Annotated in this window: 49 protein-coding genes, 2 tRNA genes, 1 pseudogene and 1 other annotated feature (2 of these 53 running past the window's edge); of the genes and pseudogenes, 48 read left to right on the top strand and 4 right to left on the bottom strand. The window is 40.0% G+C overall.

Going from position 1 to position 57,671, the window contains the following annotated elements; all coding sequences use genetic code 11:
* The 9 genes from H9L19_RS02340 to H9L19_RS02300 form a co-directional block, all read left to right on the top strand.
* Positions 1–516, top strand: the 3' portion of a protein-coding gene (locus tag H9L19_RS02340) for an NAD(P)/FAD-dependent oxidoreductase (RefSeq protein ID WP_187529559.1). Its footprint begins 501 nt before the window's first position; the window shows 516 of its 1,017 coding nt (coding positions 502–1,017); its start codon lies beyond the left edge, outside the window; the stop codon is at positions 514–516.
* A 111-nt stretch (positions 517–627) separates the two neighbouring features.
* Positions 628–1,347, top strand: coding sequence for a 2,3-diphosphoglycerate-dependent phosphoglycerate mutase (gene gpmA, locus H9L19_RS02335; protein ID WP_187529558.1), 720 nt, complete (start codon positions 628–630; stop codon positions 1,345–1,347).
* 364 nt (positions 1,348–1,711) lie between these two features.
* Positions 1,712–3,280: a bifunctional metallophosphatase/5'-nucleotidase gene (locus H9L19_RS02330; RefSeq protein ID WP_187529557.1), complete on the top strand. Its 1,569-nt coding sequence runs from the start codon at positions 1,712–1,714 to the stop codon at positions 3,278–3,280.
* 367 nt (positions 3,281–3,647) lie between these two features.
* The gene (locus H9L19_RS02325) at positions 3,648–4,295 is read left to right on the top strand and encodes an ABC transporter ATP-binding protein (RefSeq protein WP_187529556.1); all 648 of its coding nucleotides are present in this window, start codon (positions 3,648–3,650) and stop codon (positions 4,293–4,295) included.
* Complete coding sequence (locus H9L19_RS02320) at positions 4,292–5,071, top strand: ABC transporter permease (protein WP_187529555.1); 780 nt, start codon at positions 4,292–4,294, stop codon at positions 5,069–5,071. The genes H9L19_RS02325 and H9L19_RS02320 overlap by 4 nt, the downstream gene beginning before the upstream one ends.
* A gap of 180 nt (positions 5,072–5,251) precedes the next feature.
* On the top strand, positions 5,252–5,899 hold the full coding sequence (locus H9L19_RS02315) for a hypothetical protein (protein ID WP_187529554.1): 648 nt from the start codon (positions 5,252–5,254) through the stop codon (positions 5,897–5,899).
* On the top strand, positions 5,896–7,299 hold the full coding sequence (locus H9L19_RS02310; RefSeq protein WP_187529553.1) for an NAD(P)/FAD-dependent oxidoreductase: 1,404 nt from the start codon (positions 5,896–5,898) through the stop codon (positions 7,297–7,299). Before H9L19_RS02315 ends, H9L19_RS02310 begins: the two co-directional genes overlap by 4 nt.
* Positions 7,300–7,448: 149 nt before the next feature.
* The gene (locus tag H9L19_RS02305; RefSeq protein WP_187529552.1) at positions 7,449–8,891 is read left to right on the top strand and encodes an ABC transporter permease; all 1,443 of its coding nucleotides are present in this window, start codon (positions 7,449–7,451) and stop codon (positions 8,889–8,891) included.
* 69 nt (positions 8,892–8,960) lie between these two features.
* Entirely contained in the window at positions 8,961–9,629 is a 669-nt protein-coding gene (locus H9L19_RS02300) for an ABC transporter ATP-binding protein (protein WP_187529551.1), read from the top strand.
* Positions 9,630–9,707: 78 nt separating this feature from the next.
* On the opposite strand, the gene H9L19_RS02295 is transcribed toward H9L19_RS02300, so the two are convergent.
* Entirely contained in the window at positions 9,708–11,084 is a 1,377-nt protein-coding gene (locus H9L19_RS02295) for a UDP-N-acetylmuramoyl-tripeptide--D-alanyl-D-alanine ligase (RefSeq protein WP_187529550.1), read from the bottom strand.
* A gap of 313 nt (positions 11,085–11,397) precedes the next feature.
* On the opposite strand from H9L19_RS02295, the gene mreB reads away from it, so the two are divergent.
* The 10 genes from mreB (at position 11,398) to H9L19_RS02245 (ending at position 19,716) form a co-directional block, all read left to right on the top strand.
* Positions 11,398–12,375 carry a rod shape-determining protein gene (gene mreB, locus H9L19_RS02290; RefSeq protein WP_187529549.1) on the top strand — a complete coding sequence of 326 codons (978 nt, stop codon included), beginning with the start codon at positions 11,398–11,400 and terminating at the stop codon, positions 12,373–12,375.
* A gap of 14 nt (positions 12,376–12,389) precedes the next feature.
* Positions 12,390–12,602 (top strand): DUF2969 family protein, encoded by a 213-nt coding sequence (locus tag H9L19_RS02285; protein WP_187529548.1) that lies wholly within the window; start codon positions 12,390–12,392, stop codon positions 12,600–12,602.
* A 16-nt stretch (positions 12,603–12,618) separates the two neighbouring features.
* Positions 12,619–13,812, top strand: a complete 1,194-nt coding sequence (locus H9L19_RS02280) for an FtsW/RodA/SpoVE family cell cycle protein (RefSeq protein ID WP_187529547.1) — start codon at positions 12,619–12,621, stop codon at positions 13,810–13,812.
* On the top strand, positions 13,812–14,594 hold the full coding sequence (locus tag H9L19_RS02275) for a pyrroline-5-carboxylate reductase family protein (RefSeq protein ID WP_187529546.1): 783 nt from the start codon (positions 13,812–13,814) through the stop codon (positions 14,592–14,594). The genes H9L19_RS02280 and H9L19_RS02275 overlap by 1 nt, the downstream gene beginning before the upstream one ends.
* Positions 14,595–14,683: 89 nt before the next feature.
* A tRNA-Glu gene (locus H9L19_RS02270) sits at positions 14,684–14,755 on the top strand.
* A 471-nt stretch (positions 14,756–15,226) separates the two neighbouring features.
* Positions 15,227–15,952, top strand: coding sequence for a DUF4811 domain-containing protein (locus H9L19_RS02265; protein ID WP_187529545.1), 726 nt, complete (start codon positions 15,227–15,229; stop codon positions 15,950–15,952).
* Between the two features lie 33 nt (positions 15,953–15,985).
* Positions 15,986–16,693: an FGGY family carbohydrate kinase gene (locus H9L19_RS02260; RefSeq protein ID WP_187529544.1), complete on the top strand. Its 708-nt coding sequence runs from the start codon at positions 15,986–15,988 to the stop codon at positions 16,691–16,693.
* Positions 16,694–17,287: 594 nt separating this feature from the next.
* Entirely contained in the window at positions 17,288–18,106 is an 819-nt protein-coding gene (locus H9L19_RS02255) for an exodeoxyribonuclease III (protein WP_187529543.1), read from the top strand.
* Between the two features lie 230 nt (positions 18,107–18,336).
* The gene (locus H9L19_RS02250) at positions 18,337–19,554 is read left to right on the top strand and encodes an OFA family MFS transporter (protein WP_187529887.1); all 1,218 of its coding nucleotides are present in this window, start codon (positions 18,337–18,339) and stop codon (positions 19,552–19,554) included.
* 90 nt (positions 19,555–19,644) lie between these two features.
* Positions 19,645–19,716, top strand: a tRNA-Glu gene (locus tag H9L19_RS02245).
* 491 nt (positions 19,717–20,207) lie between these two features.
* Here the strand turns inward: H9L19_RS02245 and H9L19_RS02240 are convergent.
* Genes H9L19_RS02240 through H9L19_RS02230 form a run of 3 tightly spaced genes read right to left on the bottom strand, consistent with a single transcriptional unit; the run spans position 20,208 to position 23,640 of the window.
* Positions 20,208–20,861: a hypothetical protein gene (locus H9L19_RS02240; RefSeq protein WP_187529542.1), complete on the bottom strand. Its 654-nt coding sequence runs from the start codon at positions 20,859–20,861 to the stop codon at positions 20,208–20,210.
* Entirely contained in the window at positions 20,851–22,176 is a 1,326-nt protein-coding gene (locus H9L19_RS02235; protein ID WP_187529541.1) for a pyridoxal-dependent decarboxylase, read from the bottom strand. Before H9L19_RS02235 ends, H9L19_RS02240 begins: the two co-directional genes overlap by 11 nt.
* 24 nt (positions 22,177–22,200) lie before the next feature.
* Entirely contained in the window at positions 22,201–23,640 is a 1,440-nt protein-coding gene (locus H9L19_RS02230; RefSeq protein WP_187529540.1) for a GREB1-related protein, read from the bottom strand.
* A gap of 487 nt (positions 23,641–24,127) precedes the next feature.
* On the opposite strand from H9L19_RS02230, the gene H9L19_RS02225 reads away from it, so the two are divergent.
* The 29 genes and pseudogenes from H9L19_RS02225 to H9L19_RS02085 all read left to right on the top strand — a co-directional run.
* Positions 24,128–24,799, top strand: a complete 672-nt coding sequence (locus H9L19_RS02225) for a histidine phosphatase family protein (protein ID WP_187529539.1) — start codon at positions 24,128–24,130, stop codon at positions 24,797–24,799.
* Positions 24,800–24,803: 4 nt separating this feature from the next.
* Positions 24,804–26,087 (top strand): GTPase HflX, encoded by a 1,284-nt coding sequence (gene hflX / locus H9L19_RS02220; protein ID WP_187529538.1) that lies wholly within the window; start codon positions 24,804–24,806, stop codon positions 26,085–26,087.
* Between the two features lie 124 nt (positions 26,088–26,211).
* A complete protein-coding gene (locus H9L19_RS02215; protein WP_187529537.1) occupies positions 26,212–27,933 on the top strand; it encodes an ABC transporter ATP-binding protein in 1,722 nt (573 codons plus the stop codon).
* Positions 27,933–29,714: an ABC transporter ATP-binding protein gene (locus H9L19_RS02210; protein ID WP_187529536.1), complete on the top strand. Its 1,782-nt coding sequence runs from the start codon at positions 27,933–27,935 to the stop codon at positions 29,712–29,714. Before H9L19_RS02215 ends, H9L19_RS02210 begins: the two co-directional genes overlap by 1 nt.
* A 206-nt stretch (positions 29,715–29,920) precedes the next feature.
* On the top strand, positions 29,921–31,915 hold the full coding sequence (locus H9L19_RS02205) for an ABC transporter ATP-binding protein/permease (RefSeq protein WP_187529535.1): 1,995 nt from the start codon (positions 29,921–29,923) through the stop codon (positions 31,913–31,915).
* Positions 31,916–32,230: 315 nt separating this feature from the next.
* Complete coding sequence (gene pepV, locus H9L19_RS02200) at positions 32,231–33,658, top strand: dipeptidase PepV (protein ID WP_187529534.1); 1,428 nt, start codon at positions 32,231–32,233, stop codon at positions 33,656–33,658.
* Positions 33,659–33,840: 182 nt separating this feature from the next.
* A complete protein-coding gene (locus tag H9L19_RS02195) occupies positions 33,841–34,731 on the top strand; it encodes a hypothetical protein (RefSeq protein ID WP_187529533.1) in 891 nt (296 codons plus the stop codon).
* 99 nt (positions 34,732–34,830) lie between these two features.
* Positions 34,831–35,589: a biotin--[acetyl-CoA-carboxylase] ligase gene (locus H9L19_RS02190; RefSeq protein WP_187529532.1), complete on the top strand. Its 759-nt coding sequence runs from the start codon at positions 34,831–34,833 to the stop codon at positions 35,587–35,589.
* On the top strand, positions 35,586–36,119 hold the full coding sequence (locus H9L19_RS02185; RefSeq protein ID WP_187529531.1) for a biotin transporter BioY: 534 nt from the start codon (positions 35,586–35,588) through the stop codon (positions 36,117–36,119). The genes H9L19_RS02190 and H9L19_RS02185 overlap by 4 nt, the downstream gene beginning before the upstream one ends.
* Before the next feature lie 2 nt (positions 36,120–36,121).
* Entirely contained in the window at positions 36,122–36,688 is a 567-nt protein-coding gene (locus H9L19_RS02180) for an AAA family ATPase (protein WP_187529530.1), read from the top strand.
* A gap of 84 nt (positions 36,689–36,772) precedes the next feature.
* Positions 36,773–37,507: an amino acid ABC transporter ATP-binding protein gene (locus H9L19_RS02175; protein WP_276509301.1), complete on the top strand. Its 735-nt coding sequence runs from the start codon at positions 36,773–36,775 to the stop codon at positions 37,505–37,507.
* Between the two features lie 111 nt (positions 37,508–37,618).
* A complete protein-coding gene (locus H9L19_RS02170; protein WP_187529529.1) occupies positions 37,619–38,449 on the top strand; it encodes a glutamate ABC transporter substrate-binding protein in 831 nt (276 codons plus the stop codon).
* Positions 38,449–39,093 (top strand): amino acid ABC transporter permease, encoded by a 645-nt coding sequence (locus H9L19_RS02165; protein WP_187529528.1) that lies wholly within the window; start codon positions 38,449–38,451, stop codon positions 39,091–39,093. The genes H9L19_RS02170 and H9L19_RS02165 overlap by 1 nt, the downstream gene beginning before the upstream one ends.
* A 4-nt stretch (positions 39,094–39,097) precedes the next feature.
* Positions 39,098–39,754, top strand: a complete 657-nt coding sequence (locus H9L19_RS02160) for an amino acid ABC transporter permease (RefSeq protein ID WP_187529527.1) — start codon at positions 39,098–39,100, stop codon at positions 39,752–39,754.
* Positions 39,755–39,921: 167 nt separating this feature from the next.
* Complete coding sequence (locus tag H9L19_RS02155) at positions 39,922–41,550, top strand: peptide ABC transporter substrate-binding protein (RefSeq protein WP_187529526.1); 1,629 nt, start codon at positions 39,922–39,924, stop codon at positions 41,548–41,550.
* Positions 41,551–41,762: 212 nt separating this feature from the next.
* Positions 41,763–43,382, top strand: coding sequence for a peptide ABC transporter substrate-binding protein (locus H9L19_RS02150; protein ID WP_187529525.1), 1,620 nt, complete (start codon positions 41,763–41,765; stop codon positions 43,380–43,382).
* A 309-nt stretch (positions 43,383–43,691) separates the two neighbouring features.
* Entirely contained in the window at positions 43,692–44,609 is a 918-nt protein-coding gene (locus H9L19_RS02145) for an ABC transporter permease (RefSeq protein ID WP_187529524.1), read from the top strand.
* 16 nt (positions 44,610–44,625) lie between these two features.
* On the top strand, positions 44,626–45,633 hold the full coding sequence (locus tag H9L19_RS02140) for an ABC transporter permease (RefSeq protein ID WP_187529523.1): 1,008 nt from the start codon (positions 44,626–44,628) through the stop codon (positions 45,631–45,633).
* A 17-nt stretch (positions 45,634–45,650) separates the two neighbouring features.
* Positions 45,651–46,750, top strand: a pseudogene (locus H9L19_RS02135) (ABC transporter ATP-binding protein).
* A 2-nt stretch (positions 46,751–46,752) separates the two neighbouring features.
* Positions 46,753–47,709 carry an ABC transporter ATP-binding protein gene (locus H9L19_RS02130; protein WP_187529885.1) on the top strand — a complete coding sequence of 319 codons (957 nt, stop codon included), beginning with the start codon at positions 46,753–46,755 and terminating at the stop codon, positions 47,707–47,709.
* 187 nt (positions 47,710–47,896) lie between these two features.
* Positions 47,897–49,903, top strand: coding sequence for a DHH family phosphoesterase (locus H9L19_RS02125; protein WP_187529884.1), 2,007 nt, complete (start codon positions 47,897–47,899; stop codon positions 49,901–49,903).
* Between the two features lie 18 nt (positions 49,904–49,921).
* Positions 49,922–50,374, top strand: coding sequence for a 50S ribosomal protein L9 (gene rplI, locus H9L19_RS02120; protein WP_187529522.1), 453 nt, complete (start codon positions 49,922–49,924; stop codon positions 50,372–50,374).
* An 11-nt stretch (positions 50,375–50,385) separates the two neighbouring features.
* On the top strand, positions 50,386–51,789 hold the full coding sequence (dnaB, locus tag H9L19_RS02115; protein WP_187529521.1) for a replicative DNA helicase: 1,404 nt from the start codon (positions 50,386–50,388) through the stop codon (positions 51,787–51,789).
* A gap of 126 nt (positions 51,790–51,915) precedes the next feature.
* Positions 51,916–53,091: a serine hydrolase domain-containing protein gene (locus tag H9L19_RS02110; RefSeq protein WP_187529520.1), complete on the top strand. Its 1,176-nt coding sequence runs from the start codon at positions 51,916–51,918 to the stop codon at positions 53,089–53,091.
* A 77-nt stretch (positions 53,092–53,168) separates the two neighbouring features.
* Positions 53,169–53,238, top strand: a sequence feature (ribosomal protein L21 leader region).
* Positions 53,239–53,268: 30 nt separating this feature from the next.
* Positions 53,269–53,571 (top strand): 50S ribosomal protein L21, encoded by a 303-nt coding sequence (gene rplU / locus H9L19_RS02105; RefSeq protein WP_187529519.1) that lies wholly within the window; start codon positions 53,269–53,271, stop codon positions 53,569–53,571.
* A gap of 26 nt (positions 53,572–53,597) precedes the next feature.
* Positions 53,598–53,909, top strand: a complete 312-nt coding sequence (rpmA, locus tag H9L19_RS02100) for a 50S ribosomal protein L27 (protein WP_187529518.1) — start codon at positions 53,598–53,600, stop codon at positions 53,907–53,909.
* Between the two features lie 139 nt (positions 53,910–54,048).
* Positions 54,049–54,450 carry a hypothetical protein gene (locus tag H9L19_RS02095; RefSeq protein ID WP_187529517.1) on the top strand — a complete coding sequence of 134 codons (402 nt, stop codon included), beginning with the start codon at positions 54,049–54,051 and terminating at the stop codon, positions 54,448–54,450.
* Positions 54,451–54,728: 278 nt separating this feature from the next.
* Positions 54,729–54,929, top strand: coding sequence for a cold-shock protein (locus tag H9L19_RS02090; RefSeq protein ID WP_187529516.1), 201 nt, complete (start codon positions 54,729–54,731; stop codon positions 54,927–54,929).
* Between the two features lie 381 nt (positions 54,930–55,310).
* Positions 55,311–57,671, top strand: the 5' portion of a protein-coding gene (locus H9L19_RS02085) for a calcium-translocating P-type ATPase, PMCA-type (RefSeq protein ID WP_187529515.1). The gene runs 321 nt beyond the window's last position; 2,361 of the gene's 2,682 nt are visible here — the first part of the coding sequence; the start codon lies at positions 55,311–55,313; its stop codon lies off the right edge, out of view.

Below are 57,671 nucleotides of genomic sequence, written 5' to 3'. Positions count from 1 at the left end.
TTAGCTTTGTTGCTCAATACCGTTGCAAGTGAAGTGCATATTCTACATCGTCGCGAACAATTCCGAGCCATGGAACATGCCGTCACCGCATTGAATCAATCAACGGTGCAACAAGAAACGCCGTATCAAATTAGCGAATTAACCCGTAATCCAGCAGGTGATTTTAAAGTCACCTTGTCGATGCCTCGTGCACAAGCTATTAAAACCATTGAGGTTGATGAATTGGTAATCAGCTATGGCTTTTTGTCGGAAAATAAAATTGTTTCTAGCTGGCAGATTCAACCTGAAAGTATGCGCCAAAAATTCGTTGTGGATCAAACGATGCAGACAACGATACCTGGCGTATATGCGGTTGGTGATATTGCGGGGTATCCTAATAAAGCTGAATTAATTGCGACTGGATTTGGCGAGGTACCAGTGGCAATTAACACAATGATTGCCAATCAATTCCCCACGCATCAAGGTGTTGTCCATTCATCAGGCTTAACCATTAAAGATGGTAAGATTGAAGGGTGAAACAGCTCGGATCGATGACTAAAATCAAGGTGTGCGAAGTTTATTTCCGCAAGTGCTTTTAAATTTGCTATAATGTTCACATAACATAATTTATAAAAGAGGTATTTATCAATGGCTAAGTTAGTTTTGATTCGTCATGGTCAATCAGAGTGGAACGCATTGAATTTATTTAATGGTTGGGTTGATACTAAGTTGTCTGACAAGGGTGTTGCTCAGGCTAAGACAGCAGGAGACTTGTTGGCAAAGGAAGGTATCCAATTCGATCAAGCGTACACATCAGTGTTGACTCGTGCGATTACGACATTGCACTACGCTTTAGAAGAAGCTGGACAATTATTTATTCCTGAAGCCAAGTCATGGCGGCTAAACGAACGTCATTATGGTGCATTGCAAGGATTGAATAAGGCAGACGCTGCTGCTAAATACGGTGATGAGCAAGTTCATCAATGGCGTCGTTCATATGACGTTTTGCCTCCTCTTTTGACGGAACAAACTGAAACCGTTGAAGTTTTGGGAAAGACATACCCTGCATTTGACCGCCGTTATGCAGATGTACCTGAAGGACAATTGCCATTTGGTGAAAATCTTAAGGTTACTTTGGAACGCGTGTTGCCATTCTGGGAATCAAATATTTCAAAGGATTTAAAGGCTGGTAAGAACGTTGTAATTGCCGCTCATGGTAATTCTTTGCGGGCATTGGTAAAACACATTGAAAATATCTCTGATGATGATATTTTGGGCGTTGAAATCGCAAATGGTCAACCATTGGTATACGATTTGGACGCTAATTTAAATGTTATTTCAAAGAAAACATTAACAACTGAAGCATAATAAAATAGTATGGCCTGGTGGGTTGGATTAGTTATCAACCGACTAGGCTTTTTTTGCACCTAAGAGCTGATTTGAAAAAAATTTATCTTTGAATTTAGACCTACCTGCAGGGTTAACTAATTAATGCGTGCAAAATACTTTTTGGACAATAGATAAACTAAAAATGTATTAATTTAGATTTGGGCTCACAATTCTAAGCGTGAACTCCCAAAAATAAAAGCCGGTCACAGCTTGAGCCGGTGATAAAAGCGTTAACTGGATGGTTGAAAAGTCCATTTGTAACGCGTAAGGTAATAAGTGGAAAAGCGAGTCGTATTCGGGTTAGTCGGTATCTTAGCGACCGGCAAATAATAGGGAGACAGGGATGCAAGTTACAGTTTTGTCAACATCAGATGTACATGGGTATATTTTAGCTGATGATTTCCGGCGGCCATTGAGAAATGATGCCCTTGGGTTATCACGTGCAGCATCAGTGATTCAAGAAATCAAGCAGCGTGCGTTAACGGATGAAGTCGTGATGACCATTGAGAATGGTGATTTTATTCAAGGGTCACCACTGACGAATTTCATTGAACAGTCAGCACAGACAGAAATTCACCGTTTTGAAGATTTGGCGAACACGATTGATTATGACGTGCGAATTTTAGGTAATCATGAATTCAATTATGGACGTGACTATTTAGAGCGGGCAGTGTCGCCTGATAAATTGTTGAATGCGAATGTCCTAGATACGAAAACTGACGAACCATTTATTGGCAAACCATATGCCATTTTTGAAAAAAAGGGGCTGAAAATTGGTGTGATTGGCCTCACGACAAAATATGTACCACATTGGGAACAACCTGAACATCTGGAGGGGTTGACTTTTAAAGATCCGGTTCAAGTTGCAAAAAACTATATTGCGCAAATTAGACCAATGGTGGATGTACTGATTTTAGCCTATCATGGCGGTTTTGCAGAAGACCTCGAAACTGGGCAGACATTGGAGCGGGTAACCGGCGAAAATCAAGGCGTTCAGTTGCTTCAACTATCTGGTGTTGATGCTTTAGTGACTGGTCATCAGCATCGAGAAATTGCTACCGTGGTGCACGGTGTACCAACGACGCAACCAGGTTATCGTGCCAGCCATGTGGGTGTGATGACACTTACGCTGAATGAACAAGATCAAATCAAAACGACAACTGCAAAATTAATTCCGACGGCAACTTATCCAGAATCACCAGCCATTGTTGATTTGATCCACCCTTTGCAAATGCAATTGAATCATTGGTTAGATGAGCCGATGGGGACGGTTGGTGATAATATGCGCATTAAAAGCCATAAACTGGCGCGGTTGAAAAACCATCCATTTATTGAATTGGTTAATCGTGCGCAAATGGCTGCAACAGGTACTAAGATTGCAAATACAGCGTTATTTAATGATGAAGTTCGTGGTTTGAATCGAATTGTCACGAGACGCGACATTATGACTAATTATATTTACCCCAATACTGTGGTTGTTGAGAAGCTGACGGGTCAAGATATTAAAGACGCTTTAGAAGTAAATGCACGTTATTTTGAATTAAATGCTGCAAAGGAATTAGTGATTAATCCGCTTTTTATACATCCTAAAATGCAACATTATAATTATGATGTTTGGAGTGGTATTGATTATACGTTTGATTTTAGTCGGCCAATGAACCATCGTGTGGTAGCTATTTCGATTGCCGGGCAACCACTTGATTTGACTGCGGAATATGAAGTCGCAATGAATAATTATCGTGCGGGTGGTGCTGGAAACTTCCCGATGTTTTCAATGGATAAAGTTGTCCGTGAATTACCGATTGAAACTGCTGAATTAATTGGTCAATTTATTGCTGAGCACCCAGCGATTGAAATTGAGCAACCGACGAATTTGACAACCCTCGGGTATCGAGCAGTCACAGACGAATAGCCAAATGGTAATTTGAGATGGACGTTGTATTTGATGCTACGATAGATCGATACAGGGGTTGGTCACTCCAGTGATTGTGCGTTTAATTCGTTTGGAATTACAGCGTTCTCATTTGAAATGAAAGTCACATTGGTGCGGCCATGTGCCTGAAAACCAATGAACTAATTGTGATTGGTTGGTTGAATCGTGATACAAGAAACTAATTGTCTGTGTTTGAAAGTGGCAGTTAGTTTTTTTAATTGCGTGATTAAAAATAAGGCAAATGTGAGAATGAGGCGCAAGATGTGTGTCGTTGGATGGGTGAAGAGTAAATTGTCCGGTTGGATAGTATATACTGGAATAAGAAGTGATGAGGGGGGGATGAATAATGGTTAAATTAGATGGTGAAAAAATTGGGTATCAGGTTGAAAATCGACACATTCTCAATGATATGACATTTAGTTATACAAGTGGTGATTGGATTACAATTATTGGGCCGTCGGGTAGTGGTAAAAGTACACTATTGAAAATTATTGCTGGGTTGACGGTGGCTACAACGGGTCAAATTAAATTAGACAATGTTATGGCGACAGATTATCCAATCAGTGATTATCGCCAACAGGTGTCTTATGCGACGCAATCAGCACAGTTATTTGGTAATACGGTTCGGGATAATCTGAATTTACCATATCAAGTGCGCCAGTTGGTACCTGATGAGCTGGTCCAAAAGCAGGGGCTGTCATCAATGGCGTTACCAGAAAATTATCTTGACCAAGAAATTTCGCAATTATCGGGTGGTGAGCGTCAACGGGTTGGTGTCTTGAGAAACTTATTGTTTCCACCGAAAGTGTTATTGCTTGATGAAATATCGACGGGGCTTGATGCCGAAACGAAAGCTATTATTTGGCAAAAGATCGATCGGGTGCACGCTCAAAATCACGGGATTGTTTTGTCGGTCACACATGATGAAAGTGAAATTTTAAAGGCGACACATAAACTTGAATTAGCCACAATGAAAGAGGAGGCAGATTCATGAATTCGCAAATTAATGTTAATAATTGGTCGTTAGCTTTGGCATTTAGTTTGGTGTTGATTTCGCTCGGGATTAGTTATCGACAACAGCTAAAACTTGAAAAAGAGACGATTATTTCAGTGCTACGCGCCGTGGTACAGCTGATTATTGTTGGTTTTTTGTTGAAATTTATTTTCAATGTCAATTCAATGGTATTAACTATCGCGATGCAACTATTTATTGTTTATAATGCAGCCCGCAATGGTAAAAAAAGGAGTCAAGGGATTCCGGGCGCCTTCGTCATTTCGTGGTGGGGCTTGTTACTTTCAACAACAGTGACAATGGGTATCTTAGTTGGTACCGGAGTGATTAAATTTGTACCGTTCCAAGTGATTCCGGTGACGGGTATGGTCGCCGGTAATTCCATGACGGCGGTTGGTTTAGTTTATCGCAGTTTGAATCAACAATTTAAGGATCAAAGTCAGCAAGTATTTGAAAAATTAGCTTTGGGTGCCACACCAAAATTAGCGGCAGGTGAGATTGTTCGTGAAGCTATCCGAACAGGCATGCAACCAACAATTGATTCGGTCAGAACGTATGGGTTGGTGTCATTGCCAGGCATGATGTCTGGTTTAATTATGGCTGGTGTTGATCCAATTCGAGCGATTAAATATCAAATTATGGTTGTTTTCATGTTGCTCTCGGCAACCGGGATTGCATCAGTTTTTGCTAGCTTTGTGGCATACAAACGATTTTTCAATCAACGTTGGATTTTACAATTACCACATTCAAAAGGTTGAGCCATGATTTTTTTGACGTATATGAGTGAACGGTGGTTATGCGTTTGCTATTTTTAATGGTGTTTATAGTCCGTTGTGGCATGGTTCCAGAGGCGCAAAAATGATGCATAAAATCTTCAATTTTTTTGTGGATTGGTATGCTAAAATGAGAGCAATTATAGATTTAGTGGAGTATTGGTTATGGATGATAAGCTGGCATTAATTGAAACCTTGCGTCAGTTGACCGATGCATTGACTAGATTGTCTGGACGGCGATTACGTTTACGAGCTGAACGGCGCATGCGTCTAGCAACGATTAAAACACGGCGTGTATTGATTGTTGCACTTTGTATGATATTGGTGACGCTTGCAATTTCATGTTTGCTGGTTCCAAAATGGCCATTAGAGTTGATTTGGCCGGTATTAACTGGTTTGGTATTAGTTTTAATGGGACTTTTAATGCGCTTGCGCTTTTTAATTAAGATGCCTGCCGATAAGTTGCTGCGTCAAAAAAATGTGACCAAACAACTAGTCGATTTAAATCGGCTATTGGGGCAAACTGAAGTCGAAATTAGTGCATTATTGGCGAGTGATGTTTGGCAAGATTTTGATGCCTTACCTGGAGAAGTGTTGGAGACTGAATGGTTGATGAAGGCAGAAGAGCTGATTGAGTCTGATCAAACACTGACTTGGTCAGAAATTGGACAACAATTATTAGTTAAAAAAGAACTACAAAGGCGACGACGTAATCCACGTGTTGTGATTGAATGGCATCGAGAATATGGGTTGCCATTTCCAAAAAAGTCAGCGAATCAGGCAACACAGCAAGAAAAGAGGATGACATTATGAAAATAGTGGTACTTGGTGGCTCAAATGCTGGTTTTGCGGCGGTCAATGCATTTCGCCAGCTCAATCAACAAGATGAAGTGGTGATTATCGAGAAGCAGACAATCGTGGCACCGTTTATTTCAGCAGGGATTCGGATGGCTTTAGATGGTCAACTGGATGATGCTAGTCAGCTTAGTTTTGATCGCTTTCAAGGTCAACCCAATACGATATATCGTCAGGGATGTATCGTTGAACGAATTGATGTGAAGAATAAAAAAGTTTACGTGCGGCAAGGTGATTCAGGTCAATCATTGGTCGAAACTTTTGATAAACTTATTTATGCCCTTGGTTCATCTCCAAAAGTCCCCTCGTTTGTCGGGTCTGATCTCAATCAAGTCGTTTTTGTGAAGGATAAACAAGATGCAGCCGAAATCAATCAATTAACCCGTCGGGGGATAGTTCAAAAAAAGGCGTTGGTTTATGGTGGTGGTCCAGTGAGTGTCGAGCTAGCGGAAGCGCTGCAACGACGAGGCGTTGCTGTCACGTTTGTGACGTATGCCGAACAAATGATGACAAAATATTTCGATGAACCGCTGCGATTAAATTTGGAACGCCTAATGCGAGACAACGGCATTAAAATTAAAACCAATGTTGAAGTGGTTTCTGTAGACCGGCATGGCAAACAAATCATGGTGCACTTTAGTGATGGCCAGGAGGAACTATACAATGTCATGGCGATTGCTGCGGGATTACAACCAAATACAGCAATGTTATCAGGACAGGTTGAAATGGATCGCTATGGCGCTGCTTTGGTCAATGATGTCATGCAATCGAGTCAATCGGATGTCTATGTGGTTGGCGATGCAGGTGTCATCCAATCTGACTTTGGTCGATATGCCCCTCTGCTGTCCACTGCAATTAAAATGGGGAAAGTCGCTGGCTACCAATTAGCTGGTATTTCTGATATTAAATTGAAACCTCATTTAATCACAATGGGGTTTGAAGTATTTGGTCGGATGTATAGTAAAACCGGACAGACATTAAAACAACTACAACAAGCAAATTTACCCCATAGTAAAGTATTAACGCTACAAGCGCAGTCCACGATTAATCAAGTGGGGAGTCAAAAGACGGTTAAGCTTGGTATTGTCTTTGATTTGAAATCGGGACGCATTTATGGTGCCCAAATTGCATCAGATGATATAGCAACGACTGAACTGATTAATGTCTTTAGCCAGGTTATTACAGAACAATCGACTGTGACCGAATTAGCAGTCTATGAAACTTTTTTTGAGGCTGAGATGAATTTACCATATGCGTTGATTAATCGCATTGGTGAATTGGCAATGCTTGAACAAGAAAAATATTTAACCGATTCAGCGTTGGTGAGTGAGGAATTGATATCAGAATATATTGATTAGATAATGATTGAAGCGACGGCATGCCGTCGCTTTTTTATGACGTTTAAAAGATGGTACCAAATGCTTAAGGTTCATTAGAGTTTGTTTTAGGTTTTGTCCAAGATTTAGGACATAAACTAAATGTATTAAAAGTAATAGGAGAAAGACCAATGAATTTTTTTAAACGAGCGTGGATTACTTTATGGGCCCGCAAAGGTCGAACGGCATTGCTTATAATCACCTCAAGCGTGATCTTAGTCTTTGTCATGGCTGGATTAATCATTCAAAATGCAGCATTGACTTCCGCTAAGAGTGCATCAGATGCTGTTGGATCGACTGTGACACTAACGGCAAATCGGGATAAAATGTTTGCCAAAATGCGGTCGCAATCAGATTCGAGCGATACCAAACCAACGATGACAATACCGACAACTTCGGAAACTAAGGTTAAAAAGATTGCCGCCCTTTCTAATGTGCAGACCTATAACATTACTAACAGTGTGTCAGTTAATGCAAGTGGGTTTAAGGCTGTCACAACGACAAGTAGTAGTGAGCAGAATAAATTTGGCGGTGGTGTTGGTAATCCGGATCAGGTATCAACAACGGGAGATATCACGATTAGTGGTACGAGTACCACCGCTGCTTTGGAAAGCTTTAAGACATCACAGGCTAAAATGACATCTGGCCGTGGGTTAAAGACTTCTGATCTCAATACCAATCATATTGTGATTGAAAATGAATTAGCGTTGGCTAACGGATTAAAAGTTGGCGATACAATTAAAATCACAAATAGTACCGATGCAACAAAAATTACCAGTTTAAAAATTGTCGGAATTTATAAACAGTCAACTACCGAAACTGGGATGCAAAGAAATGATCCAGCCAATGTCATTTATGGCGCCTACACATTAGTGAATACAATAGCTGGTACTGAAAACCAGGTGAGTCAAGTAACCTTTAACATGGCGGAACCAGCCAAAACGGCGACTTTTGTCAAAACAGCTAAAAAAATCTTAAATGATAGTCAAATGAGTCTAACAAGCGATGCAGCGGACTATCAACGGGCTGCTAAAAATATGAAGGCTGTGGCTTCATTAGCCTCAAAAATTATTTGGGTCGTCGCTATTGCAGGCGCACTTATTTTGGGCTTGATTATTTTGTTGACGACACGTGAGCGCCGCCGAGAAATTGGTATCTTGGTATCACTTGGTGAGTCTAAGTTTAAGGTAATGGCACAATTATTCACTGAACTCTTGATTGTGTTATTTGTGGCACTAGGGATTGCCACAGCGACCGGTACAACGGTTTCAAATATGGTGGGGCAATCATTAGTGACCCAACAGCAACAGACAACCCAACAGAGTGGGCAAGGTGGTATGCCTGGTGGTGGAAATAAGCCGTCAGGTGCACCAACAAATGGTGGTTCTGCACCGAGCGCAATGGGCAATCAGACCAAAAGTCAACAAACCAGTTCGCAACTTAAGAATACGTTATCAATTGGATCAATTCTGAAACTAGGTGCTGTAGCCATTTTGATTGCTTTGCTATCAGTCTTTGGTGGTAGTTTTATGATTTTAAGAATGCGGCCTAAACGTATCCTACAAAATGATTAATGTTGTGTAAATTAATGTTGAATAGTTAGTTAGTATGAAATCGATTGAGATGGAAAAAGGGTAAAAAATATGACATTAACAGTAGAAAAATTGACGCATTGGTATTCAGATTCGTCACAAAAATTATATGAGGATGTGAACCTAACGTTTGACGCCGGAAAATTTTATGCCATTGTTGGTGAATCGGGTTCAGGCAAGACAACTTTGTTATCATTTATTGCGGGGTTAGATGAGCCACGTGAAGGTCGAATTTTAGTTGATGGGATTGATGCAAAAAAAATTGGTTTGACGAGATATCGGCAACGCCATGTGGCGACGATTTTTCAAGCCTATAATTTGTTGAATACCATGACGGCCTATCAAAATATTGAGACAGCTCTGGCTATTACCCATTCAAAACATCAAAAAGATTCCAAATATATTCTCGCTGCATTAAGTCGGGTTGGCATTAATGCCAACCAAGCCCGCCAAAAAGTGCAAAAATTATCGGGTGGCGAACAGCAGCGGGTGGCAATCGTGAGAGCCTTATTGGTCGATGCACCAGTGGTCGTGGCAGATGAACCAACTGGTAATTTAGACCATGAAAATTCGCAAATCATTGTTGAATTATTTAAAGCCTTAGCGCATGAATACCATAAAACGGTAATCATGATTACACATGATGAAAAAGTTGCGCAACAAGCTGACGTCGAAATGAAATTACGTGCTAATCAATTTGAGGTGCAAACGGTTAACTAACAGATATAAAGGAAATGATGGCACACTGAAAATAGCCCCGAAAATATTAACTTTCGGGGCTATTTCGATGATAGTGACCTACATTGTCGATGAGACAAATGCAGCAACGACAGTCTCTAGGTGGATACCATGGGATCCCTTAACTAGCATTAAATCATTGGGTTTGAGTCGTAATTGTAAATCATGCATTAATGCTGATTTTTGATCAACTGGATAGTGATGAATATCGAGCGTGGGTGCGATTTCTTTTAGTCTTTTTTCAAGACACATCATTAAATCACCGACCAGATAAATGCCGTCAATTTTACTTGGGTCGATTGCCTCGGCCAAATCGGCGTGCATCTTGGGAGCAACATCACCGAGTTCCAGCATGTCTCCTAAAACTAGGAACCGTTGACCTGTTGTCGGTGTCGCCTGAAATGAAGTTAGCACAGCAGCCATGGCAGTTGGATTAGCATTGTAAACATCACTTAGAATTTGACCGCCAAAATTTGCTGATAACCATTCGGTACGATTGCTGGTGATGATTGTATGCTTTAGTGCCTCGGCAATTTGAGCATCATCGATCGCTAACAAATGACCGACTGAGATAGCGGCTAAAGCGTTGCTTACGTTGTAATTACCAGTTAGCGGAATCGTAAAGCGGGTTGTCGATTGATTCGTTGTAAAATTGGCGCTAGTTGTCATGAGGCTGATTTCAGAGGCAAATAACTGGTTTTCAGCATGTAAGCCAAAGGTGTTTGTTTTTAAGGTAGGGTTTGCGTTTGAACGCGTAATCAACAATGGTTCGTCACCATTATAGACGAGGGTGCCATCGGGTTTAAGCCCATTAATAATTTCCATTTTGCCATCAGCAATACGCTCACGGGTCTTGAAAAATTCAATATGGGCTTCACCAATCATAGTCAGGACGGCAATGTCTGGGGTAATCATTTTTGAAAGGAGATCTAAATCTCCAGGGTGATCCATACCAAGTTCAATTACTAATAATTCAGTATCTTGCGGCATTTTGAGAATTGTTGTTGGCACGCCAATTTCATTATTGAAGTTTGCCGGTGTTTTGACCGTGCGGTATTTTTTGGCCCCAATCGCAGCAATAAAATCTTTCGTTGTTGTCTTTCCGTTGGACCCAGAAATTGCAACGACTTGTGGTCCAACCAAACGCAAATAATGCACGGCTAATTGTTGAAATGCCTTTAGCGTGTCGTCAACCAAAATAGTCGGAAAATTTTGGGGTGGGTTAGGATGGTCTTTGCTCCAAAATGTGGCAGATGCACCATTATCGATGGCACCATTGATATAATTATGACCATCATTGCCCCATGTAATTGGCACAAAAAGTGTATTTTGAGTCGCTTGACGGCCGTCGAAAACAACCTTTGTAATTTCAGTATCTTGATTATTAATCAGAGTACCACCGACAATTTTGGCGATTTGTTGGATTGAATAATTCATAGTTAATTTGCTCCTGTAATCAGTTAATTCTATTTTATCAAAAATTAAGAGGCAATCGATGATGGAATTTGTCAAGGATTGATGCTATTGCGTATTTATTATACCTGTGCCGTGTTATCGGTTAAAGTTGTGTTGTTTAAGGTGGCCTTGATTGATGCTTAGTTTATTGTACTCAAATCGATATGCACCGAGAAAGTCGTTTGTTGTTAAATCAGTTTGAATCGCGAGAATTTAGGAAAATATGTCGGTTATTCTGCTATAATGAAAAGTAAATTTAAAAAAGATGATGAGACTTAAAGAGGTAAGGACACAGATGGCAAAAGAGATTGGAATTGATTTAGGAACCGCCAATGTATTGGTATTTGTGGAGGGAGAAGGCATTGTTTTGAATGAGCCTTCAGTCGTGGCAGTGGATGCCAAAACAGAGAAAGTACTGGCAGTCGGGACAGAAGCTTATCAAATGGTCGGTCGGACACCCGGTAACATTCGCGCCGTCCGACCATTAAAAGATGGCGTGATTTCTGATTTTGATATGACTGAAGCCATGTTGGCATATTTTATTAAAAAGTTAAACGTTAAGGGCATTCTTTCACGTCCAAACATCATGGTTGCAGCACCTACTAATATTACAGAAATTGAGCGCAAGGCGATTGTTCAAGCCGCTGAAAAAGTTGGTGGTGCCAAAGTGTTCTTAGAGTATGAACCAAAGGTTGCAGCCATTGGGGCAGGATTAAATATTTTCTCACCAATTGCCTCAATGGTGATTGATATGGGTGGGGGAACTTCTGATATCGCAGTCTTGTCCTTAGGCGATATTGTATCAGCGCGTTCGATTCGAATTGCTGGTGACAAATTAAATGCTGATATTGCTAATTTCACAAAACGTAAGCATGGCTTACAAATAGGTGAGCGGACGGCGGAACAGATTAAAATTACAATCGGGAATGCATTGCAAGTTGATGAACCAGAGGTAATGACGATTCGTGGGCGTGATACGTATGATGGTATGCCACAATCGGTTGAGATTAATTCAAACGAAATTGAAGCTGCTTTACGTGATTCATTACGACAGATTGTTTCAGCAGCGCATGATGTGTTAGCTGAAATTCAGCCTGAGCTTGCGGCAGATATTATTGATCGAGGAATCGTGCTGACCGGTGGGGGTGCGTTGCTGAAGAATATCGATCAATTGATTTCAAAAGAATTAGGGGTGCCAGTTTTGATTGCTGATCATCCACTTGATAATGTCGCACGCGGCGCAGGTGAACTATTAGAACACATGCATGACTAAAAAGGGAGATAAGTATGGCTATGCGTAAAAATAAGGCAATTGACGTTGAAATCAACGTGATTAGTCAAGGTGTAAGTGAAGTAAAAATTAATAAACATATCTTAGGGACAATCGATGAACGCGAAAACACGATTCGTGTACAGGTTGGTCAAAATAAGCAGCAAATTGTGAAAAATTTTGATGAAGGTGTTGAAATTTTGATTGCTGAATATAATTTGCATCATTAAAAAGGGGTTGTTAAACATGGTCAAACGTTTCTTTGGCGGCAAAGGCGAGATTGATTGGAGTATTATTTTTGTCGTACTGATGTTGGCCCTCATTGGCTTAGCATCCGTTTTTGTGGCAGCAAGTCATGATAGTAATACTGTTAGTCCCATTCGGATGGTCGTTATGCAAGGCGTTTGGTATGTATTGGGCATTATTGCGGTGGTGATTATTATGCAATTCGACTCAGAACGTCTTTGGCGCCTATCACCGTATATTTTTGGGCTAGGTATCTTCTTAATGCTGGCAGTGCTAGTTTTTTATAGTCGTTCGTACTACGATCAAACCGGTGGTAAGTCATGGTTTGCGATCGGTTCACTGACATTTCAGCCATCTGAAGTAATGAAACCGGCGTTTATCATGATGCTAGCGCGAGTCATTGCCTTACACAATCTTAAATTTGATGAACACAATTGGGCCAATGATAAAGTTCTCATTGGTAAAATCTTACTGGTTAGTGTACCAGTGCTCTTATTGGTGCTGATGCAACACGACTTTGGAACAATGTTAGTCTTTGTGGCGATCATTTTCGGGATGACATTGGTCTCTGGTATTTCTTGGAAAATATTAGGTCCCATCATCGGCGTGGTTGGGACATTAGGCGCGCTTGCCATTTCATTAGTGGCTAGTACCAATGGACGTGCCATTTTAGGTCATTTTGGCTTTAAGGCTTATCAGTTTGCTCGAATCGATGCATGGTTACACCCAGAGGGCGACACATCGAATTCAGCCTATCAGCTTTGGCACTCTATGACTGCGATTGGTTCGGGGGGGCTAACTGGGACAGGTTTTAATGTGTCACATGTGAGTGTGCCTGTCCGTGAGTCAGATATGATTTTTTCAGTAATTGGTGAGAATTTTGGTTTTGTTGGCTCACTATTATTATTGCTATTGTATTTCCTCTTAATTTATCGTATTTTTCAGGTTGTCATTGATACATCCAATCAGTTTTATGCCTATATTGCAGCTGGTGTGGTGATGATGTTGCTATTCCATATTTTTGAAAATATTGGGATGAGCATTGGTTTGGTACCGTTGACCGGTATTCCATTACCTTTTATCTCACAAGGTGGTTCAGCTTTGATTGGGAATATGTTAGGGGTGGGTCTAGTAATGTCGATGCGGTATCACAATAAGAAATACACATTGTCTGGGCAGGAAGGATTCGTATAATGTTGAATATTGGATTTATTGGTGCTGGAAATATGGCACAGGCTATGATCAAAGGTTGGTCACAACTAGATGAAGTTCATCAAGTTGTGTATGCACCACATTCTGGACAGTCAGTTGCAGAGAACATGCAGATTGATTTTGCGACAACGGCAGAAGCATTAGTTAAACAGAGTGATTTGATTGTTATCGCAACACCACCAACACATCTTGCTGCAGTGGCACAAGAGATTAACTCTGTTGTGACAGGTAAAGTCATTATTTCTATTTTAGGTGGTATTAGTCTAAGCACACTAATGACGCATTTTGATTCTAGTGATTTGTTGGTTCGTGCGCTACCGAATGTCAATGTTGCAGTCCAACAAGGCTACACAGCAATGGCGGTTAACCCCGCGGTTGATGATGAGGTGAAAGGCGCAGTCTTTGGCTTATTAACAGTGCTGGGTCGAGTCGATGAATTACCAGAGACCCAGTTTGGTGCGGTAAGTGCCCTTGCTGGGTCTGGTCCAGCCTTTGTGGCCGGCTTTGTGCAGGCAATGACTCAGGCTGGATTAGCGGCTGGCGTACAACCAGATATTGCTGAACAGTTAGCAGTTCAAACGGCACAGGGAACATTGGATAAAATGGTACATGAAAAGTTGACACCGATGGCGTTGGCAGAACAAGTCATGACACCAGGTGGGTCAACGGCCGCAGGTTGGGATGTATTACAAACCAAAGATATCACGGCATTGATGACGCAAGTTATCCAAGCGACAATGGCTAAAAACGCTGAGTTTGAATAATTAAATCAATTAATTCAAAAAAAGGGGTTGCAATCATTTGTGATTCTTGGTAAGATATTATTTGTTGTTAAGCGACAACGAATAATAATGGCCCATTGGTCAAGCGGTTAAGACTCCGGTTTTTCACACCGGCATCCAGGGTTCGACTCCCTGATGGGCTATCGTTTGAAAAGATATACTTCTTCGAAGTATATCTTTTTTTATCAATTAATTCGATGTTGAGTTATGGAAATTTAAATTAATATACGGCGAAATGATCGAAATCCTGAATGTTCGATCAACTTTACTGAGTGACGATTGATCAAAGGTAACGACTGCTTGAACGTTTGTGAGAATGCTGTTGTTGAACAATTTATCCGCCAGTATTTAGCTATATGATAAAAATTGATAGGTTAGTAAGGGTGAGAACAATTAACTAATGATTGATCAATAGTAGTTGTGAGAGCGGAAAGGTGTTGCACGTTTCAAGGTTATTGATTCATTTTTAAAATATCAACAGAGTAGGTTTATAATGAATTTGAATGCGGAATAAGCTATAATTATAAATGATATGATTATTTTTATGAGATAATTAATTATATCGATTTGGCATAAAAAAATTATAAATGAGACAAATGATGGAGGAATGAAAAGTGTATATTCTAATTGCGATTGGCGTCTTATTATTGTTAATAGCCGCGATTACGTATTATAAGACACGTGTGATTCGTTGGGTGTTTATTGTTATTGGATTAATTTTAGTGATTGCAAATGGTATTGGGTTAATTAAAGCGCAGAGCGGTCATTTTTTAATGCAGAAAAATGAGAAGGTGAGAACGCACCAAATCAGTGCCAAGTCGACGGTGGGCGACAAATCATTTATTGTAACGACAAAGGCTCAAGGCGGATCATTTGCGTATCATTATACAATTGATGGGAAGAGTTATCGAACAACGCCAAAGCATGGTACAACACGCATTAAAGTGGCTAAGACCCCAAAATTAGTTGAAAAGGCGACGTCTTATAGTGCGAATAATCTGTGGTCTAAGTTTATGCTGATTGGTTTACCAACATCAACGCCGGTCACATTCTCATATACTTTTGAATTGCCAAATAATTGGTATGTTGTTTCTGAAAATCAGAATCAGGAAATCCAAAAGATGGTCGATGCTTCAAAGGATGGCCTTGAGGACAAAATCAAAGAAAATGTGACCAAAGCTGTTGAAGATGCAGTGCAAGCTAATCCAGATTATTTGAATGATAAAAATGCACAAAAGCAAACGCAAGACGATATTGTCAAACAAGTGACTGGTGAAATTGATGATAAATTGGCAACTGATGTGGCGGCAAAGTTGAAAGAGTGGAATCTTGCCAAGTAAGTGCTGATTTGTTGGGTATAAAGGAATGAAAAAATGAAGTATAAATTCGAGTTGACCATTACAAGCTCGGCTATCAATACAAAAATTATTGATGAGAATGGCAATGCCAAATTACAAGAGCGACGGTTTTCGGATGATACACGGGCTCATTTACAAAGTTTGGACGTGGTTCATGCGGCTAATGTTTTGGAGCAAATGTTACGGGAGCTGATTGAAAGCTTACCGCGCAACTCAGAAATTAGTGATATTAAAATTCATGAATCATTTGATGCTTGGGTCTTTATGGACGAGAATGATAACATCTTATTAAAAGAATACTTGAATGTGACAGAAGCAGATAAGTTACAGGGATATTTAAAAGCATTAAAATTAAATGGCGTAATTGCTCAGTTGGAATCAAAATCAGGTCTAATGATTTCGACTGAAACCCCATTGATTCTTGCCTTATGGTTTAAAAACGAACGGCCGGAATTAGTGCCTGTTTGGCGTCGCATGAGTAGTTTGCATGAGTATTTCTATCGAATTTGGACCGGAAAAAATCAAATTTCGATTCACCTTGCAGCCCGGACGGGTATGTATGATTTAGCAAATAATTGTTGGAATTTACAAGCCCTAGCATTGATTGGTATCACGCCGGATTATTTACCGGAAGTCGTTGCAGCCGATCACCTGGAAAGTTATTTATTGCCTGAAGCTATCGAACGGATTGGTTTGTCAAAACATACCAAAATTTACTGGTAGGGCGTATAATAGATACAGTTACCGGGGATGCGATTAGTCAGGGAGGTAAGGAACCCAGGACTGTTTAATTCATTAAAAGGGTGCAATTCCCTATCGTCCGGTAATCATCGACATTAACTGTCGATGGGATGCCGGTTGGACTTGAAGAACCCAACCGGATGGAAAAGGGAAGCTTAGTCGTCGTGGTGGATCGACTAGGCGGATATGGTGGTATGAGATGGGGACATCTCAATTAAATGGCACACGCTCATTCAGTGAGACGTGCCATTTTTATTTTGTGGTGGTGTGTCATGCGAATGGTTCGCGGATGAACTTTAAATGCGGTCACTGTGGCATGCGCTGATGGGGTTAGTGCAATAGCTTTTGGGATTCAAGTCACAATGGCTTGGCGTGTTAAACTTTGTTTCGCGTGAATGTTAGCGACAGAATACTAGTCTGTTTGATTGAGATGGATGTAAATAACGAATCCTGAGGCTTTGCTTAACATCTTATCGATAAATTAAATGACACAATTGAATTTGTCTGGCCTAGTAATATTATCTCAGCGTGAAATTTGGTATCCTTAGATGAAGGTATTACTTAGGAGGCGAAATAATGCAATTTATTTCATGGAATATTGATAGTATCAACGCTGCTGTGGCACATACATCAGCACGTGGTGAGATGACATGGCAAGTCTTAAATGATATAGCTAAGCAGGCACCAGCTGTGCTAGCCATTCAAGAGACCAAAGCAAAGGTCACGGGACTGACCAAAAAACAAGAAACAGCTTTGACATCGTTGTTTCCGGGCTATCATCGATTTATAAATGTGAGTACCGGTCGACCGGGATATTCTGGCACGATGATGTTATCTCAAGTTGAGCCATTGGCTGTGACCTATCCAACAATTGGCGCACCGGGTGAGATGGATCTAGAGGGCCGGATTATCACCCTTGAATTCGAGGATTTCTATGTTTCGACTGTTTATACACCAAATTCGGGTTCTCAATTGGCACGGTTAACTGATCGACAGGCTTGGGATGACGCATATCGCGCCTATATTCAAACTTTAGATGCGAAGAAACCAGTTATTTTTAGTGGTGACTTTAATGTTGCTCATCAACCAATTGATTTGAAAAATCCAAAAACTAATCATCATTCAGCTGGGTTTACAAATGAAGAACGTGAGAAATTCACATTATTATTAGACGCTGGCTTCATTGATACGTTTAGGACGTTAAACCCTGATGCCACTGATGTGTACACTTGGTGGGCACAATTAAGTAAAACATCGAAAATCAATAATAGCGGTTGGCGGATTGATTATTATTTGGCATCCGAACGACTAAAACCGCAATTGAGACAATTTAAGGTACTTGATACTGGTTTGCGCCAAGATCATGCCCCAATTATGGTTGATTTTGACCTGTAGAGACGGTTTACGGAATTAATGCAGGCTTTGAATGAGTTGCTGGGTGCATAAAATCGCATTTATTCAATTGATTACGAATATTAATTTAAACAAAATTGATTCAATGCGATGAATAACGAACTATTATTTTACTATACAAATAATAGTTCGTTATTTTTATTTACAGATGATATTTTTCGTGTTTTAATGGAAATGTGATAAGTGATTGGGCATGATTGAAAGGATGAATGATGGATAATAAATGGGTTCGAGCAGCATTACCAGCGCTATTAATTCATGGTAGTATTGGAACGGTTTATGCGTGGAGTGTTTTCAAACAAGCGATTGCTGATTATATTGGTCAGAGTGTACCAAGAGTTGAGTGGGCATTTTCACTCGCAATTTTATTCTTGGGTCTATCGGCAGCACTATTGGGTCATTTTGTGGAGCAAGACATTAAGCAATCGGCTCGTTTATCAACCCTGTTCTTTGTGGTTGGTATGATCGGAACAGGGATTAGTATTTATTATCGCTCGTTATTTGGTATCTATCTTTGTTATGGCGTCATTATGGGGATTGGTTTGGGAATTGGATATTTAACCCCGGTTAAAAACTTAATGCTTTGGTTCAAAGATAATAAAGGTTTGGGCACTGGCTTGGCTGTGGCTGGGTTTGGTTTAGCGAAAATGATTTTTTCTCCAGTGATGATGGCACTCCAACATCGGGTTGGTTTATGGCAAATGTTCATTATTTTAGCGGGCATTTTTGCTGTGATGATGCTAATCGGGACGGCTTTGATTCGTAAACCTGCAGATTGGGTAGAAAAGCCATTAAAAAATCGTTTCCAACCGATTGCTTTTTTGAAAAATCCAATTTTCGTTGGCATTTGGTTGATGTTTTACTTGAATATCACGGCTGGGCTAGCGATTATTTCACAGGAAAAAGATATTTTATCTGGTTTAACAACCCCACAAGGCTCGGTTTTGTTGACAGGTGGGGCCATCGCGACAATTGTCAGTATTGATGCATTTTTTAACGCAGCTGGCCGAATTGGTTTTGCGACATTGTCTGATCATTTAAAAGATCGGAATACAGTTTATCGCCTGATTTTCATCATGTCTGTCGTGATGAGTTTAGCAGCATATTGGATGCCGAAAAATAATGGGTTGTTACCTTATTTATTCGTCATAACTTTTTTCTTAATTAATGCTGGTTATGGCGGTGGTTTCTCAGCCTTACCCCCCTTGTTGAGTGACCGATTTGGGATGAACGCCATCTCAAAAATTCATGGGTTGGCTTTAACAGCATGGGCCGCAGCAGGCCTTTCAGGCAATCAACTAGCGAGTTTGATTGTTCATCAAATGCACCTTGGTTACCAAACGGTCTTTCTCGCAATTGCGATTCTATATGGGATTGCATGGATCATTGCGGTGACAATGGTGAAACCACATCAGATGATTATTAAGTAAATGAATTGTTGGCATTTTTTGATTTAAGTTATTGACGTCAACCATATTATGCTGTATATTTAATTATTGTTGTTGAGAATATAACTCAATGGCCCAATGGTCAAGTGGTTAAGACGTCGCGTTCTCAGCGCGGAATCCAGGGTTCGATTCCCTGTTGGGCTATAATTAATATATACTGTAAAAGTCGTTGTATCACGTTTATTGTTGATATGACGGCTTTTATTATGTTTTTTTTGATATGGATGGCTTCTGATTGTTTCGGGCCTTTTTTGAATTTTGGGCTACAAAAAGGCTACAAATTTCTGTATTACTTCATCCAGGTTAACCGTCGTGGATATGAAAACTATCAGCAGATAGGCCGGATAATATTTAGGTTTTAAAGTGTGTGAAGACATTAAAAAATTGGTGCGTGGTTGGATTTCTGACGATTTTGCAGATGTTGGCACCGTTAGTATTTGTTTAAGCATGTCGTGAATCACTGGTCAAAAAATGATGTTTGAGTAAGGTAAAACAAATAGATTGTTAGATCTAATGTAGTACTAAAAAAGTAGGTCACAAAGCTAATGGTAGCTTTGTGACCTGCTGGGGGGATTTAAGATGAAATTAATCTGAATGAGTGCCCAGGTCGGATTGATAAAAGAGGCATCCGTTATTTAGACATCGCGTTTCTCTTTGAAAGCTAAAGTGTTTTTTTCACGTTGTGCATTATAATAAATGGCATATAAAATAGTTCGTAAATCTAAAATGATAATGAGTAATGGTCCGAAAACAGTAAAGACATTCCAAATATTTAAGGCAAAAAGCCCCATGAGACTGGCCACAGCGTCAATTGCAATGATTTGTGGGATCTCATGATTTCCTTTTTTAATCCCGAGAATCGTTGCTATATTAGGTAGAATAGCCAGGGCCGTTAGAAGGGATAATGATATGTCTGCGGCAAATAGGGCGGAAGTCTGAATACCGATCCGTTTTAAAAGAAGTTGACCAAAAAAGGCAAATAACATACCAATGAGAACGATGGTGCCACAAATGTAATCAAGCCGAGTGGGTGAATTTGTTTCTTTACGATAAGCAACAAACACTACAATACTGATACAAAAGCATAGTGCCAATGGCCGGAGTAAGCCAGCAAAATTCTCATGACTCATGGCCATGAGAATTAATTGAGAGGCGGCAGTAACTAGCGAAAAAGTCCAAGCATAGGCGGAAGTTTTGGCTGCACCGGTAATCAGGTTTGGAACGAAAAAAGCAAAAGTAAGAAACGAAAGAATGGTTGCTAGTATACCAGCAGTTGCATTAAGATTCATTAGTTTGAAGGACCCTTTGTTTGAAGTTCAATGTCATGTCTGACTGTGCCTTAGAATCGTTGGCTAAATCATTTGCTAGAGCAAGTAGTTGTGCCTGTGATTGATACGGGAAAATGATAACATGTGCTTTTTTATGACCGGTATCATTTTTAAATTGTGATAATTGATAGTGTGAACAAATTTCAGATGATGGTTCAGCAATGACAAATGTATTTGAGTAGGCATAGCGAATGAATGGAATTTTGCGTTCATTAAGGCGTGCCTCAAAATAACGAATATTGCGTTGGTAATCATTTGGATCGGATAATTTAAGCATTTCCAGGACTTGTTGTTTGGTTGAAAATGGTAATAAATCACGCGAACCGCAACTCGTTGTATCTTTTTGACCGATGTAATCCACGGCATTTTGAGTGGCAGGTTCTTCAACTGACAATAAGACACCTTTTACCTGGGGGAGCCCGATATATTTGTGGAGACTGACAGAAATCGAATGCACACCAAGCGAACGAATGTCATCAATGATTGGCGCCCCAATTTGATTGTTAGGGATACCACCAAAGTGGGCAGCATCAAGATGTAAATAATGTGGAATGTGATGTGCAATGAGAAATTTTTTAACCGCCCAAACATCATCAATTGCACCATATTTTGTGGTGCCCCACGTTAAGACGATATTTGCCGCTAAACCAAGGCGTTCATAATTTTCTTGGATACGTTGCGTTAACAAGTCAACGTTAATCCGTTCGTCATCAGGGCCACAAGTTGGAATGGCTTCACTCATGAAATTGGTACTCGACTTTGTGATGCTATAATGGGCCCCGGTTGAATGATAAAAAATGCTGTCGGGTAGTAATGAACGACCTTGATTAATCGCCCAATCGTTTGATTCTGAGCCGCCACTTGTTAAATATCCCCACCAGTTGTCTGTCAGTCCAAATTTTTCAGCGAATAAGTTGAGAATGTCACGTTCCCATTTTTTGGAATGGAGGCGGGCATTACCTTCATCAAAAATATCACCAATATTATTGAGCAGGGGTAATTCTGCCTCTAATTGCCGGAAGTGATGGTAAAGGGGACTGTTCTGCTTGAAATTACCGGGATAACCCAGATGATGTGTACGAAGCTCATTGACCGTCAAAACAAATTGTTGAGCTGTTGTCAGATCGTCTAGCATTTGTTTTTTTGTTTGCGCATCAATTGTGGCGTCTGTCATGAATTGTTCCTTTTCTAATTGAAATAATTCTTCTGATAAGACGGCAATTTGGGCACGCTTTTTGTTGATGAGTTGACTTGCATTTAGAGTAGTAAATGTCATGATGAATGGCTCTCCGTTGTGTTTTTATGGGATAAAAATGATTGCTTCATGGCCGTGTTTATTACGATATTTGAATAGGGCGCGTTCTTTAAGACGTTCCCATTCACTTTGTGACTGAATCCCTAACTCGTCACGTGAACCGGCTTCATGAGAATAGAAACTTGAGAAATAAAATTCAGAAATGTGGGTCATGAATTTTGGATAGCGTGAGTGATCACGGTATGTTTCATCGAGGTTATACCAAATTGATTGCAAACTACGCCAAAAATCATTTACTAGTTCATCATTGCGGTCTTGCCAACGTAATAAATAGTTTTGATGTTGACCAGCATCTTGACCAAGTAAGATGTCTTGATTGTGTTCAGATGCAGGCGCTGATAATGCTGCTTCAAGTGTTTCAAAGCCTAATGCTTCAATGGGATTAGGCGTAGGTACAAATGACTGATTTAAATTAATTTGATTTAATTCAGTTAAATCGATTTTAAAGTTTGCCGGCATGTTGTGATATGCCCGAATCATTTTGAGATCATAACCGGGGACGATACTGCCATCGAGCATTGGCTTATTGTATAACCATGGGCGACTCAACCAATTCATGGGACCATTGACAAATTCAGTCATTTGTTGGAAGAAACGATCTTCTAGCGATGCACCAATTGTAAAGTTACCAAGGTCCATTCCCTCGGCAGAAAAGGTTAAAAATTTAAGTTGCGAAAAGATGAGACCACGGTCTAAACCGCGTGCGTAATAATCGCAGTCTTCATGACCGACTTCATCGTTTTCATGATAATATATTTTATTATTTGCTGTTTCTAAGACATTCGTGCAGACAGCTTGTGAGCAATAATCTGAAAAAGTTGTCATGCCTTTTTCAACGGTTGAATATTCATAGGGCCATGAAACGGAATGATAGTTTGGGAACGTGCCATTGACAGCATATTTTTGATTGAGATATTGGGTTGCGACTTGCCAAACGGCCAAAATTCGTGCTTGATTGCGACAATCTGAAATTTTTGAATATAAGAAATCATTTTCGGTAACGCCTTTTGTTAATATGTTAAATTCAAACAGGTCATCATCAAACATAAAAATGAAGTCGTGGCCAGCACCGATGGCATAATCTTGTATATATTTACGACTAGCGCCAGCATTAGAAATAGTAGCATCTGGTTGTGATAAGACCGTGACATAGGGTGAATAATTAATTGCATCTTGATAGGCGTCAAGCTGAGAATCACGTGTCAGGATAAAAATGGGCCAATTGAATTCTTTGGTAAAAGTTTTAGCAAGGACATGACCAAAATGTTCATTTGGCGTGCCAATTGAAGGAATGAAGATGGGAAATTTCTTAGTGTGGCTGGCTTCAATCTGTTCATAGGCTTCAAAGTAGAGGTCTTCAGTCCACCATTGCCCGTCACGAGTATTTTCGATTAAATTGAGATTTTTTTTTGTATTTTTTAACATGTTGGTAGAGGCTCCTTAGTAAATGCAATGATGTTAACAAGAAGAGTTTAGCAAATAAATTCCGGTAAAAAAGAATAGTCATTAACTGTTCACAAAAAAGCGATAATTGAAAATGAAATAGTCAAAAATGACGCATAAAAAAATCTATTAATCGTCATACATCCTTCTGGGGTTTGAATCATTTTGTTTGAAATGTGAGAAAAAGAAATGCATGATTGAATGTAATGGGATGAATGTGGTGTAGTATGCCTTATTTCAATCATCATCGCCTCATTTTTGGAGCATATTGTGAAATGAAATCATGACTAAGATCAGTCTGACATTTAAAATGGTGTGTGGGTGATTGCCACCATTTTAAGCATCATATGGTAAATAACAGTTTTATTTACATATATTTAATATAGAAATAGATTTTATATGAATATGACGCAATTGAGTTTTGCCGGCATGATACAATATAGAGAGAAAAAGGTAGGGGGAAGAGAAAATGAGCTTTAATTTATTTGTCGTTCGGCATGGTCAAACAATCTTTAATAAGTACAATCGGATGCAAGGGTGGTCTGATGCACCATTAACTGAAAAAGGTATTGCTGATGGTCAAGCTGCTGGTAATCGGTTGGCAAATGTGAAATTTGATCATGTTTTTTCTTCCGATTTGACTCGCGCTGTCCGGACAGCACGTTTTATTATGAATCGTAATAATGCAACGCCTGATTATGCTGAACCGACTGAATTGGCACAATTCCGAGAAGAGTTTTTTGGTACATTTGAAGGGCTACCAGGTCCTACAGCAGCTCAAGCCGTAGCCGAGTTAAAAGGACTAAAGGATATCTCGGCATATGGTGATCTGATGGCTGAAATGTCTCAAGATGAAGTCATGAATGCCATTCATGCGGCAGACCCAACGCATGATGCTGAAAATGCTGAACAATTTTGGACACGTGTTGAGGCAGGGCTGGATATATTAAAAACAACGGCCAAAGACGGTGAAAATGTCTTATTGGTGGTTCATGGAACATTAATTCGAAACTTAGCTGGAAAATATGCTGGGCCAGAATATACATTACCTAGTATGCATAACGGATCAATTTCAAAATGGGTCGTTGATCAGGACAAAATGACGTTAGAAGTTTTTAATGACATTGAGAAAGTTTGGTGATTAGATGCACGAAAACGAACAAGTAGCACAAGTACCCGTTTTAATTGTTGGGTTGGATCGCAATGATCCGCAGTTTGTCTATCAAATGACGGAATTGGCTAATTTAGCTGAGGCCAATGGCATGCAAGTGGTTGATCAATTGACGCAAAAATTGGAACGACCAGTGGCGTCAACTTATTTTGGTAAAGGTAAAGTTGAAGAGTTAAAAGACGCTGTAGCGTACCATCAAGTTAATATGGTTGTTGCAAATGATGAATTATCACCATCACAAATTCGTAATCTGGAAACAATGACTGGTGCAACGATTATGGATCGGACCGCATTGATTTTGGATATCTTTGCCTCGCGTGCGCAAACCCGTATGGCAAAATTGCAAGTGAATATGGCCCAATTACAATACCAATTACCACGGTTGAGGACGAGTTTAAATATTCGACTAGATCAGCAAACAGGTGGTGGCGGTGGCGGATTCACATCACGTGGGGCTGGTGAAACCAAGTTGGAAACCAATCGTCGGACCATTGAGCATCAGATTGCAATGATTAAAAAAGAAATTGTCGAAATTCAGTCAGATGAGCAAATACGGCGTGCCCACCGGACGAAACAAGCCATTAAGAATGTGGCCTTAGTTGGCTACACGAATGCTGGTAAATCGACTATTATGAACCAATTGGTTCAGCGGTTTGGAGAAAATGAATCGAAAACGGTTTTTCAAGCTGATATGCTTTTTGCGACCTTAGAAACGGCAGTCAGAAAGATTAATCTGCCAGATAATCAGTCATTTTTATTGTCTGATACAGTCGGCTTTGTTTCTAAATTACCGCATAATTTAGTGGCAGCCTTTCGCGCAACTCTAGCCGAAGCGGCAAATGCGGATTTGTTGTTACAAATCGTTGATTATTCTGATGAACATTATCCTGATATGATGGCCACCACGGCTCAGACGTTAAAGGAAATTGGTGTGACTGACATGCCAATGATTACGATTTATAATAAGGCCGACTTGCGACCAGACACAAGCTATCCAGATCGTGATGGGGACACATTGATTGTTTCAGCGCAAGACACAGCTTCAATTGATTTATTAGTTGATGTTGTGAAACAACATGTCTTCGATGATTTGAGTGAAGCAACTGTTTTGATCCCTTTCAATCAGGGAGAGATTGTATCGGATTTGAATGAACAAGCGTCAATCTTAGCGACTGAATATACAGAAAATGGGACACAATTACGGGTGAGTTTAACCCCACTGCAAGTGAAACGCTATGCAGAATTCATTGTGGACTGATTAAAACAAGAAATACGATATTAAACTGACTCAATTTCAGCATGATTATTTATGCAAATTGAGTTGTTTTATATTAATGATAAAGGTAATATTATAATTACTTTATTTATGTAAGGAGAGAAAAATGAAATTGTTGAAGCCCTATTTGGGCAAATATAAAGGCGATATGTTCATTGCAATTATTTCGGTTGCAATCATGGCTGGTTCTTCGTTGTGGCAGCCAAAATTGTTACAAGGGGTTATGCAAGCCATTACAGATGATAAGATGGGACGCGTGAACGAAATCGGGTTACAGCTGATTATTATTGCGGTCATCGGTCTGATTGCTGGTGCAATTAATGCTATTTTTGCGGCCAAGATTGCCCAGAATGTCGCAGCTGATTTACGAGAGAGTACGTATCGTAAAATTCAAAGTTTTTCATTTGCTGATATTGAGAAGTTTTCAGTTGGAAACTTAGTTGTACGAATGACTAATGACGTGCAACAGGTACAAACATTAGTAATGATGGGATTTCAAGCTTTAATTCGGATGCCAATGTTGTTTATTGGGGCGCTCATTTTAGCTTTAATGACTTTGCCAGAATTGTGGTGGGTCATCATTTTAATGGTTATATTGGTATTAGTGATTACAGCGGGTGTTTTCAGTAAAATGGGACCACTCTTTGGTCGGATTCAAGGCTTGATTGAAAAAACGAATAATTTAGCCAAGGAAAATATGCAAGGTGTTCGCGTGGTTAAATCATTTAATCAAGAAGCGAATGAAGAAGCGCGCTTTAACACTGCATCGAGTGAATTGAATCATGTGAATGTCACGATTGGGTATCTTTTCTCAATTATTATGCCGTTATTTACCTTGATTGGCCAATTAGCAATCGCTGTTTCAATTTGGTATGTTGGCCAACATGTTGGCACACATCCAGATATGTTAGCTAGTGTCTCATCATTTATGAATTACCTCATGCAAATCATGATGGCCATCATTATTGGTGGTATGTTGATGACTTTTGCTGCGCGTGGTGCAGTATCAATTAAGCGAATCGGTGAAGTTTTGTCAACGGAACCATCAATGACATATGATGCACAAGCACCTGATCAGGAATTAGAGGGGACGGTTGATTTTAACCATGTCTCATTCAAGTATCCAGGTGATGAGAAAGCTGTACTAAATGATATTTCCTTTAAAGCGAATGCAGGGGAAATGATTGGTATTGTTGGGGCAACCGGTTCTGGAAAGACGACGTTAGCCCAATTAATTGCACGTTTGTTTGATCCAACGACTGGTACGGTCGCTGTTGGTGGTGTGAATTTGAAAAACGTCAATGAAAAATCATTACGGCGGGCTGTGGCGTATGTCTTGCAACGGGCGACACTATTTTCTGGGACAATTGCTGATAATTTACGTCAAGGAAAGGCGGACGCATCAACTGCTGATATGCAACGAGCAGCAAACATTGCCCAAGCAGCGGAATTTGTGGAGCGATATGAAGATACGTTTGAACATCAAGTTGAAGAACGTTCCGCTAATTTCTCAGGGGGACAAAAACAGCGGCTTTCAATTACACGTGGTGTGATTGCGGAACCAAAAGTGTTAATTCTTGACGATTCGACATCTGCACTAGATGCGAAATCAGAAAAACTAGTTAAAGAAGCGCTTGACCATGATTTGCATGGCACGACAACCTTTATTATCGCTGAGAAAATTTCGTCAGTAATTAACGCTGACCGCATTCTTGTTCTCGATAATGGACAACTGGTTGGTGAAGGGACGCATAAAGAATTACTTGAAAATTCTGATGTTTATCGCGAGATTTATGCCACTCAAAAAGCACAGGAGGTAAATGACTAATGGCCGATTTTTGGAATGCAATTAAGTTTTTTGCCCACTATTTTAAACGCTATAAACTAGGGCTCACACTGCTAGCTATTTTTACGATCATCTCAACCTATCTCCAAGTTAAAGCCCCAGTGTTCATGGGGAATGCCATTCAGGAAATGGGAAATTATCTGGTTGTTAAATTGAATCCGATGACTGCTGCTTCAGCAAATCTGGATAAGTTTCATCATGCTTTATTAATGATGGTCATTTTTGTCATTATGATGGCAGCTGGGTTATTCATTATGAGCATCTTGCAGTCATTAGTGTCGGCCTATTCGGTCAATGATATGCGGACAGGTCTTTTTGCAAAAATGCAAAGAATGACAATCCGTTATTTTGATGCCCATCAAGACGGTGAAATTTTAGCCCGCTTTACATCAGACTTGGATAACATCTTTAATGCGATGAACCAAGCTATTTTCCAATTGTTTTCACAGTTGGCATTGATGATTGGAATCATTATTATGATGTTTAAGCAAAGTACTGACTTGGCTTGGGTGACAATTGCATCAACACCCGTTTCGATTCTGATTGCTGGTGTGGTCATTGCCCGTGCGCGTAAATTTGTTAATTTACAACAAGCTGAAGTTGGGCATATGAACGGCTTTATTAATGAGCAGATTAATGGTGAAAAAGTCATTATTACTAATGGGTTACAAGCAGCATCGATTGACCAGTTCTTAGTGCACAATGATAAGGTTCGTCAGGCGACTTTCAAGGGCCAAGTTTGGTCAGGTATTTTGTTTCCTCTGATGATGGGGATGAGTTTAGTTAATACTGCGATTGTGATTTTCTATGGTGGGTCAATGGCATTGAATGGTGACTTGCCACGTGCCACTGCCCTGGGACTTATTGTGATGTTTATGTCGTTTTCACAACAATATTACCAACCAATCACGAATATCACATCAACATATAATATGTTGCAGTTGGCTGTGACTGGTGCCCATCGCTTGAACGGCGTCTTTGAACAAGCAGATGAGGTATCACCTGAAAATGGGCAAAACTTTACTGGTATTAAAGAACAGGTATTATTAGATGATGTTCATTTTGGGTATCATGCGGATAAAGAAATCCTTCATGGTATTACGATTTCGGTGGACAAGGGTCAGATGGTCGCATTGGTTGGACCAACTGGTTCTGGTAAAACAACAGTGATGAATTTACTTAACCGATTCTACGATGTCAACGCAGGTTCAGTAACCTTTGACGGCATTGACGTACGCGATATATCGTTGAAGGCATTACGTGATCATGTTGGGATTGTTTTGCAGGATTCAGTCTTGTTTAGTGGCACGGTACGGTCGAATATCGCTTTTGGTAAACCTGATGCGACCGATGAAGAAATCTATGCTGCTGCACAACAAGCCAACATTCATGACTTTATTATGTCATTGCCTGATGGGTATGACACCAAAATTGATGATGAAAACTCGGTCTTTTCAACGGGGCAGAAGCAATTGATGTCGATCGCTCGAACTATCTTGACGGATCCCGATTTGTTAATTTTGGATGAAGCAACGTCAAATGTCGACACGGTGACAGAGGCGAAAATTCAAAAGGCAATGGATAATGTCATTTCTGGTCGGACAAGCTTTGTGATTGCCCATCGTTTAAAAACAATTCTATCGGCGGATAAAATTGTCGTTTTGAAAGATGGACAAGTGATTGAGCAAGGAACCCATGCTGAACTCTTAGCACAAAAAGGCTTTTATGCAGAATTATATACAAATCAAATGGTCTTTGAATAAATAACATGATTGGTATCCTGCGGTTAGAGGATTTAAGAGTGTGAGATAGTCACACGCTTTCCTTTGGCCGCAAGGGTACCATTTTTATTTCGCATAATTAACATTTTTTTGTAAAATTGTTTTACAAAAGATAGACGAACGGTTAAAATGAATGATTATAAGTTAGTAAAATAAAGTATTTTACATGAGAATAATAGGAGAATAGCATGGCATTCTTAGAGCTACGACAAATAAAAAAATCATATTTTTTAGGTAAGCAAGAATTCCCAGTTTTAAAAGGCATTGATCTTGATTTTGAATTAGGTGAATTTGTTTCGGTTTTAGGTGAATCAGGTGGTGGTAAGTCAACCTTGATGAACATTATTGGCGGGTTAGATCGTAATTTTGATGGTGTCGTAACGATTAATGGCGAGAAACTCGATCATAAAAAAGAACGTAAGTTAGATGAGTATCGTCGAGGTACCATCGGTTATATTTATCAATCGTATAATCTCATTTCACATTTGACGGTCTTAGATAATGTGTTGATTTCACTTGATATGACGACCATGACACATCGTGAACGTGAAGCGCGGGCAAAAGCATTGCTGGCTAAGGTGGGGTTAGCTGATCAGATTAAGAAACATCCTAATCAATTGTCAGGTGGACAAAAACAACGTGTTGCGATTGCGCGTGCTTTAGCACCAGATCCACAAGTAATTATTGCTGATGAGCCCACAGGTGCGCTTGATTCTCAGAATACCAAGGAAGTTTTGGCCATTCTGCAACAAATTGCAGAAGAAGGCAAGCTGGTTATTGCCGTAACGCACTCACAAGAAGTTGCTAATCATGGGACACGGATTGTCCATCTTGCTGATGGTAAGATTGATAATGATGAACGCATCAAAGCGGCTTATCCATTGCAGTCTGAGACATCAGGCATTCACTCAAAGCCAATGTCATTTATGGCAAGCTTTCAAAATGCATGGAAACACTTTGCCCATAATTTCTGGCGGAATTCATTAATTATGTTAGGTACTGCGATTGGCCTATTTGCAGTTTTGCTTTTCTCAGGTCTGGGAAATGGGATTAATGCTTATATTAATAAACAGGTTGGTGATTTAGCTAATCCTAACTATCCAACGGTTTTGCGAAATGTGACACCAAATAAGGAAGCCAAAGGTAAGCAGGGCACGGAACTCATGTCAGCAACGATGCAAACGATGGCAACTGATTATAAAAAAGCTACCATTTCTGAATCGTTATTAAAAGAGATTAAAAAGACAAAATATGTTGCTGCGGTTGAACCTGGTTATCAATTCTCTAATGTTACTTTAGCTTATGGTGATACTAAGGTAACAACCCCACAATACCAGACATGGACGCACGCTTATTCATCATCAATGATTAAAGCGGGACATGCACCAAAAGCTGGAGAAGCAGTTGTTGACAAAAAGACATTTGCGCAAGTGATTGATAAAAAAGATTGGCGTTCAGTTATTGGTAAAGAAATTACAATTTCATTTGTAGCGTTTAATCAGGACAATGTCCCAACACCAGTAACAGAAACTGTTAAAATTTCTGGGGTGGTTGATTCACAAACTGGGGCAATGGTCTCAGCAAATGCTGCAACGATGAAGAAAACTTTGAAATCAGCGGGCGCAAATACAGATTATACATTTGTCTCAGCTAAGGTAGCAGACACAGAACATGTTAAAGCTGCAACGAAGGCTTTGAATGCTGTACAAGTTGATGGCCAACGAGCATTTGTTGCCATTTCAGTTGGATCGATTTTGGATACGATTAACACGATTGTTAGCTTAGCAACGACTGTTTTGGCTGCTATTTCAGGTATCTCATTGGTGGTTTCAGCACTCATGATCATTGTGACGATGTACATGTCAGTTTCTGAACGGACAAAAGAAATCGGTATTTTACGCGCATTAGGAGAATCAAAGCGGGATATTCGACGGCTATTTACATCTGAATCATTAATTATTGGTCTTATCTCAGCTGGTTTGTCATTGATTATGGCGTATGGCTTTGGTTTCTTATTGAATAAGGCTTTGTATGCCATTGCTAAGTTTGACATGATTCAAGTAACCTGGGGGAATGTCGCATTTGCAATTATTATTGCATTATTGATTTCGTTCTTGGCTGCGTTAACACCTGCTCGTCGTGCATCACGTTTGAATCCAATTGATGCTTTAGCGGCTGACTAGAGCTGTACTTGATTTTATTTCAAGCCTATTAAATGAAAAACGATGCGATGCTGATTCAGCGTTGCGTCGTTTTTATGTTTGTCAAAACTGTGGTTGTATAGATGATGAGAATACCAGCGAAACTTGAGGGAAAGATAGATTATTTGTCTAAAGTATCAGATGTAAAAAATCGATTTGTTTTAGTTCACAAACCATTCAGGCTGGGCTTTGATTTGAAGTGAATCTTGCAAATGATGAATTGGCTGATTTATTCTTGTGAAAAGTCATGCAAAAAAGTGTAAAATAGAGAGTAGATTATACATGGAGGCAATTCATATGAACAAGAAACCATCAGAATGGTTGGCAGAGTCACTGAAGTACGAAGACGCATTAGTGGCAGATTTAAAAACGTTATTGGCAATACCATCTGTCCGTGATGATTCAGCAGCGACTGCTGACGCACCATTGGGACCAAAGCCAAAAGAGGCTTTGTTGAAGTGGGAAGAATTAGCACAACGTGATGGATTTAAGACTGGTGACTTTAAAGGGTTGGTCGGTTATGCTGAATTAGGTGATCATGATGCAGCCGAATCAGTTGACGTCATTGGGCACCTTGATGTTATGCCAGCTGGTGAGGGGTGGACAAAAGAGCCATTTACACCAGTGATTGAAGATGGTCGATTGTATGCACGTGGTGCATCAGATGATAAGGGACCATCAATGATTGCGTACTATGCAGTTAAGATGCTGAAGGATTTGAATTTACCAATGAAGCGTCGTGTGCGTTTGGTGATGGGAATTGACGAAGAATCTGATTGGACTGGAATGGATGAATTTTTCCAAACGGAAGGTTATCCAACGATGGGCTTCTCACCTGATGCAGAATTCCCAATTATCAATGGCGAAAAAGGTAATGTCTCACAGGTAGTGCGCTTTAATGGAACCAATGGTGGAACTGTTAAGTTAATTTCATTTTCTGCTGGACAACGACCAAATATGGTACCTGGAACGGCTAAAGCGACAATTGAAACCGCAGATACGTCTGCCATTGAAGCTGCATTAGCAACGTACTTAGCGTCTGAAAAGCGGGTGACTGCAACTGCTGAAGTGACTGGTCAAACCTTGGATTTGACATTCTTTGGTAAGCAAGTTCATGGGGCTGTACCAGAAACTGGTGAAAACGCCGGGACTTATATGGCCAATTTCTTGCAACAATTTGACTTTGGTGGCAACGCAAAAGGGTTCTTAACATTCTTAGGAACAGCAGTGCATGATGATTCAGTAGCATTAAAAATTGGTGCGATTAAGCATGATGACTTGATGGGCGATTTATCAATGAATATTGGTATTCAACATTTTGATGATGGGCAAGATGGATTCATTAATTTGAATTTCCGTTACCCACAAAATACAAACCCAGAAACAATTGGTGCTGCGGTTAAAGCTGCTTTAGGGGCTGATTTTGAGGCAACCGTTGCGGCAGAGGGTCATGGTCAAGGTCCACACTATGTATCAGGTGACGATCCATTGGTTAAGACGTTGCTTGATGTGTATCGTGCACATACAGGTATGCCAGCGACTGAACAAGTCATTGGTGGTGGGACATTTGGTCGTTTATTGAAGCGTGGTGTGGCATTTGGCGCAATGTTTGAAGGTGTGCCAGATACAATGCATCAACCAGATGAATTCTATCCAGTTGCTGACTTAACACGCGCTATGGCGATTTTCGCCGAGGCTATTTATCGTTTGGCAAACGAAGACTAGAAATTGATAAAAATTCGCATTTCTGCAATATTGCAGAAATGCTTTTTATTTGTATGGAAATAAAGTAAGACTTTTTTGTAATTAAAATATGTTCATTGTGTGAAGTCAGACCCTTTTACTAGAGAAAGCTTGAAAAAGCAGTTAGAATGTAAACAGATAATTAAGCGAGGAAGGGCATAACAATGCAAAAATGGCTGTTTTCATTAGCAACTGTTGTAAGCTTTGGTTTGTTGAGTGGTTTGGCGTCAGCCGATGAAATGAATCAGCAAACATCTTTTTCAACAGCAAATCAGACGATGTATCAAGCTGAAAACGACGATAACCCACAAATTCATCCTGAAAATGATAAGACAGTAATCTCAACCCAAACAAGCGCAAGTGAAATAGAAGATAGCACCGTTGAATCAGACGCTGTTTCCAACCCAGAAACGGCAGGACAGGTCAATGATTCGAAAAATGTGGTTGATTTAGAGAACTCGGCAAGTTCAGCCGAAACGGAAAGTCCAGAAACCTCAGACGTTAAAATTGGAACACCAGTTGTTGATGAGTCAGATGTTTTGAATCATCAAGTTGTGCAGACGACCTCTGAGGCTAAAGCGCCTGTGAAATCAGATGATACACAGTCGCAGACCAGTGATGATCGACTATCGGATTATATTTTTGAACATCATCAAGGCGACCAAACAGTTTCTGAAAACGATGAGACGACAAGTCGTTCTGATGTATTGGAGATTGCGGCTGATGATGGTCAAAGTCAAGTTAATGGACAAGTGATTAATAAAAATCAGGTAAGTCCGCAAATTAACGTGACAACGCCATTAGGACCGGAAGAAAAACAGAGCGAAAATACAAATATTGTAGACGAGTCACAGGAAGGAACGAAAATTAAACATGCTGGCGTTGGTAACTTATCAATTACCATGCAAAAAAGTGTTTGGTTACCCGTCGTTGCTGCTTGGGTGATTGTCGCGCTATTTATTTGGGCTGCCAGTTTTTACGGTATTTCAAGGCTGCAAGCTTTTAAAATTCAACGAATGACGCAACGCGCAGAAACAATCCGTAATGATAGTTAATTTAAACGAAAAGGGGCTGAGGCCTCTTTTTTGTCGTATGGAGATGATAATTTTTTGGTACAATAGAGGTATTGTCGTAAAGCGAGGACGTAGATAGCGATGCAAAATTTAATGCAATTACTAGCGACTGACCAAATTGATTTGCTGCACTTTGAAACGGTTAGCTCAACGAATGCTTATGCCAAAAAAATGGTGCAAACAAAACAATTACAACGACCGCTGGCGATTCTTACCGATACTCAGACAGCTGGGTATGGCCGACAACAACGCGCTTTTTATTCACCGCGTGATAAAGGGATTTATTTGACATTAGTTCTACCAATAACAATGATAAAAGATGTAAATCCTGGTCGAATCACAACCAATTTAGCTGTAATAGCCGTTCAAACGATTGAAAAAGTCTGGCAAATTCAGTTACAAATCAAGTGGGTTAATGATTTGTATTTGGGTGAACATAAAGTTGGTGGTATTTTAGCAGAAGTTGAAAAAAATCATCTGGTTGTTGGAATTGGTCTTAACATCGTTGCAACGGATTATCCTGACGAGTTGCAACAACGAGTTCGCTCGCTTAATCGACCAGATGAATTCATAATGCAAAGAGAGGCCTTTACTCACCAAGTGATAAGTCGTTGGGTCGCTCAATTACAAGCGCCTGCTGATTATTTGCCACAATATCATCAATTGTCAAACTTAATTCACCGACAAATCGTGTTGTTAGTTAATCAACAAATAATTGCAGGATATGTACTTGGTTTTGATAATCAAGGAGGTATCATCGTTAAAAACGATCGTCAAGAGCAAATTTTTTACTCGGGTGAAGTGACGAAAATATTGAAAGCAGAAGGATTAGAAACATGAACGTACGCACAATAACTTTAACCGGTATGATGACTGCGATGATTGCTGTTTTAGCACCGGTCTCAATTCCATTGCCCTTGGTACCAATCACATTACAGACACTGATAATTCCTTTGGTGGTTTCACTGACCAATTTTCGGGTTGGCTGGTGGTCAACAGTCTTGTATTTATTGTTAGGTGCAATTGGCTTGCCGGTCTTTTCAAATTGGCACGGTGGGCTTAGCATACTTTTTGGTCCCACCGGTGGTTATCTTTTTGGAATGCTACTATTCCCATTGATTATTGGGGGTGGTCTAAAAATTAAGCGTCAATGGTCGATGCTGTTGTTGAGTAATGTTGTCGCAGCTATCGGTCAGCTTTTGTTCGGTACGTTCTGGTTGATTGCAACAACAGGAATTACCATTAACAATGGGTTGATGAATGGTATGGTCATCTTCATTGTGCCAACCTTGGTTAAGGTGGGTATCGTGGTGACGTTAACGGTCATGGTGACCCGGACGATTACGGTCCCAATCGGTGATGGACGCTAATTATGAGTGAAAAAATTTTTGTTATTACAGGGAATACTGGTACAGGTAAAACAACGGTGGCAAATTATCTAGCGGACTTTTATCAAATGCCTAAAGTTGTGACACACACAACTCGGTTACCCCGAACTGGGGAACAAAATGGAATTGACTATTATTTTGAGTCTGATACTAGTTTTGAAACCATGCATTATTTAGAACGTGTTGAATATGATCACAAAAAATATGGCTCATCACATGAAGGGTTGTCACGCGCTTGGGAGAAAAATAGTTATATTACAATCGTATTAGACACTGCTGGTGCCATCACTTATGCACAAACTTTGGGCGCACGGGCAGTCATTATTTTTATGACTGTTTCAGACATTAATATCTTAAAGTTGCGATTAGTGACACGTGGTGATTATGAAGGAAATGTTGCTAAACGTCTGGAGAGTGATGAATACCAACGTGATCGTGAGCTGCCAGCTGCTTTAGCTGGAGTCGCACATGTGGTGGTTAATGATGACTGGGCCGAAACCAAACATACGATTGATCAAATTGTACAAACTGCCGTTAATCAAACTGATTGATATTTGACAGTTGACTAGAAAACATGGAAAAATAAGATAACGCGAGCCATATTAGGCACAGAAAAGATAAGGGGAGGCAAGCATATGTCAATGATAGAGTTTAAGGACGTCGAGAAATACTACGGTGATTTTCACGCGTTGAAAAATATTAATTTAAAAGTTGAAGCTGGTGAGACGGTGGTTTTAATTGGTCCTTCAGGTTCTGGAAAGTCAACGTTAATCCGGACGGTGAATGGGTTAGAACCGATTCAAGAGGGTCATTTGATTGTGAATGGGTTTGATTTAGCTGATTCGAAAACTGACATGAACCGGATTCGCAAAAACGTTGGTATGGTTTTTCAGCATTTTAATTTATATGCCAATAAAACCGTGCTTGAAAATATTATGTTAGCACCGCGTAAGGTTTTGAAAATCGATGAAGCTGAAAATAAGCGGGTTGCAATGGCGTTGTTGGAGCGAGTAGGCTTGGCAGAGAAAGCTGACAAAATGCCATCCTCATTATCTGGTGGACAACAACAACGAATTGCGATTGCACGTTCACTAGCCATGAAACCAAAAGCACTTCTCTTTGATGAGCCAACGTCAGCCCTTGATCCAGAAATGGTCAACGATGTATTGAACATTATGAAAGAAATCGCAGCTGATTCAGATATGACGACTTTGGTCGTGACACACGAAATGGGCTTTGCAAAGCAGGTAGCGGATCGCGTTATCTTTATGGCGGATGGTCAAATTCTAGAAGATGCACCAACCACTGAGTTCTTTGCGCATCCAAAAGAGCCACGCGCCCAGAAATTCTTGTCACAAATCATGCATTAATGATGACTGGTTTAACTTAATGAAAACTGTTATGTGTGGTAAAAAACACATTTTAACAAACAGTCGCGTTAAGTTAACCAACTGGTGATTGATGATTGAAGGGGAAAGATTATGAAAAATAAAATACAAGTGATGCTGACCATTTTGTTGGGGCTAATGTTATTTAATATAAATCAACCAGCGGTTCACGCTGCAAAGAAGGATAACGCTGTCATCAATCAAATTGAGCGCACGCATGTGATGCGTTGGGGAACCAAAGCGGATACTCGATTAATGGGGTTGATGGATATTCGTTCAGGCAAAATCGAAGGCTTTGATGTCGATATGGCAAAAGCAATTACCAAAAAAGTTGACCCCAAAGCTAAGGCTGAATTTACTCAGGTGACGTCTGGTACGCGCATTCCGTTATTGAAAAATGGGAATATTGATGCCATTATTGCAACTATGTCGATAAATCCGGAACGGGCAAAAGTAGTTGATTTTTCAAAACCATATTTTTTGGCTGGGCAATCACTACTAGTTGAGAAGCGTTCAACAATCAAGAATATCCAAGATGTTAATCATAAAGGCGTGACAGTTGTTGGTGTGGCTGGTTCAACGTCGGTTCAGGTCATTTCTAAAATGGCACCTAAAGCTGATGTTTTAGCTTTACCGGATTATGCAACCGCCTTGTCAGCTTTAAAAGCAAAACAAGGGGATGTCCTAACAACTGATTCTGGGATTATTGCTGGGATGGCTGAAGAAGATCATACGTTAAAGATGGTAGGTGGGACGTTTACTAACGAACCATACGGAATCGCAATTGCCAAAGATAATCCAAAATTAGTCAAAAAAATTAACCATGCAATTGATACACTACATCAAGATGGGACCTATGCTAAATTAATCAAAAAATGGTTTGGCAATGTACCTGGTATGGACTGGAAGGAGATGGCAAAATAATGATTGAATTATTTAGTGCGCACAGTCATGAATTTTTAGTCGGCTTTGGCTGGACCCTTTTGGCAAGTCTCATTGCATTAGTTGGCTCGTTAGTACTTGGGACGTTCTTTGCCATTTTAGAGGTGATTCCAAATAAAATAACGTATTATATCGCCCGCCTATATATTGAAGTCTTGCGGAATGTACCATTGCTAGTCATCACAATGTTTTTCTATGTTGTTGTAGCACAGATATTTAAAATGAATGGTTTCTTTTCGGGAACTATTGGATTGATGCTATATACATCAGCGTTTATATCTGAAACGGTACGTGCAGGTATTCTAGCGGTTCCCGCCGGACAGTTGGAAGGTGCGTTATCGAATGGTTTATCTTGGTGGGATGGCATGCGTTTGATTGTCCTACCACAAGCTTTTAAATACGTGATTCCGCCTTTGGGTAACCAATTTGTGAATTTAGTTAAGAACTCATCTGTATTAGCCTTCGTTGCTGGCTTTGATTTGATGTATCAAGCAAATCAAATTTCGCAATTGACATTTGATACCTTTAATCCATTTATTATCGTTGGGCTATTCTATCTCGTTATCACGTTACCGATTAGCTACTATATGCGACATCTTGAAAATAAATTAGCGAAGGAGGCCTAGGACAATGACAAATTTCTTACAAGCATATTCTTGGGTTAACATGCGCTTTTTATTTGAGGGCATGTGGGTAACCGTTCAGGTGGCCGTTATTTCCGTGATTTTGAGTTTTATTATCGGATCAGTTCTAGGCGTTTTACGGTATGTAAAAATACCAGTGGTTTCAACAATTGTTGGGCTAATCATTGACATTATTCGTAATCTTCCGCTATTGCTCATTATTTTCTTTACTTATTTTGCTTTGCCAAAGATAAATATTCACTTTAGTGTGATGGGAAGTACGATTTTCGCGCTGACAATTTTTGAATCAGCAATGTTAGCTGAAATAGTACGGGGTGGTATCGTAGCAGTACCGAAAGGCCAATTAGAAGGTGGCCGATCAAATGGGCTGAGTTTCTATCAAACTTTGATGTATATTCTCTTGCCGCAAGCTTACAAAAAAATGATTCCGCCCATTGTATCGCAGTTCATTTCTTTGATTAAAGATACGTCACTTGCAACGATTATTATGTTGCCAGAAATGACATATCGGGCACAAATCATTTACGCTCAAAAACCCGCCCAAATTATTCCAATGTTTTTGATGCTTGCTTTGTTGTACTTCATTTTGAATTACGCTTTGTCAAAGATAGCGAATATATTTGATCGCCGGATGGCCGTATAAGCATTAAAACCGATGACAATCGGTTTTTTTGTTTAGTCAAAATTGGTATTGGAATTGTTTTAATTAGAAAAATATGAGAAATAGATTGACGGACTTATTTTTATTCGGTAATATAATTAATAATTCTAAGAATTTTATTATAAAAGGATAAGGGAGTGTGTTATTTTATGAATAAAGTTTTGAAAACATCGGCATTGCTATCAGCAACGTTGATTATTGGGTCATCGGTATCAACATTGGCAACCGTTTCAGCTGCATCATATCAAACAATCAACTGGACAGAATCCGCTGACCTAGGGACGATGGATTCATCAGCGGTAACAGATGTGGTATCGTTTGATGCGTTACAGGCAACTGGCGAAGGACTCTATCGAAATGATAAGCAACAAAAGCCTGCGCTAGCATTGGCGAAGTCTGTCGATAAATCAGACGATGGATTGAAGTACACATTTCATTTGCGAAGCGGGTTAAAGTGGTCTAATGGGGACGCTTTGACTGCGCAAGATTTTGTTTATGGTTGGCAACGTACGAATAACCCCAAAACTGCTTCACAATACGCTTACCTGTTCTCAGGGATTAAGAATGCTGATGACATTCAAAATGGTAAGAATACAGATTTGAATTCATTAGGGGTAAAAGCGATTGACGATACCACCCTGGAAGTCACATTGGATAAGCCGATGCCACAATTGGCAGCCGTTTTGACAATGGCACCATTCTATCCACAAAATGAAAAGTTTGTTGAAAAGGCCGGTAAGAAGTACGGTACTGCGGCTAAATATACTTTGGCATCAGGACCATTTATCTTAAAGGACTGGACTGGATCGAATAATAAATACAGTTTTGTTAAAAATACGAAATACTATGATGCGAAGGTAGTTAAGTCGCCTAAAATTGTTGTTCAAACAATTAAAGATCAAAATACTGGCTATAATTTATATAAGTCAGGTAAGATCGACTTCACAAATTTGAGTGCTGATCAAGTGAATGCCTCAAAAAAGAAGAAAGACTATCGAGTGATTCCACAAGCGACGACCTTCTATCTTGAATTTAACCAACAAAAGGTCGAATTTGCTAATGTGAAGATTCGTCAGGCAATTTCATATGCGATTGATCGCCAGCAAATGGCAAAGAAGATTTTGACGGGGACGGCTACACCAGCTACGTCCTTTACTTCTGCTAACTTGGCGAAGGATCCAAATACCGGTGAAGACTTTGCCAAGTCTGCGTCAGTAAAGGGTGCTATCACGTATGATGCGAAGAAAGCAGGTCAGTTGTATCAAGAGGGATTGAAAGAAATTGGGAAGGATAAGATTGATTTCTCAATTTTGACTGATGATACAGATGGGGCAAAGAAAACAGCTCAGTTCTTACAATCACAAGTTGAAAAGAACTTGAAGGGATCAAAAGTCTCAGTTAAAACGGTGCCATTCAAGCAACGTTTGAATTTGTCATCAACAAAGAAGTTTGACGTTGTGATTTCAGCATGGGGCGCCGATTATGCAGACCCAATTTCATTCCTTGACTTGTATACTGCGGGGACATCATTTAATAATGGTTCATGGAAGAATGATGCCTATGATACTGCCGTTGCTAAAGCACAAGGCGCAGATATTTTGAATCCTTCTGCTCGCTATGCCGATTTGAAGGAGGCTGAGCAAGTAATTGAAAAGGAAGCTGGGGTTGCACCGCTTTATTACCGTTCGTATGCGACATTGTTCCGTTCATCAGTAAAGGGCGTTATTACCAGTTCAATTGGTTCACCGTATGACTGGAAGTATGCATACAAAAAATAATGTCAGATACGCATCAGTATTTTTAAAACCACAATTTTGTGGTTTTTTTGTGTTAAGTTGTTGGTTGAATATACCAAAAATAAGCATTTTAAATACTTATATTAAAATAAAATAAGAAAAATGAACGAATTATGTTGACAACGAACGTGTGGCTTGATATTGTAATCGAGTAGAAATTATTAAATATTGCAAGCTGACGGAGGCGTAATTGTATGAATAAATGGATTAAGCTCACGACGTTAATTTCAAGCGGGGTGATTCTCGCGAGTGCTGGTACCGGTATGATTTCAGCAGCGAGCTATCAAACCATTAACTGGACAGAAATATCGGATTTGCAAACGTTGGATCCATCTTTAGCAACTGACTCGACATCGATTACTGCGCTATCATCATCGACGGTGGGATTGTACGCAACAAAAGATGGACAGCCGGTTTTGGATGCTGCGAAAAGCGTTAAAAAATCTGCAGATGGGCTTAAATATACCGTGACCCTCCGGCCAAATTTAAAATGGTCTGATGGATCGAAGCTAACAGCTAATGACTTCGTCTATGGTTGGCAGCGAACAAATGATCCTAAAACAGCCTCTGAGTATGCATATTTGATGTCTGGTGTGAAGAATGCAGACGCGATTCAAAAAGGTGAAGTGACTAATTTGGACGAATTAGGGATTAAGGCGGTTAATGATACAACGCTTGAAATTGAGTTAGAGCGACCATTAGCTGTCTTTGAGGCTTTGCTTACAATGCCTGCTTTCTTCCCACAATCAAAAGCATTTGAAGAAAAAGTAGGTTCTAAATATGGTACAACTGCAAATGACTTTTTGTCATCTGGTCCTTATATCGTTAAAGACTGGAATGGTTCAAATCAAAAATATAGTTTTGTAAAAAATCCTGATTATTGGGATGCCAAAGCTGTGAAAACACCTAAGATTACAACACAAATCATTAAGGACCAAAATACTGGTTATAATTTGTTCAAGGGTGGGAAAGTTGATTTTACAAGATTGTCGCCGGATCAAGTTAAAGCATCAAAGTCGTCAAAAGAATATGGTGTTAGTTCATTAGGTGCTTCAAATGCTTTGACACTTAATGAAGTGAAGGTGCCTGAGTTTAAAAATATTAAGCTTCGTCAGGCTATTTCAAGCGCCATTGATCGCAAAACATTGGCCGAAAAGATTATGAATGGTTCAGCAGTGGCAGCAACAACCATCACACCGACTCATTTTGCAAAGGCTGCTAATGGCAAAGACTTTGCAACGGATTCAGTCAGCAAGGGAGCCATTAGTTATGATGCAAAAAAAGCTGCTAAGCTTTGGAGTCAAGGGTTGAAGGAAGTTGGTAAGAAAAATTTGTCATTTACCATTTTGACTGATGATGATGATGCATCAAAGCGAGCTGTACAATTTGTTCAATCAGAATTAGAAGATCATCTCAAGGGGTTGAAGGTTGAAATTAAAACGGTACCCAAAAAGCAACGTCTAGCTTTACAGACGGCTAAGAACTTTGATGTGGTTGTCTTTACTTGGATGGCCGATTATAGTGATCCATCATCATTCCTTGACCTGTACACAACAAATGCAACTTATAACTATGGTGGTTGGTCAAACAGTGCCTATGATACAGCTGTTAAAAAGGCACAAACTGTAGATGCAGCTAATGCAAAAGCACGTTTGAAAGACTATGCTGTTGCTGAGAAGATCATTGAGCAAAAGCTTGGTTCGATTCCACTTTATTATCGTGCAACACCATATTTGAAGAATCAAAAAATTAAGAAACTTGTATTGAATGCCGCTGGAAACCCAGTTGAATTCAAATATGCGTACAAAAAATAGTGTAATTTAACGGCTAGTAATTAAGGTGACATTTTGTCACTTTTTTTATTGGTCAATGAATCAGGGGTAAAATACTAGTACATCTGATGAAACTTTGAAGAATATAATGATAAAAAATAATAAAAGTAGGTCGTGTCTTTGAATCTAAAATTATGTAGAAACAGATATAAAACTATGTTAAAATTAATAACATTCTAATGAATATTAGACAAACCTCATAAATGCAATGTGATTTGATCTGGTTTGTCTCATATTCAGTGATAGCTCATGTTAAACACTGGGGATAAAAATTAGAAAGGATCATGACACATGATCAAATATATTTTAAAACGAATAGCGATTATTGCTGTAACGTTAGTCATAATCATTACTGCAACGTTCTTTTTGATGAAGTTGATGCCAGGTTCACCGCTTGCTAATGCTGAACGTCTATCAGCTTCTCAACGAAAGATGATTGAAGGCCAATATGGGCTTAATCAGCCGCTGATGGTGCAATATGTCAATTATCTTTGGAATGCGCTTCATTTTAATTTTGGCGTTTCATTTCAATACGCTAATCAACAGGTGGCAACCTTAATCGCGCAACGTCTTGGCCCATCGGCTCAACTTGGGATTCAAGCACTTATATTTGGGGTAGTCGCCGGAGTCGGATTGGGCTCAGCAGCTGCGGTTCGTCGAAATACAAAAACAGATACGGCGTTATCAGTATTAGCCGTGCTAGGTATTTCGGTACCATCTTTCGTCTTTGCTGCACTCTTACAATATTACGTTGGTCTACAGTTAAAATGGTTGCCAATTGCTGGTTGGCAAGGTTTTACAGCGACAATTCTACCAACCATCGCCTTAGGAATGTCGCCTTTAGCCATCTCAGCACGCTTCATTCGAACTGAAATGGTTGACGTTATGGGGTCAGATTATATTGAATTAGCCCGTGCGAAAGGGCTGTCAAAGCGCGAGGTGGTTTGGAAACATGCCATGCGAAATTCACTGATTCCACTAGTGACCTTGATTGGACCAATGGCAGTTAACTTGATGACTGGTTCAATCGTGATTGAGCAAATTTTTTCAATTCCTGGTATTGGTCAACAGTTCGTTTCATCAATTTTAACGAATGATTATCAGATTATTATGGGAACCACGATTGTGTATGCCATGATGTTGATGGTAGTTTTGCTAATCACTGATATTTTGTATGGATTGATTGATCCACGCATCCGCTTGTCATAGAAAGGAGCCCTGTCAAATGGATAATAAAATACAACTAACAGTGGCTGACTTTGAGTTTACGCCTGCTGACCAACATGCTGATGCTGAATACATTTCAAAACCATCTTTAACTTTTGCACAAGATGCTTGGCGCCGTTTGAAAAAAAATAAAGGTGCTTTTGTATCATTTTGGATTATTTTAGCGATCTTCGTTGTTGCCTTTGGATCAATGCCTTTTGCCACCCAAAAAGATGTTGCAAGACAAGATGTGGCTTTGCAAAATTTGCCACCTAAATTAGGTGCTTTGCCAATTCCTGGCCTAGATGGCAAAAAAGACGGTGAAGACCTTTATAAAACAGCTGGGGTTAAAAAAAGTTATTTCTTTGGTACTGATCAATTTGGTCGAGACATCTTTAAGCGAGTCTTGTATGGTACGCGCATTTCCCTTGAAGTCGCACTTTTTGCGGCAATGATGGATATTTTCTTTGGTGTGACCTATGGGATTGTCTCTGGCTGGCGTGGTGGTCGCACGGATACAATTATGCAACGGATTGTTGAAGTGATTTCATCAATCCCGAATTTGGTGGTCTTTGTCTTATTGATCTTAATTATGAAACCAGGTATGTTTTCGATTGCTTTGGGGATTGCATTGACTTCATGGGTAACTATGGCGAGATTGATTCGAGCACAAGTCCTAACCATTAAAGAACAGGACTATATATTAGCTGCACGAACATTAGGCGAATCTGCATTTAAGATTGGCACTAAACATTTAGTGCCTAACCTAAGTTCGACGATTATTGTTAACCTTATGTTTACGATTCCATCAGCAATATTCTTTGAAGCCCTGCTTTCATTTATTGGACTGGGAATTCCAGTCCCAATGGCATCACTTGGAACATTGATGAATGATGGACAAAAAGCATTTCAATTCTATCCTTATCAATTGATTATTCCGGCAATTATTTTGTCGGTCATTATGATTGCCTTCAATTTATTAGGGGATGGCTTGCGTGACGCATTCGATCCTCGGACAAAAGATTAAACGCGGGGATTGAATAAATGGCAGATAAAATACTTGAGGTTGCAGACCTTAAAATTAATTTTAAAACTTACGCTGGATCAGTTCAGGCTATTCGTAACATTTCATTTGATTTGTATAAAGGTGAAACGTTGGCGATTGTCGGTGAGTCTGGTTCAGGAAAATCGGTAACAACGCGGTCTTTGATGGGATTGTTAGCCAACAATGCAGAAATTGTATCGGGCTCAATCAAGTTTAAGGGTGAAGAAATCATTGGCAAGTCAGAAGATGATATGACTCAATTGCGTGGCCATGAAATTGCAATGATTTTTCAAGATCCGATGACGTCATTAGATCCAACGATGAAAATTGGACAACAAATTGCTGAGCCATTGATTAAACATCAAAAACTATCGAAAAAATCGGCTTGGCAAAAAGCGCTCGACATGATGAAATTAGTGGGCATTCCGAATGCTGAGGCACATATTAATGACTACCCACATCAATTTTCAGGCGGGATGCGCCAACGAATTGTTATTGCGATTGCATTGATTAACAATCCTGAGGTGTTGATTGCTGATGAACCAACAACCGCACTTGATGTGACAATTCAAGCTCAAATTTTACAGCTCATGAAGAAGTTGCAGGCAGAAATTCAATCGTCAATTATATTTATTACGCATGACTTGGGGTTGTGGCTGGGATGGCTGATCGGGTGGCTGTGATGTACGCTGGCCAAATTGTGGAAATTGGAACCACAGATGAAGTATTTAATTTCCCCCAACATCCATATACATGGGGATTATTAAATTCTATGCCGACTGTGGAAACCGAAAAAGGTGAGCTAGAAGCGATTCCAGGCACACCACCTGATTTACTGGATCCACCGCAGGGTGATGCATTTGCGGCTCGTAATCGTTATGCGCTTGCGGCCGATACGAAAGAACGCCCACCATATTTCAAATTATCGCCAACACATTTTGCAGCGACTTGGTTACTAGATGAACGTGCACCAGAAGTCCAACCACCAGTTGAAATTGTTAACCGGTGGGCACGTTATCAAGAAAAACATCCAGAAGCAGATCGAAATAAGGCGGTGGCCGTTGACGTGTCTGCTATTCTTGCAACGGAGGATAATTAATGATGACGGATGAAAAGAAAAAATTAGTTGAAATAAAAAATCTGGATATCATTTTTAATCGTGGCAAGCGTAATGAAACACAGGCAGTTTTAGATGCGAGCTTTGATATCTATGAGGGTGAAACGTTTGGATTGGTTGGTGAATCAGGATCTGGTAAGACGACGATTGGTCGGACAATTATGAAATTGTATGAACCAGCCGGTGGTGAAATTGATTTTGCTGGTCAAAGATTGCAAGACATTAAAAAGAAATCAGATTTAAAACGATTTAGGCAAGCCGTTCAAATGATTTTTCAAGATCCTCAAGCATCACTGAATATGCGGATGAAAGTTAAAGATATCATTGCCGAAGGCATTGATGTGAACGGCTTAGCTGAAAATGAAGCTGACAGGGTTGAAAAAGTTGAACAACTATTAGAAGTTGTTGGGCTAAATAAAGATCATAGTTCGCGTTATCCGCATGAGTTCTCTGGTGGTCAACGCCAACGAATTGGGATTGCACGGGCCTTAGCTGTGAATCCAAAGTTTATTATTGCCGATGAACCCATTTCAGCATTAGACGTATCAATTCAAGCGCAAGTTGTGAACCTATTGAAGAAACTACAAAAAGAGCGTGGATTGACGTATTTATTCATTGCGCATGATTTGTCAATGGTTAAGTACATCTCCGATCGAATTGGGGTCATGCATTGGGGGAAAATGTTGGAAATTGGGCCTGCTGAACAGGTTTACAACCAACCGCTGCATGATTATACGCGGTCATTATTGAGTGCTATTCCGGTTCCTGATCCCGATGTTGAGTTAGCACGTCAACCGATTGAATATGATCCTGAGATGGAAATCAACGGGAGTGAACGATCAATGGTTGAAATTGTTCCGGGTCATTTTGTCTGGGCTTCAGTCGATGAAGTGCCAATGTACCAAGAACGTGCACGTGAGATTGGTTTACTTGTAGATTGAGATTTGCACTTTAAAAATCATTACGGGGAAGAAATATTGTCAAAAAAGGCCATTCGTTTGATACGTTCAAATGAATGGCTTTTTCTTAAATATGTGTCAGTAGACGTGAATCTTTTTACGTCGGCTGTGTCCCAATGCTAAGCGTGGTATAATAACAAGGACACTAAAAATGAAAGGGAAACTGATGATGAAACACATGAGTGTATTTCGATCACTTCCAGATTTTTTTCAGAACAAGCGATTACTTCTATTGGCAGCTTGGGTGACGATAATGGCTGTCATAGGAACTGTTTTAGCCTTTATGTCAAGCTGGGTAATTGGTGTACTTTGGGTGATTATTATTCTTTGTGCGCTCTTTTTTGTGTTTAATACGCTACAAAAAATTGGTAAAGATACTCAAAAATACATCGCAAGCTTGTCATATCGGGTGAATCGAGGTGAACAAGAGGCGATTGTTCAGATGCCTTTAGGGGTCATCTTGTTCAATGAGAATTTTGAAATTGACTGGATTAATCCATACTTGCAGCATTTTATTGGTACTGAGTCATTGGTTGAAAGCCAATTAAGCGCAGCTGACGAAGTGTTAGCTAATATTGTTCGTCATTGGGATCCTGAGAAAAAACAAAGTTCGCGTTTAGAATGGTTAGGACGTATTTTTGATGTGAAAGTACAACCTGAATTACGTGCCGTTTATCTATTGGATGCCACAAAGTCGACAGAGATTGAAACGCGTTATGAAAATGAACGATTATTTATTGGTATGGTGTCATTGGATAATTATGACGAAATATCAGAACGATTAAATGATTCGGATTCTTCAGCATTGCGATCATTTGTAACGACCGCGTTGACAGATTGGATGGGCCGTTACGATATTTATTTGCGGCGTTTGGCCGTTGATAAGTATATGATTATCGGTTATCGTGAGGCTTTAAGAAAAGCGGAGCAAGATAAATTTAGTATCTTGAATACGATTCGGGAGACAACTTCTAATCAAAATACGCCTATTACGTTGAGTATAGGGATTGCCTATCACGAAAAAGATGTCAATGTCATGGCTGCTTCAGCGCAGACACAACTTGACTTGGCCCTTGGCCGAGGTGGGGATCAGGTCGTCGTGAAATCACCAAATAAGGATGCAAGATTCTATGGTGGGACAACCAATCCGATGGCTAAGCGGACGCGTGTGCGGGCCCGAGTTATTTCACAGGCGTTGATGGAATTGATGGCGTCTGCAGATCAAATCTTTGTTATGGGTCATAACCATGCCGACATGGATTCAATGGGTGCTGCTTTGGGTGTCCGTCGATTAGCCAAAATGGCAAATAAACCAGCTTGGGTTGTGGTTGAACCAAAAGAAAATGCACATACAGATATGCAACTGCTGTATTCTGAATTGGCCGCTGATGCACAAACATCTGATGCGATTATCAGTCCCGCCGAGGTGCTAAGTAAAGCTACCGAGAATTCCTTATTAATCATGGTTGATCATTCAAAACGCTCAATTACTGAAAGCCATAGCGTTTATGACCGCCTTCAAGATCGTCTAGTGATTATTGATCATCATCGACGGGGAGAAGAGTTCCCGGATAAGGCAGTTTTGGTTTATATTGAATCTTATGCGTCATCAACGGCAGAATTGGTAACTGAGTTATTTGAATATCAACCACGGGCGATTAAAGGATTGGCACGGATTGAAGCCACCGCGTTGCTTGCTGGCATTCAATTAGATACTAAATCATTTACTTTGCGCGCTGGCACACGCACTTTTGATGCAGCAAGTTATTTGCGTTCTATTGGTGCTGATGGTAAGTTAATTCAAAATTTGATGAAAGATTCAGTCGAAGATTATCGTCAACGCGCACATTTGATTGATCAAGCAACGATTATTGATGATTATGCCTTGGTTGTTGCTGAAGATGACCGTCTCTACGATTCGGTCTCTGTAGCACAGGCCGCTGATTCATTATTACAAATCGTTGGTATCGAACGGTCGTTTGTGATTGCGCGCCGTGACGACAAGACAATTGGAATTTCAGCACGTTCGAATGGTACAAAAAACGTCCAAACGCTGATGGAACAATTAGGTGGTGGCGGTCATTTAAGCAATGCAGCGACCCAAATTACGGATGTGACAACACAAGAAGCTGGGGCTAAATTGCAGACATTGTTGCAATCAGATGAAGAGATGTAGTTGAATGGGAGAATTAAAATGAAAGTTATTTTTTTAGAAGACGTTAAAGGCCGTGGTAAAAAAGGCGAAGTGAAAGATGTACCTGATGGGTATGCCAATAATTTTTTAATTAAAAATAAAAAAGCTGAACCAGCAACGAATGCGAATGTGTCTGCATTGAAAGGCCAAAAAAAGGCAGCCGACCGTGAAGCAGCAGCTGAATTAGCTGCTGCAGAAGCCTTGAAGGCTCAATTAGAATCCGAAGAATCAGTTCTTGAGTTGAAAGCTAAGGCCGGTTCCGATGGGCGGTTGTTTGGTGCCATTTCATCAAAGCAAGTCGTTGAGGCTGCTGAAAAGCAATTGGGATTGAAAATCGATAAGCGCAAGATGGATATGAAAGAGCCGATTCGGGCATTAGGTTACCGTAATATCACGATTAAACTTCATAAAGGTGTTGAAGCAAACATTCGAATTCATACGGTAGAACAATAGGAAGTTAGTATATGGCAGATGAACTTGTAGATTTTAAAAGTGCCCCTCAAGATGGTTTTGCTGAACAAGCAGTTTTAGGGTCTATTTTAATTAGTACAGATCCAATTGATACCTTGTCGACAGTTAGTAGCATTATCGCTCCCAATGATTTCTTTCAAACACGGAATCGATTAGTTTACCAAGCAATGCTGGCGCTCGATGATGCTGGCCGACCAATTGATCCATTGGTATTGCAAGATCAACTGAATAGCATGAATCAGCTAGAAAATTCTGGTGGTGCAAGCTATCTGGCTGAATTAGGATTAGTTGTTCCAATTGCCAGTAATGCAGCGACATATGCAGCGATTGTGAAAGAAAAGGCGCAACGGCGTGCATTGTTAGATGTGTTAGCTGGTGGAACTGAAGCTGGTTATACTGATATGGAACCGGTGGGCGACCTGATCGCGCGCATGTCAGGTGAGTTAGACAGTATTGATACTGAAACTGGAGATGCGGACTTTCAAGAAATTGCACAGGTTGTGAATGAATCATTTGAGCAGATTGAACGAAATTCTCGTACCAGTGAAAAAGTTACGGGTGTTGCGTCTGGTTTTCGAGAATTGGATGAATTAACCACTGGCTTTCACGCAGGTGAAATGATTATTGTTGCGGCACGACCAGCAGTGGGAAAAACTGCTTTTGTTTTGAATGTTGCCCAAAAGGTTGCGGTTGCAAATAAAAAATTACCAGTTGTGATTTTTTCATTGGAAATGCCGGCTGTATCGTTAGTGAATCGAATGTTAGCATCTGAAGGGAATATTAATTCACAAAATATGCGAACTGGTTCATTAACAGATGAAGAGTGGCGCAAGTTGACGGTAGCGATGGCGTCGTTAAGTGGGACAAAAATCTATATTGATGACACGGCAGGTATTAAAATAACTGAAATTCGATCAAAATTGCGGCGTTTAAAGAAGCAAGAAGGTGAATTGGGACTGGTAATTATTGATTACTTACAATTGGTTGAAGGAACCACGAATGAATCACAGCAACAGGCTGTCTCGTCGGTTTCACGAAACATCAAGAAGATGGCAATGGAGTTGCAAGTGCCAATTATTGCTTTGGCTCAGTTATCACGTGGCGTAGAACAACGGCAAGACAAACGACCAGTGCTGTCTGATATTCGTGATTCTGGTTCAATCGAACAAGATGCGGATATCGTTGGCTTCTTATACCGTGAAGATTATTATCGTCAAGAGGATGATGGTGAAGGTAGCGGCGCCGGTCAGCAAGATGAGGACGGGCCAATTGAGATTATCCTTGAGAAGAATCGTTCGGGTGCTCGTGGAACGGCCAAAATGCTGTTTCAAAAAGCGTACAGTAAATTTTCAAATTATGATTATGTTCATTCTGAAGACGATAATCCTTTTGCATAAAAAATCACGTGCGAAGACACGTGGTTTTTTCTTTGGGCATTATTACTGTTCAAAGTATGACGGATAGTGTATTCTAAGTGTAATGAATTACATATAATAATATATTGTGTATTACATGGAGGCATTATGAGTTCGAAAAAGGCTAGACGTTATCGACGATTTTGTATTTTAGTTGGAGTCATCATGGTAGCAATTGTGTCGATACTTGGTCTTGGGCAACTGCAACGGCAAAAACAGGCAAAAAAGGTTGTGCAGAATCAGAAGGCACAACATGTTAAACAACCACACAAACAGATTAGCTCTAAGTATCAAAGCATTAAAAGTGTACCAGGCATACCGCCAACCGATGCACTAGGTCAAAAAATTAAGACGACATTAACAAGTATTAATTATTCCGGTACAGCGTTGATCGTTAAAAATGGTCGACCAATCTTTCATCAAGCATACGGCTATGCTGATCAAGATCAAAAAAAGTTAAACACGACGGATAGTTTGTTTCAAATTGCATCTGTGATGAAGAATATGACAGCAATTCTTGTCATGAATGAGGTTCGAGCAGGACGGCTATCATTAAACCAACATATTGATGTGTTTTATCCGCAATTACCACGTGCTAGTCAAATAACAGTATTGCAGCTATTAAATATGAGTACGGGCTATCGTCAAACCAATTCCGCGACGACAAGTATGTCAGCTGATGATTATATCAATTATGACGTGAATCATGTACTTGATGATGGCTACACAAGTTGGAAATATCGCGCCATTAATTATTCAATTTTAGTCGGCATCATTCAAAAAACGTCAGGTAAATCATATCAAACGTTATTTAATGACTATTTCATCAAAAAACATCATTATCAATTTAAAGATTACCAGGCTTTTTTGGCATCTGATGCCCGAACGCATGGTTATGATGCCAAGGACAATCATGTTTATGCGGATAGTGCCTTGATGTTTGAGCGCGAAGTCGGGACTGGCAATCTCGCGTTAACCGATTCACAATTTTATCGATACCTGGTTGACGAAATGACAGGACAATTAATTCAACCTGATTTATTTAAACAAATGTTACAACCAGCAGCGGGTTCAGACTTTAGTGGTGGCTTATATTGGCAGCGTTTCGCCAATCGCTATTACTTACATGGTAATATCATGGGGTATGAACCGACTGTTTATACGTCGTATGACGCGAAAAATATGGTCATTCTATTGAGTAATCATAATTCGGATAGCTCTAATGCGCCAATTCCAAGGCTTAATCAAAAAACAGCTGAAACAATTTATCAGATGATTCAATAATATGATAATGGTTGGCAGGTTGGGCTTGAATTTATTATTGAAATACTGTAAAATAACTTTGTTGTGTTTGTGGATTTCACAAACTGCAACCACTCGACATCCGTTTTAAAGATTAGCTCTGCGGACAAGGTGAGTCTAAGTTGTTTAATAATATTTTTATAGGAGGTCTACAGACTCATGGCATCATATGCAATTATTGAGGATGGTGGAAAGCAATACAAAGTTTCTGCCGGTGACGTAATTTACGTCGAAAAGAAGGACGCTGCTGAAGGTGACAAGGTTGTCTTCGATAAGGTTGTTTTTGCTAACGGAACAGTTGGCGCACCTTACGTTGACGGTGTTACGGTTTCAGGAACTGTTGAAAAGCATGGTAAGGAAAAGAAAGTTGTGACTTTCAAGTACAAGCCAAAGAAGCATTCACACAGTAAGCAAGGTCATCGCCAACCTTATACTAAGGTTGTCATTGACACAATCGCTTAACCCATCGAATATAGGAGGATAAAATCATGCAATTGAATTTGACTAACTTGACGATGCTTGCCCACCACAAAGGTGGCGGTTCATCTTCTAACGGACGTGACTCAGCAGGACGTCGTCTTGGTACGAAGCGTGCTGATGGACAAGACATCAAAGCAGGATCAATCATTTACCGTCAACGTGGTACACACATCTACCCAGGTGTGAACGTTGGTCGTGGAAATGACGATACTTTGTATGCAAAAGCTGATGGTGTGGTAAAGTTCGGTCGTTTGGGCCGTGACAAGCGCCAAGTATCAGTTGTATCTCGTGAAGAGTACAAAGAAATTATTGCAAAGTAATAATATAGAAAAGTCATCTATAATTAATAGGTGACTTTTTTGTTGGCATGTGGATCAGGCCGAGTAAACACGCCGTTGAAAGTGTTGTTGAGTCTGTTATACTAGAATTACTAAATTAAACTAATACGAGGATTAATTAATGACAACCGATTATGCATTCATTACCCAAGCTGAGTTGAATAAGCCAGCCGATTGGCAGCCTTCAATGGCACATCAAAATATTCGCAAGGCCATCGAAGTTTCAATTTCTGGCCGCGTATCAACGATTGTTCAATTGGTTGCTGATTTTGGTTATCGGACAGCAACCATTAATTTGCATGATTTGGCGACTTTTGTCCGTGAGGAAACCATGGAAGATTATCAACACGATTATCGTAAACATCATGAATTGCGTGACGAATTAATTATGGTTGATAATATGCCAACCTCTGTGTTTAATACAATTGTGCAATTGGAATTGGACAATATTTTGGATGCTTCGGAATTCGAACATGCGTACCATACTGATGGTGAAGTGCAGATTTTTTGGCAACAGTCGTGATTGATGCCAAAGTACACCGGACTAAGTGATCAGCAATGTATCTTAATCGATATCGGCTAGCCTTAGATTAAATGATGTTCTTAAAGACTTTGAAAGCGGTTTTAATTAGAAAGTTAAATTAAAATTAAAAAAATTGGACGTTTTAGTATCTTTATTTCAAATAAGGTGGTATACTAATTCACAGAGTTAAAAAGCAATTTTGTTTTATGTTTTCCAAATGTACGGCACGTTGATTTTTGATTTAGTATTTATGGCATGTGCCAAGGAGGTTTCATAACATGGAACAAGGAACAGTAAAGTGGTTTAACGCAGACAAGGGATTCGGATTTATCGAACGCGAAAATGGTGGAGATGTATTCGTACACTTCTCAGCTATCCAAACTGATGGATTCAAGTCATTGGACGAAGGTGCAAAGGTTTCTTTCGAAGTTGAAGAAGGTGCCCGCGAACTTCAAGCCGTTAACGTTACTAAGGACTAATTTTTAGTTTTTAGTCAAAAAGTCACACAATGATGTGTGGCTTTTTTGGTATCTTCGTGAACATTGAAAAATAATTAGGCATATTCTTCGTATTTTTAGCAAACTATGATAAAATAAAACTATAAAGTTTAGAACGAATCATGAGGGAGTAACAGCGGTTATCCGTGGTCCCACCGTCAGCAAGAGCAAGCATGCGTGTTCCGGTGGTCCTTAAACAGTGAGACTCATGGTGACATTGAAAAAATAGTATTAATGAATGCTATTTTCATTGGCGATGCTGATGAATGTCACCATGGGCCTTTTTTTATCAAAAAGAGCAATGGGATATATCATCAATGCTTGTTCTAAAACTTTAATTAATTTTTTGAGGAGAAATGATATATGGCTGACAAGCTGAAAGTGCGAATGTATCAACAGGATAAACAGGACGTATTGAAAACATTAAAAACTGATGCAGCGAATGGTTTAACAACTACTGAAGCGCAGAATCGGTTAGCGCAGTATGGAAAAAATGAATTGCAGGCAGCAGAACAATCAACTATTTTCCAAAAATTTGTGAATCAATTTAAAGACTTCATGATTATTGTCTTGATCGTAGCGGCCTTGATTGCTGCTGCCACAGGTGAGACGGTTGATGCAATCATCATCTTGGCTGTTGTTGTATTAAATGCAGTTTTTGGGGTTTATCAAGAATATAAAGCCGATGAAGCCATTGCAGCTTTGAAAAAAATGTCAGCACCGAATGCAAATGTGCGGCGAGATAATGAAGTTGTCACGCTACCAGCCAATGATCTTGTACCAGGTGATATTGTTTTGCTTGAAGCGGGTGATGTGATTCCCGCAGATATGCGTTTGTTAGAATCGGCATCATTGAAAATTGAAGAGGCTGCCTTGACGGGCGAATCAGTCCCAGTTGAGAAAATTTCGGAAACGCTTTATGCTGATGATTTACCATTGGGTGATCGGACTAACTTGGCCTTTATGAATTCAAATGTCACATATGGTCGTGGCCTTGGGGTGGTAACTGGTACAGGAATGTCAACTGAGGTTGGTAACATTGCTGAGATGTTAGAGACGACTGAAACAACAAAGACGCCACTGCAGGAAAACCTTTCAAAGTTAGGTAAATCACTCACGTATTTGATTTTAGTGATTGCAGTCATTGTCTTTATCGTGGGTATGTTTCGAGCACCTGAAGGGCAAACTGGTAACCGCGTCATTGATATGTTATTAACCGCAATTTCGTTGGCCGTTGCCGCAATTCCGGAAGGTTTACCAGCCATTGTGACCATTACGCTTGCTTTGGGTACTAAGCAATTGACTAAGAAACATGCGTTGATGCGAAAATTACCGGCTGTTGAAACGCTTGGATCAACTGAAATCATCGGTTCAGACAAAACGGGTACGTTAACCCAAAATAAAATGACAGTCGAAAAGTATTATGTTGACGAAACATTAATTGCAGCTGAGACGCCAGTTGTTGGGTCAGCTGGTCAATTAGCTGATTTGTTGGCCTTAAACAATGATACAAAGATAACCGTTGATGGTGAAAAATTAGGTGATCCAACTGAAACAGCGCTGATTACTTTTAATGAGAAACAGCATCGGGATTTGGCAGCTTTATATGCTAAATATCCACGTGTCGGTGAAATTCCATTTGATTCAGAACGTAAATTAATGACCACGGTACATCCGGACAGGGAGCAATTTATAATCACCGTGAAAGGTGCACCAGATGAGTTGTTACGCCGAACAACGACGCGCCTGCAAGGAGGCGAACGTGTTCCGATGACCGATGCCGATTTGGCGCATATTGCGTCAGTGAATATGACTTTAGCCAAAGATGCCTTGCGTGTCCTGGCATTCGCCTTTAAAAAGGTTGATGCGATGCCGTTGGAGATGTCGTCTGAATTAGTGGAACAAGATCTGACGTTTGTCGGACTAGTTGGTATGATTGATCCTGAACGCCCAGAAGTTGCTGGCGCAGTTGCTGAAGCGCGTGGTGCTGGGATTAGAACATTAATGATTACTGGGGATCATAAGATTACAGCTGAGGCAATTGCTCGTCGTTTAGGTATTTTGAGTGATGAACAAGGCGCCGAGGCAATTATCACGGGTGCCGAATTAGACCAATTAGATGATGCAACATTTAAAGCCAATGTTGCTCAATATAGTGTGTATGCCCGCGTTGCCCCAGAACATAAGGTGCGTATTGTACAAGCTTGGCAAGCTCAAAATAAGGTTGTGGCAATGACTGGTGATGGGGTCAACGATGCCCCAGCCTTGAAAACAGCTGATATTGGTGTTGCCATGGGAATCACTGGTACCGAGGTTTCCAAGGGCGCGGCAGATATGGTTTTGGCAGATGATAATTTTGCGACGATTGTGAACGCGGTTGAAGAGGGTCGAAAAGTATTCACCAATATTCAAAAATCAATTCAATATTTGCTATCTGCCAATTTGGGTGAAGTCTTAACGCTCTTCGTTATGACCATTGCTGGCTGGAATATTTTGGCACCAGTGCATATTCTGTGGATTAACCTGATTACTGATACGCTCCCTGCCATTGCTTTGGGGATGGAGCCAACAGAACCGGGAATCATGAAACGTCAGCCGCGCGGACGAAATAGCGACTTCCTTGGCAACGGTCTTGGTGGAGCGATTGTTTATCAAGGACTGCTTGAAGGTCTCATTACGCTAGGTGTGTACTGGTTTGGTATTACTTTCCCAGTGCATACTGGT

The sequence above is a fragment of the Weissella diestrammenae genome (assembly GCF_014397255.1).
GTDB lineage: Bacteria > Bacillota > Bacilli > Lactobacillales > Lactobacillaceae > Weissella > Weissella diestrammenae.
Note: the sequence above shows the minus strand (reverse complement) of the source record. Positions and strands in the feature narration are given on the sequence as shown.

Excerpts from the sequence above, each read along its gene's own strand:
- gpmA (WP_187529558.1), top strand. The coding sequence starts at position 628 with ATGGCTAAGTTAGTTTTGATTCGTCATGGTCAATCAGAGTGGAACGCA.
- H9L19_RS02330 (WP_187529557.1), top strand. The coding sequence starts at position 1,712 with ATGCAAGTTACAGTTTTGTCAACATCAGATGTACATGGGTATATTTTA.
- H9L19_RS02325 (WP_187529556.1), top strand. The coding sequence starts at position 3,648 with ATGGTTAAATTAGATGGTGAAAAAATTGGGTATCAGGTTGAAAATCGA.
- H9L19_RS02320 (WP_187529555.1), top strand. The coding sequence starts at position 4,292 with ATGAATTCGCAAATTAATGTTAATAATTGGTCGTTAGCTTTGGCATTT.
- H9L19_RS02315 (WP_187529554.1), top strand. The coding sequence starts at position 5,252 with ATGGATGATAAGCTGGCATTAATTGAAACCTTGCGTCAGTTGACCGAT.
- H9L19_RS02310 (WP_187529553.1), top strand. The coding sequence starts at position 5,896 with ATGAAAATAGTGGTACTTGGTGGCTCAAATGCTGGTTTTGCGGCGGTC.
- H9L19_RS02305 (WP_187529552.1), top strand. The coding sequence starts at position 7,449 with ATGAATTTTTTTAAACGAGCGTGGATTACTTTATGGGCCCGCAAAGGT.
- H9L19_RS02300 (WP_187529551.1), top strand. The coding sequence starts at position 8,961 with ATGACATTAACAGTAGAAAAATTGACGCATTGGTATTCAGATTCGTCA.
- H9L19_RS02295 (WP_187529550.1), bottom strand. The coding sequence starts at position 11,084 with ATGAATTATTCAATCCAACAAATCGCCAAAATTGTCGGTGGTACTCTG.
- mreB (WP_187529549.1), top strand. The coding sequence starts at position 11,398 with ATGGCAAAAGAGATTGGAATTGATTTAGGAACCGCCAATGTATTGGTA.
- H9L19_RS02285 (WP_187529548.1), top strand. The coding sequence starts at position 12,390 with ATGGCTATGCGTAAAAATAAGGCAATTGACGTTGAAATCAACGTGATT.
- H9L19_RS02280 (WP_187529547.1), top strand. The coding sequence starts at position 12,619 with ATGGTCAAACGTTTCTTTGGCGGCAAAGGCGAGATTGATTGGAGTATT.
- H9L19_RS02275 (WP_187529546.1), top strand. The coding sequence starts at position 13,812 with ATGTTGAATATTGGATTTATTGGTGCTGGAAATATGGCACAGGCTATG.
- H9L19_RS02260 (WP_187529544.1), top strand. The coding sequence starts at position 15,986 with ATGAAGTATAAATTCGAGTTGACCATTACAAGCTCGGCTATCAATACA.
- H9L19_RS02255 (WP_187529543.1), top strand. The coding sequence starts at position 17,288 with ATGCAATTTATTTCATGGAATATTGATAGTATCAACGCTGCTGTGGCA.
- H9L19_RS02250 (WP_187529887.1), top strand. The coding sequence starts at position 18,337 with ATGGATAATAAATGGGTTCGAGCAGCATTACCAGCGCTATTAATTCAT.
- H9L19_RS02240 (WP_187529542.1), bottom strand. The coding sequence starts at position 20,861 with ATGAATCTTAATGCAACTGCTGGTATACTAGCAACCATTCTTTCGTTT.
- H9L19_RS02235 (WP_187529541.1), bottom strand. The coding sequence starts at position 22,176 with ATGACATTTACTACTCTAAATGCAAGTCAACTCATCAACAAAAAGCGT.
- H9L19_RS02230 (WP_187529540.1), bottom strand. The coding sequence starts at position 23,640 with ATGTTAAAAAATACAAAAAAAAATCTCAATTTAATCGAAAATACTCGT.
- H9L19_RS02225 (WP_187529539.1), top strand. The coding sequence starts at position 24,128 with ATGAGCTTTAATTTATTTGTCGTTCGGCATGGTCAAACAATCTTTAAT.
- hflX (WP_187529538.1), top strand. The coding sequence starts at position 24,804 with ATGCACGAAAACGAACAAGTAGCACAAGTACCCGTTTTAATTGTTGGG.
- H9L19_RS02215 (WP_187529537.1), top strand. The coding sequence starts at position 26,212 with ATGAAATTGTTGAAGCCCTATTTGGGCAAATATAAAGGCGATATGTTC.
- H9L19_RS02210 (WP_187529536.1), top strand. The coding sequence starts at position 27,933 with ATGGCCGATTTTTGGAATGCAATTAAGTTTTTTGCCCACTATTTTAAA.
- H9L19_RS02205 (WP_187529535.1), top strand. The coding sequence starts at position 29,921 with ATGGCATTCTTAGAGCTACGACAAATAAAAAAATCATATTTTTTAGGT.
- pepV (WP_187529534.1), top strand. The coding sequence starts at position 32,231 with ATGAACAAGAAACCATCAGAATGGTTGGCAGAGTCACTGAAGTACGAA.
- H9L19_RS02195 (WP_187529533.1), top strand. The coding sequence starts at position 33,841 with ATGCAAAAATGGCTGTTTTCATTAGCAACTGTTGTAAGCTTTGGTTTG.
- H9L19_RS02190 (WP_187529532.1), top strand. The coding sequence starts at position 34,831 with ATGCAAAATTTAATGCAATTACTAGCGACTGACCAAATTGATTTGCTG.
- H9L19_RS02185 (WP_187529531.1), top strand. The coding sequence starts at position 35,586 with ATGAACGTACGCACAATAACTTTAACCGGTATGATGACTGCGATGATT.
- H9L19_RS02180 (WP_187529530.1), top strand. The coding sequence starts at position 36,122 with ATGAGTGAAAAAATTTTTGTTATTACAGGGAATACTGGTACAGGTAAA.
- H9L19_RS02175 (WP_276509301.1), top strand. The coding sequence starts at position 36,773 with ATGTCAATGATAGAGTTTAAGGACGTCGAGAAATACTACGGTGATTTT.
- H9L19_RS02170 (WP_187529529.1), top strand. The coding sequence starts at position 37,619 with ATGAAAAATAAAATACAAGTGATGCTGACCATTTTGTTGGGGCTAATG.
- H9L19_RS02165 (WP_187529528.1), top strand. The coding sequence starts at position 38,449 with ATGATTGAATTATTTAGTGCGCACAGTCATGAATTTTTAGTCGGCTTT.
- H9L19_RS02160 (WP_187529527.1), top strand. The coding sequence starts at position 39,098 with ATGACAAATTTCTTACAAGCATATTCTTGGGTTAACATGCGCTTTTTA.
- H9L19_RS02155 (WP_187529526.1), top strand. The coding sequence starts at position 39,922 with ATGAATAAAGTTTTGAAAACATCGGCATTGCTATCAGCAACGTTGATT.
- H9L19_RS02150 (WP_187529525.1), top strand. The coding sequence starts at position 41,763 with ATGAATAAATGGATTAAGCTCACGACGTTAATTTCAAGCGGGGTGATT.
- H9L19_RS02145 (WP_187529524.1), top strand. The coding sequence starts at position 43,692 with ATGATCAAATATATTTTAAAACGAATAGCGATTATTGCTGTAACGTTA.
- H9L19_RS02140 (WP_187529523.1), top strand. The coding sequence starts at position 44,626 with ATGGATAATAAAATACAACTAACAGTGGCTGACTTTGAGTTTACGCCT.
- H9L19_RS02130 (WP_187529885.1), top strand. The coding sequence starts at position 46,753 with ATGACGGATGAAAAGAAAAAATTAGTTGAAATAAAAAATCTGGATATC.
- H9L19_RS02125 (WP_187529884.1), top strand. The coding sequence starts at position 47,897 with ATGAAACACATGAGTGTATTTCGATCACTTCCAGATTTTTTTCAGAAC.
- rplI (WP_187529522.1), top strand. The coding sequence starts at position 49,922 with ATGAAAGTTATTTTTTTAGAAGACGTTAAAGGCCGTGGTAAAAAAGGC.
- dnaB (WP_187529521.1), top strand. The coding sequence starts at position 50,386 with ATGGCAGATGAACTTGTAGATTTTAAAAGTGCCCCTCAAGATGGTTTT.
- H9L19_RS02110 (WP_187529520.1), top strand. The coding sequence starts at position 51,916 with ATGAGTTCGAAAAAGGCTAGACGTTATCGACGATTTTGTATTTTAGTT.
- rplU (WP_187529519.1), top strand. The coding sequence starts at position 53,269 with ATGGCATCATATGCAATTATTGAGGATGGTGGAAAGCAATACAAAGTT.
- rpmA (WP_187529518.1), top strand. The coding sequence starts at position 53,598 with ATGCAATTGAATTTGACTAACTTGACGATGCTTGCCCACCACAAAGGT.
- H9L19_RS02095 (WP_187529517.1), top strand. The coding sequence starts at position 54,049 with ATGACAACCGATTATGCATTCATTACCCAAGCTGAGTTGAATAAGCCA.
- H9L19_RS02090 (WP_187529516.1), top strand. The coding sequence starts at position 54,729 with ATGGAACAAGGAACAGTAAAGTGGTTTAACGCAGACAAGGGATTCGGA.